The 57,201-nt window shown below is 60.0% G+C and carries 52 protein-coding genes and 1 tRNA gene (2 of these 53 only partly in view); 33 read left to right on the top strand and 20 right to left on the bottom strand.

Annotated elements, in window-relative coordinates:
- From CK910_RS00910 to barA, 3 genes are all read right to left on the bottom strand, one after another.
- On the bottom strand, positions 1–638 hold the 5' portion of the coding sequence (locus CK910_RS00910; protein WP_098980699.1) for an N-acetylmuramoyl-L-alanine amidase. 289 nt of this gene lie to the left of the window's left edge; only the first 638 of its 927 coding nucleotides appear in the window; the start codon lies at positions 636–638; the stop codon falls past the left edge of the window.
- Between the two features lie 3 nt (positions 639–641).
- The gene (locus CK910_RS00905; RefSeq protein WP_005318863.1) at positions 642–1,121 is read right to left on the bottom strand and encodes a DUF1456 family protein; all 480 of its coding nucleotides are present in this window, start codon (positions 1,119–1,121) and stop codon (positions 642–644) included.
- A 131-nt stretch (positions 1,122–1,252) separates the two neighbouring features.
- Positions 1,253–3,964 (bottom strand): two-component sensor histidine kinase BarA, encoded by a 2,712-nt coding sequence (gene barA / locus CK910_RS00900; RefSeq protein ID WP_098980698.1) that lies wholly within the window; start codon positions 3,962–3,964, stop codon positions 1,253–1,255.
- A 230-nt stretch (positions 3,965–4,194) separates the two neighbouring features.
- Between barA and rlmD the strand changes: the two genes are divergently transcribed.
- The 14 genes from rlmD to rpoS all read left to right on the top strand — a co-directional run bounded on the left by rlmD (position 4,195) and on the right by rpoS (position 19,345).
- A complete protein-coding gene (gene rlmD / locus CK910_RS00895) occupies positions 4,195–5,514 on the top strand; it encodes a 23S rRNA (uracil(1939)-C(5))-methyltransferase RlmD (RefSeq protein WP_098980697.1) in 1,320 nt (439 codons plus the stop codon).
- Between the two features lie 573 nt (positions 5,515–6,087).
- Entirely contained in the window at positions 6,088–8,298 is a 2,211-nt protein-coding gene (gene relA, locus CK910_RS00890) for a GTP diphosphokinase (RefSeq protein WP_043142131.1), read from the top strand.
- Positions 8,299–8,472: 174 nt separating this feature from the next.
- On the top strand, positions 8,473–9,270 hold the full coding sequence (mazG, locus tag CK910_RS00885) for a nucleoside triphosphate pyrophosphohydrolase (RefSeq protein ID WP_098980696.1): 798 nt from the start codon (positions 8,473–8,475) through the stop codon (positions 9,268–9,270).
- Between the two features lie 141 nt (positions 9,271–9,411).
- The gene (pyrG, locus tag CK910_RS00880) at positions 9,412–11,049 is read left to right on the top strand and encodes a glutamine hydrolyzing CTP synthase (RefSeq protein WP_042872670.1); all 1,638 of its coding nucleotides are present in this window, start codon (positions 9,412–9,414) and stop codon (positions 11,047–11,049) included.
- A gap of 89 nt (positions 11,050–11,138) precedes the next feature.
- The gene (gene eno / locus CK910_RS00875) at positions 11,139–12,440 is read left to right on the top strand and encodes a phosphopyruvate hydratase (RefSeq protein WP_043142126.1); all 1,302 of its coding nucleotides are present in this window, start codon (positions 11,139–11,141) and stop codon (positions 12,438–12,440) included.
- A 179-nt stretch (positions 12,441–12,619) separates the two neighbouring features.
- Positions 12,620–12,937: a cell division protein FtsB gene (gene ftsB, locus CK910_RS00870; RefSeq protein WP_042872668.1), complete on the top strand. Its 318-nt coding sequence runs from the start codon at positions 12,620–12,622 to the stop codon at positions 12,935–12,937.
- Positions 12,930–13,616, top strand: coding sequence for a 2-C-methyl-D-erythritol 4-phosphate cytidylyltransferase (gene ispD / locus CK910_RS00865; RefSeq protein ID WP_098980695.1), 687 nt, complete (start codon positions 12,930–12,932; stop codon positions 13,614–13,616). Before ftsB ends, ispD begins: the two co-directional genes overlap by 8 nt.
- 168 nt (positions 13,617–13,784) lie before the next feature.
- Positions 13,785–14,261 (top strand): 2-C-methyl-D-erythritol 2,4-cyclodiphosphate synthase, encoded by a 477-nt coding sequence (ispF, locus tag CK910_RS00860; protein ID WP_042872662.1) that lies wholly within the window; start codon positions 13,785–13,787, stop codon positions 14,259–14,261.
- On the top strand, positions 14,261–15,319 hold the full coding sequence (gene truD, locus CK910_RS00855; RefSeq protein WP_098980694.1) for a tRNA pseudouridine(13) synthase TruD: 1,059 nt from the start codon (positions 14,261–14,263) through the stop codon (positions 15,317–15,319). The genes ispF and truD overlap by 1 nt, the downstream gene beginning before the upstream one ends.
- Positions 15,300–16,061, top strand: a complete 762-nt coding sequence (surE, locus tag CK910_RS00850) for a 5'/3'-nucleotidase SurE (protein WP_098980693.1) — start codon at positions 15,300–15,302, stop codon at positions 16,059–16,061. Before truD ends, surE begins: the two co-directional genes overlap by 20 nt.
- 4 nt (positions 16,062–16,065) lie before the next feature.
- Positions 16,066–16,683, top strand: a complete 618-nt coding sequence (locus CK910_RS00845) for a protein-L-isoaspartate(D-aspartate) O-methyltransferase (RefSeq protein ID WP_043142113.1) — start codon at positions 16,066–16,068, stop codon at positions 16,681–16,683.
- Positions 16,680–17,261: a YqaA family protein gene (locus tag CK910_RS00840; RefSeq protein WP_172955193.1), complete on the top strand. Its 582-nt coding sequence runs from the start codon at positions 16,680–16,682 to the stop codon at positions 17,259–17,261. The genes CK910_RS00845 and CK910_RS00840 overlap by 4 nt, the downstream gene beginning before the upstream one ends.
- A gap of 9 nt (positions 17,262–17,270) precedes the next feature.
- Positions 17,271–18,314: a peptidoglycan DD-metalloendopeptidase family protein gene (locus CK910_RS00835; RefSeq protein ID WP_098980692.1), complete on the top strand. Its 1,044-nt coding sequence runs from the start codon at positions 17,271–17,273 to the stop codon at positions 18,312–18,314.
- Positions 18,315–18,361: 47 nt separating this feature from the next.
- A complete protein-coding gene (rpoS, locus tag CK910_RS00830; RefSeq protein WP_042872653.1) occupies positions 18,362–19,345 on the top strand; it encodes an RNA polymerase sigma factor RpoS in 984 nt (327 codons plus the stop codon).
- An 88-nt stretch (positions 19,346–19,433) separates the two neighbouring features.
- Here rpoS and tsaD read toward each other — a convergent pair whose 3' ends face one another.
- Positions 19,434–20,447, bottom strand: a complete 1,014-nt coding sequence (tsaD, locus tag CK910_RS00825) for a tRNA (adenosine(37)-N6)-threonylcarbamoyltransferase complex transferase subunit TsaD (protein ID WP_043142105.1) — start codon at positions 20,445–20,447, stop codon at positions 19,434–19,436.
- Between the two features lie 179 nt (positions 20,448–20,626).
- Between tsaD and rpsU the strand changes: the two genes are divergently transcribed.
- From rpsU to CK910_RS00800, 5 genes are all read left to right on the top strand, one after another.
- Complete coding sequence (gene rpsU / locus CK910_RS00820; protein WP_005309452.1) at positions 20,627–20,842, top strand: 30S ribosomal protein S21; 216 nt, start codon at positions 20,627–20,629, stop codon at positions 20,840–20,842.
- Between the two features lie 15 nt (positions 20,843–20,857).
- Positions 20,858–21,301, top strand: a complete 444-nt coding sequence (locus CK910_RS00815; RefSeq protein WP_098980691.1) for a GatB/YqeY domain-containing protein — start codon at positions 20,858–20,860, stop codon at positions 21,299–21,301.
- A gap of 88 nt (positions 21,302–21,389) precedes the next feature.
- Positions 21,390–23,177 (top strand): DNA primase, encoded by a 1,788-nt coding sequence (gene dnaG / locus CK910_RS00810; protein WP_043142101.1) that lies wholly within the window; start codon positions 21,390–21,392, stop codon positions 23,175–23,177.
- Positions 23,178–23,360: 183 nt separating this feature from the next.
- The gene (gene rpoD, locus CK910_RS00805) at positions 23,361–25,256 is read left to right on the top strand and encodes an RNA polymerase sigma factor RpoD (protein WP_290019324.1); all 1,896 of its coding nucleotides are present in this window, start codon (positions 23,361–23,363) and stop codon (positions 25,254–25,256) included.
- A 195-nt stretch (positions 25,257–25,451) separates the two neighbouring features.
- Positions 25,452–25,528: transfer RNA gene (locus tag CK910_RS00800), tRNA-Ile, on the top strand.
- A 137-nt stretch (positions 25,529–25,665) separates the two neighbouring features.
- Here CK910_RS00800 and CK910_RS00795 read toward each other — a convergent pair.
- From CK910_RS00795 to purH, 4 genes are all read right to left on the bottom strand, one after another.
- Complete coding sequence (locus CK910_RS00795; protein ID WP_098980690.1) at positions 25,666–26,229, bottom strand: cytochrome b/b6 domain-containing protein; 564 nt, start codon at positions 26,227–26,229, stop codon at positions 25,666–25,668.
- Positions 26,210–26,584, bottom strand: coding sequence for a cytochrome b562 (locus CK910_RS00790; RefSeq protein WP_043142093.1), 375 nt, complete (start codon positions 26,582–26,584; stop codon positions 26,210–26,212). Before CK910_RS00790 ends, CK910_RS00795 begins: the two co-directional genes overlap by 20 nt.
- 280 nt (positions 26,585–26,864) lie before the next feature.
- A complete protein-coding gene (gene purD, locus CK910_RS00785; RefSeq protein WP_098980689.1) occupies positions 26,865–28,154 on the bottom strand; it encodes a phosphoribosylamine--glycine ligase in 1,290 nt (429 codons plus the stop codon).
- Between the two features lie 117 nt (positions 28,155–28,271).
- Positions 28,272–29,864 carry a bifunctional phosphoribosylaminoimidazolecarboxamide formyltransferase/IMP cyclohydrolase gene (gene purH / locus CK910_RS00780; RefSeq protein WP_098980688.1) on the bottom strand — a complete coding sequence of 531 codons (1,593 nt, stop codon included), beginning with the start codon at positions 29,862–29,864 and terminating at the stop codon, positions 28,272–28,274.
- 420 nt (positions 29,865–30,284) lie between these two features.
- Here purH and zntR point away from each other — a divergent pair, with 420 nt between their 5' ends.
- From zntR to CK910_RS00765, 3 genes are all read left to right on the top strand, one after another.
- A complete protein-coding gene (gene zntR, locus CK910_RS00775; protein WP_043142084.1) occupies positions 30,285–30,722 on the top strand; it encodes a Zn(2+)-responsive transcriptional regulator in 438 nt (145 codons plus the stop codon).
- Between the two features lie 4 nt (positions 30,723–30,726).
- Positions 30,727–31,278 carry a dihydrofolate reductase family protein gene (locus CK910_RS00770; RefSeq protein ID WP_441296865.1) on the top strand — a complete coding sequence of 184 codons (552 nt, stop codon included), beginning with the start codon at positions 30,727–30,729 and terminating at the stop codon, positions 31,276–31,278.
- A 134-nt stretch (positions 31,279–31,412) separates the two neighbouring features.
- Positions 31,413–31,631, top strand: coding sequence for an alternative ribosome-rescue factor A (locus CK910_RS00765; protein WP_043554937.1), 219 nt, complete (start codon positions 31,413–31,415; stop codon positions 31,629–31,631).
- Between the two features lie 96 nt (positions 31,632–31,727).
- On the opposite strand, the gene CK910_RS00760 is transcribed toward CK910_RS00765, so the two are convergent.
- The 3 genes from CK910_RS00760 to CK910_RS00750 form a co-directional block, all read right to left on the bottom strand.
- A complete protein-coding gene (locus CK910_RS00760; RefSeq protein WP_098980686.1) occupies positions 31,728–32,159 on the bottom strand; it encodes a hypothetical protein in 432 nt (143 codons plus the stop codon).
- A gap of 63 nt (positions 32,160–32,222) precedes the next feature.
- The gene (gene hemW, locus CK910_RS00755) at positions 32,223–33,368 is read right to left on the bottom strand and encodes a radical SAM family heme chaperone HemW (protein WP_098980685.1); all 1,146 of its coding nucleotides are present in this window, start codon (positions 33,366–33,368) and stop codon (positions 32,223–32,225) included.
- Between the two features lie 85 nt (positions 33,369–33,453).
- On the bottom strand, positions 33,454–34,050 hold the full coding sequence (locus CK910_RS00750; protein WP_098980684.1) for an XTP/dITP diphosphatase: 597 nt from the start codon (positions 34,048–34,050) through the stop codon (positions 33,454–33,456).
- A 236-nt stretch (positions 34,051–34,286) separates the two neighbouring features.
- On the opposite strand from CK910_RS00750, the gene CK910_RS00745 reads away from it, so the two are divergent.
- From CK910_RS00745 to CK910_RS00735, 3 genes are all read left to right on the top strand, one after another.
- On the top strand, positions 34,287–35,450 hold the full coding sequence (locus CK910_RS00745; protein WP_043142070.1) for a multidrug effflux MFS transporter: 1,164 nt from the start codon (positions 34,287–34,289) through the stop codon (positions 35,448–35,450).
- A 102-nt stretch (positions 35,451–35,552) separates the two neighbouring features.
- On the top strand, positions 35,553–36,602 hold the full coding sequence (locus tag CK910_RS00740; protein ID WP_098980683.1) for an oxidoreductase: 1,050 nt from the start codon (positions 35,553–35,555) through the stop codon (positions 36,600–36,602).
- A gap of 309 nt (positions 36,603–36,911) precedes the next feature.
- Positions 36,912–37,145, top strand: coding sequence for a hypothetical protein (locus CK910_RS00735; protein WP_043142271.1), 234 nt, complete (start codon positions 36,912–36,914; stop codon positions 37,143–37,145).
- A gap of 99 nt (positions 37,146–37,244) precedes the next feature.
- On the opposite strand, the gene CK910_RS00730 is transcribed toward CK910_RS00735, so the two are convergent.
- Positions 37,245–37,796: a GNAT family N-acetyltransferase gene (locus tag CK910_RS00730; protein WP_098980682.1), complete on the bottom strand. Its 552-nt coding sequence runs from the start codon at positions 37,794–37,796 to the stop codon at positions 37,245–37,247.
- 55 nt (positions 37,797–37,851) lie between these two features.
- Positions 37,852–38,406, bottom strand: a complete 555-nt coding sequence (locus tag CK910_RS00725; RefSeq protein ID WP_098980681.1) for a GNAT family N-acetyltransferase — start codon at positions 38,404–38,406, stop codon at positions 37,852–37,854.
- 352 nt (positions 38,407–38,758) lie between these two features.
- Here CK910_RS00725 and CK910_RS00720 point away from each other — a divergent pair, with 352 nt between their 5' ends.
- Positions 38,759–40,528, top strand: coding sequence for a M4 family metallopeptidase (locus tag CK910_RS00720; protein ID WP_043142062.1), 1,770 nt, complete (start codon positions 38,759–38,761; stop codon positions 40,526–40,528).
- Positions 40,529–40,579: 51 nt separating this feature from the next.
- Here the strand turns inward: CK910_RS00720 and CK910_RS00715 are convergent, their stop codons facing one another.
- The gene (locus CK910_RS00715) at positions 40,580–41,479 is read right to left on the bottom strand and encodes a LysR family transcriptional regulator (RefSeq protein ID WP_043142060.1); all 900 of its coding nucleotides are present in this window, start codon (positions 41,477–41,479) and stop codon (positions 40,580–40,582) included.
- A gap of 209 nt (positions 41,480–41,688) precedes the next feature.
- On the opposite strand from CK910_RS00715, the gene mdtH reads away from it, so the two are divergent.
- Positions 41,689–42,882: a multidrug efflux MFS transporter MdtH gene (gene mdtH, locus CK910_RS00710; RefSeq protein WP_098980680.1), complete on the top strand. Its 1,194-nt coding sequence runs from the start codon at positions 41,689–41,691 to the stop codon at positions 42,880–42,882.
- Positions 42,883–42,970: 88 nt separating this feature from the next.
- Here mdtH and CK910_RS00705 read toward each other — a convergent pair whose 3' ends face one another.
- The 3 genes from CK910_RS00705 to aspA form a co-directional block, all read right to left on the bottom strand.
- Positions 42,971–44,056 (bottom strand): porin, encoded by a 1,086-nt coding sequence (locus CK910_RS00705; RefSeq protein WP_098980679.1) that lies wholly within the window; start codon positions 44,054–44,056, stop codon positions 42,971–42,973.
- A 200-nt stretch (positions 44,057–44,256) separates the two neighbouring features.
- A complete protein-coding gene (locus tag CK910_RS00700) occupies positions 44,257–45,576 on the bottom strand; it encodes an anaerobic C4-dicarboxylate transporter (RefSeq protein ID WP_042872604.1) in 1,320 nt (439 codons plus the stop codon).
- A gap of 127 nt (positions 45,577–45,703) precedes the next feature.
- Positions 45,704–47,146: an aspartate ammonia-lyase gene (gene aspA / locus CK910_RS00695; protein WP_098980678.1), complete on the bottom strand. Its 1,443-nt coding sequence runs from the start codon at positions 47,144–47,146 to the stop codon at positions 45,704–45,706.
- Positions 47,147–47,597: 451 nt separating this feature from the next.
- On the opposite strand from aspA, the gene CK910_RS00690 reads away from it, so the two are divergent.
- Positions 47,598–48,074: an FxsA family protein gene (locus tag CK910_RS00690; protein ID WP_043142052.1), complete on the top strand. Its 477-nt coding sequence runs from the start codon at positions 47,598–47,600 to the stop codon at positions 48,072–48,074.
- 24 nt (positions 48,075–48,098) lie between these two features.
- On the opposite strand, the gene CK910_RS00685 is transcribed toward CK910_RS00690, so the two are convergent.
- Positions 48,099–49,451 (bottom strand): MATE family efflux transporter, encoded by a 1,353-nt coding sequence (locus CK910_RS00685; RefSeq protein WP_172955192.1) that lies wholly within the window; start codon positions 49,449–49,451, stop codon positions 48,099–48,101.
- Between the two features lie 233 nt (positions 49,452–49,684).
- On the opposite strand from CK910_RS00685, the gene CK910_RS00680 reads away from it, so the two are divergent.
- The 5 genes from CK910_RS00680 to CK910_RS00660 all read left to right on the top strand — a co-directional run bounded on the left by CK910_RS00680 (position 49,685) and on the right by CK910_RS00660 (position 54,448).
- A complete protein-coding gene (locus CK910_RS00680; RefSeq protein WP_005318973.1) occupies positions 49,685–49,978 on the top strand; it encodes a co-chaperone GroES in 294 nt (97 codons plus the stop codon).
- A 39-nt stretch (positions 49,979–50,017) separates the two neighbouring features.
- Positions 50,018–51,652 (top strand): chaperonin GroEL, encoded by a 1,635-nt coding sequence (groL, locus tag CK910_RS00675; RefSeq protein ID WP_043554921.1) that lies wholly within the window; start codon positions 50,018–50,020, stop codon positions 51,650–51,652.
- A gap of 96 nt (positions 51,653–51,748) precedes the next feature.
- Complete coding sequence (locus CK910_RS00670; RefSeq protein WP_172955411.1) at positions 51,749–52,246, top strand: molybdopterin-binding oxidoreductase; 498 nt, start codon at positions 51,749–51,751, stop codon at positions 52,244–52,246.
- Between the two features lie 23 nt (positions 52,247–52,269).
- The gene (locus CK910_RS00665; protein ID WP_098980676.1) at positions 52,270–54,201 is read left to right on the top strand and encodes a putative bifunctional diguanylate cyclase/phosphodiesterase; all 1,932 of its coding nucleotides are present in this window, start codon (positions 52,270–52,272) and stop codon (positions 54,199–54,201) included.
- 58 nt (positions 54,202–54,259) lie between these two features.
- Complete coding sequence (locus CK910_RS00660) at positions 54,260–54,448, top strand: hypothetical protein (RefSeq protein WP_080741189.1); 189 nt, start codon at positions 54,260–54,262, stop codon at positions 54,446–54,448.
- 57 nt (positions 54,449–54,505) lie between these two features.
- Here the strand turns inward: CK910_RS00660 and rluA are convergent, their stop codons facing one another.
- Entirely contained in the window at positions 54,506–55,162 is a 657-nt protein-coding gene (gene rluA / locus CK910_RS00655) for a bifunctional tRNA pseudouridine(32) synthase/23S rRNA pseudouridine(746) synthase RluA (protein WP_098980675.1), read from the bottom strand.
- A gap of 109 nt (positions 55,163–55,271) precedes the next feature.
- Positions 55,272–57,201: the 3' portion of an RNA polymerase-associated protein RapA gene (gene rapA / locus CK910_RS00650; RefSeq protein ID WP_098980674.1), read on the bottom strand. It continues 938 nt past the right edge of the window; only the last 1,930 of its 2,868 coding nucleotides appear in the window; its start codon lies off the right edge, out of view; the stop codon is at positions 55,272–55,274.

Below are 57,201 nucleotides of genomic sequence, written 5' to 3'. Positions count from 1 at the left end.
CAGGGGAAGTGGGGGCCGGGATCCTGCTTGCGCTCGGGGGCGACATCGCTGTGGGCCAGCACCTGGGTTGGCGGTATTTGATAGCGCTGCACCAGCTCCTGGGTGAGGGCGCCGATGGCGGCAATTTGCGCCCGGGTGTAAGGCTGCCAGCGTCGCTGGTGGGCGGGTAGCAGCTCATCTTCCGGCGGATAGCCCAGGTTGACGATTTCGATGCCGAGGGAGCTGGCGTTGAGCCCCGCATACTGGTGCCAGCGACTGCGGCCCGCATGCCAGGCGCGCTGGCTGTCGGGCACCAGCTGGTAGACGGGGAGCGGCGTCTGGTCGGTGTCGCGGGGGATCAGGTAGTGGGCGCTCACCTGGTGGGCCGGTTCGGTCAGCAGGCGCAGTGAGTGGGCATCGTCCTCATCCGTGTAGTGCAGGATCAGGAAGGCGATGCGTTCATTCTGGTTGGCGCTGGGGTAACGGGACGAGAGCTGATAGGGGGCTGGCTGGCAGGCGCTCAGCAGCAGTATGAGGCAGAGTGGCCATAATCGCAGCCACCTGGCCCTGTTCGCGCCCGGAGCGGGAAGGCGCAACGGCCAGCGCCGCCCACTGACCAGCGAGAGGCGGGCTGACAGTGAGCGGAGACGCTGGCCCATGACTCAGGCGCGGTACTTGGCAGTGAGGCCGATGAGGAAGTTGCGCAGGATCTGATCCCCGCAATCCTGATAGTGCTTGTGATCCTTGGAGCGGAACAGGGCACTCAGTTCGGACTTGGAGAGGTTGAAGTCGGCGAGCTTGAGGGTGCCGAGCATGTCCTCTTCTTTGTAGTTCAGGCCGATGCGCAGCTTGCGCAGTATCATGTTGTTGTTGATCCGGTTCGGGATCACCTGGGCCGGGGCATCTTCCCGCACACCGCGGCGCGCTATGATGAAGCCGTCGAGGAACTGGCTCAGGGCCGCATCGGGGCAGGCGACATAGCCAGCCTCCTGCTCTTCCCCTTCGGCGGCTTCTTTCATCAGCCAGCTGTGCAGCTGGGCGTGAGTGACCGTCAGGTTGCCCTTGGCAAACATCTCGACCATCTGGTCATTGCTGATGGTGAGGGCGTAGCGCAGACGGCGCAGAATATCGTTGTTGGTCATGTTGACTCCTGTAGAAACGGCGCAACTTTACCATCTGGCGCGCCCCGCGTCAGAAAAAGCGGGGCAGGCCCTGTCAGGAAAAGGGGGCAAGGGACTGCTGCCAATGGCGGGCAGCCCTGCATCCCGCTCATTCAGACGAGGTAGCGTGGCGCCTCCTGACGCACCTGCTCCATCGCATCCTGCAACTCCAGCAATTCGGGTTCCAGCTCGCTGACCGGCACCCCGTCGCGCAGCTGCTGTTCCAGCTGGGAGAGCAGCCGTTGCAGGCCGGGCACCCCGGAATAGGCGCAGCCGCCGTTGAGGCGGTGCAGCTGGGCCAGCACCTCGGCATCCTCCACCTGACCGGCGAGGGCCGCCTCCAGCACGGGATCCACCTCGTCGAAACTGGCCATCAACATGGTCAGCATCTCCTTGGCGAGATCCAGCTTGCCGGCGGCCTGACGCACCGCCAGAGACCAGTCTATCTGCTGATCCGCGTGGTTCTGGTGGCGACGGTGGGCGAAGTCGGTGATCAGCTGGGCCAGCATGCTCTCGTCGATGGGCTTGGCCAGATAGTCATCCATCCCCTGCCGGATCAGCCGCTCCCGCTCGCCGGGAATGGCGTGGGCGGTCACCGCCACGATCGGCGTCTCTGTGTTGAGGGACTGGCTGCGGATCGCCTGGGTGGCGCTGATGCCATCCATGATCGGCATCTGTATATCCATGAAGATGATGTCGAATGGCTGGCTCTGGGCCAGTCTGACCGCCTCCTTGCCGTTCTTGCACACCACCACCTGGCTCACCATCTCCTTGAGCATGGCGGCGATCAGCTTGAGGTTGGCCGCATTGTCGTCCACCGCCAGCACCTTGACTTGCTGCACCTGGCGCTGGGTCGGGGCGGGCAGCGGCGCGCTCTTGGCTGCCTCGGGGGAGAGCAGGGCGTGCAGCAGCTTGCGGTGGTTGGTGGGCTTGGAGAGACAGTGCTGGGCGCCGTGGGCCAGCATGGCATCATAGAGCGCAGGCTCGTGGCTGCTGAGCAGCACTATGGTGTTCTGCTGGCCGTCCAGCCCGTCGAGGCGGGCGATCACCTGCTGAGGTGTGTGCAGTGTGCTGCTGCCGATGATCACCATGTCCTGGTTGCTCATCTCGGGCCAGATGGTGTCGATGGCGAGCGACTGCACATCCAGCTGCCACTCCGCCAGCAGGGCGCAGAGGGAGGAGTGGCTGAAGGGATCCGGCTCCAGCAGCCAGACTCGTTTGCCCTGGATGCGATCCAGCGGCAGCTTGTCGGTCTGGGGCAGGGGAGAGACGTCCATGTCCAGGCTGAAGGAGAAGACGGAGCCCTTGCCCAGTTCGGATTCGAAACGGATCTGGCCCCCCATCTGCTGCACCAGCTTCTGGGTAATGACGAGGCCGAGGCCAGTGCCGCCGTAGCGGCGCGAGATGGAGGAGTCGGCCTGGTTGAAGGCCTGGAACAGCTGGCGCTGCTGCTCTTCCGAGATGCCGATGCCGGTATCGCGGATCAGCACGTTGAGCCGCACCTTGTTGCCGTTGCTGCCGCCTGTCTGCTCGATGCGCACATCCACGTTGCCGCGCTCGGTGAACTTGATGGCGTTGCCGGTGAGGTTGGTCAGCACCTGCTGCAGGCGCATGGGGTCGCCGGTGAGGTAGTCCGGCACCTCGGCATCCACCTGCAGGGAGAGTTCGAGCTGCTTGTCGTGGGCGCTGGGGCCGAGCAGGTGCATGGTCTCGTTGAGGGTGTCGCGCAGGCTGAATGGTATGTGTTCCAGCTGCAGCTTGCCCGCCTCCAGCTTGGAGAAGTCGAGGATGTCGTTGATGATGCCGAGCAGGTTGCGGGCCGACTTCTCTATGGTCTGCATGTAGTCGGTCTGGCTCGGGGTCAGCGCCGTCTTGAGCAGCTGGCGGGTGAAGCCGATGACGCCGTTGAGCGGGGTGCGCAGCTCGTGGGACATGTTGGCGAGGAACTCGGATTTGACCCGCGCCGCCTCCTGCGCCCGCTTCTTGGCCATGTCGAGCTCGACGTTCTGGATCTCTATCTGTTCAAGTGTCTCCCGCAGATCCGAGGTCGCCTGATCGATGTTCTGCTGCATCTCCTCGTGATATTCCGAGAGCGCCTTGGCCATGGCGTTGATGCCGTTTTTCAGCATGTCCAGCTCGCCGGTGAGCTGGCCGCTGACCCGGGTGTCGAGTCGCCCCTCCCTGATCTTGTGCACCGCCTGCACCATGTCGGTGATGGGCTGGGTCACGCTCTTGACCAGCCTGAAGCCAAACAGGGTACTGACGGCCAGACCGATGAGCACCATGATCACCGCGAAGAAGGTGTCTCGATACTGCAGGATCATGGCCCTGTCTGTGGTCATCTGCATGGAGATGTAGCCGATCATGGGCGGCTCCACATCGCTGGGCAGTGGGAAACCATCCATGCTGGTCTCGGCCTGGATCGGGGTGCGCAATATGATGTCGTCACCGTACAGGGTGACGCTGGTCAGCTCGGGGATCTGGCTGCCATCGGGCAGCCGCAGCCGGGTGAAGTCCCTGTGGTAGTTGGACGTCACGAACAGCTGGTTGTCCTGGGTGAAGACGGCGATGGACTTGATGAGCGGCGAATTCTTGCGGTGGGTCAGGCCAATCAGCCGCTTGAGCGACTCCCGGCTGTGCTGGGTCATGCCGTATTCACTGGCGATGGCCAGCGGCTCTATGATGTTGATGCCCTGATCGATCAGGTTGTTTTCCAGCTGCTGGTAGCGGTGGAAGGTGAAATAGCCGGCCATCAGGCCGCCAATGATCAGGGTCGGCAATATGGTAAAGGCCAGCACCCGGGCTCGCAGGCCGTACTTGGTCATGCGAATGGTCCCCCGATCATCAGGGTGGGCAAGATGGTCAATGGCACGGCATGAGCGCGCAGGCCGGATTGGGTCATGCGGATAGTCCCCCGAAGAGCAGGGTTGGCAAGAGGGCAAACGACAGTGGGCGGGCCCGCAGGCCGGATTTGGTCATACTATTATTCTTGTGGGACAATAGCCTGCTGCAGATTCCACAATCATGACATAGCCACCTATAGGCACCAAGTTTTATGGCCCAGTTTTTCAAGCCCCAAAAGAAATCCACCCAGCCCCAACGTATTGAATTTACGGTAGACAGTCTGGATCACCACTGCGTCGGTATCGGCCGTCATCAGGGCAAGGCGATCTTCATCGAAGGGGCGCTGCCCGGCGAGCAGGTCAAGGCCCGCATCCTCGAAGACAAGAAGCAGTATGCCCACGCCGCCTTGCAACAGGTGGTGACCCCGGCGGCCAATCGCATCGCCCCCTTCTGCAGCCACTACCGCGAGTGCGGCGGTTGCAATGCCCAGCATCTCGGCGAGGCGGATCAGCAGGCTGCCAAAGAGGCCGGCCTGGTCAGCCTGTTCGAGCGGCTGGGACAGATCAAGGCGCCAGCGCTGGAGCCCGTGCTGACAGGGGAGTCTCGCGCCTACCGCCGGGTCTGCCGGCTGGCCATCAAGTTTGACAAGAATGGCCGCTGCACCCGGGTCGGTTTTCGTCGTCGCCAATCCAACGACCTGGTGGAGATCGAGGGCTGCCCCGTGCTGGCCGAGCCGCTCTCTGCCCTCATTAACCCTCTGCGCGACTGCCTCAATCGCCTCAAGAGCCAGCGTGAGCTGGGCCATGCCGAACTCATTCAGGCCGAGCAGGGGATCATGATGCTGCTGCGCCATACGGGTCGTCCCAACGAGGCGGATCGCGCCCTGCTGGTGGCGTTTGCGCAGGCGCAGGGGATAGACCTCTATCTGCAGGCTGCCGATGAACGCATCGAGCCGTTGCATCAGGTATTCCAGCCATCCTACTCACTGGATGGCCTGTCTCTTGCATTTGCTCCCGGTGACTTCATTCAGGTCAACGGTCCCATCAACCAGAGCATGGTGGCCCAGGCGCTGGCGTGGCTCGGGGCGAGCAAGGATGACAAGGTGCTGGATCTGTTTTGCGGCATAGGCAACTTCACCCTGCCACTGGCCCGTCAGGCCCGGGAAGTGGTGGGCGTGGAAGGGGAGCTGGCCATGGTGGCCCGCGCCGAGGAGAACGCCCGTCGCAACGGTATCGACAATGCCCGTTTCTACAAGGCGGACTTGAGCGGTGACATAGTCGGCATGTCCTGGGCGCGGGAAGGGTTCGATCTGGTGCTGCTGGATCCGGCCCGCCCCGGTGCGCTGGAGGTGATGGGTCACGTCGTGAAACTTTCACCCAAGCGAGTGGTCTACGTTTCCTGTAACCCGGTCACCCTGGCCCGTGACAGCCAGGTGCTGGTGAAAGGGGGCTACCGACTGGTACGTCTGGGGATGCTCGACATGTTCCCCCACACCGGCCATCTGGAGTCCATGGCCCTGTTTGAGCGGTAATGAACGGAGTAATCCAGCCCCTTGGTCTTATGTGCGTGGGGGCCGGATATGTTCTTTTATTCTGGTGTATCTGGCGTCCATCAGGCTGTTTGAGCGGGCGTGAGCGGAGTAATCCAGCCCCTTGGTCTGATGTGTTTGGGGGCCGGATATGTTCTTTTATTCTGGTGTATCTGGCGTCCATCGGGCTGTTTGAGCGGGAGTGAACTGAGTAATCCAGCCCCTTGGTCTGATGTGTTTGTGGGCCGGATATGTTCTTTTATCCCGGTGTATCCGGCGTCCATCGGGCTGTTTGAGCGGGAGTGAACTGAGTAATCCAGCCCCTTGGTCTGATGTGTTTGGGGGCCGGATATGTTCTTTTATTCTGGTGTATCTGGCGTCCATCAGGCTGTTTGAGCGGGAGTGATTGGGGTAATCTAGCCCCTCGTAAATCGGCTGGGCCTGTTGGAGAACTCTATTGTCTTTATTGACAATATGCCTTGAAAAGTTCTCCAGATATCCCCATCTGAGGCAGTCTCATCAGGTGAGGGGGAGGAAGCGGTAGCTTTCGGCCCAATAATTTAAAGGATTGATACCATGGTTGCGGTTCGCGATATTCATTTGAAAGACAACTTCACCCTGGAAGAGTGGGTCAGCTCGCTCTCCTTGAGTGACAGTGACAAGGATCAGTTGCGAACCGTCTACCAGTATTGTCTGACGCTCGGTGACGAGGCGCTCACCAACCGCCTGCTGGTGCGTGGCGTCGAGATGGCGGGCATTCTGCTGATGCTCAGCATGGATCTCGGCACCCTCAAGGCCGCCATCATCTACCCCTTCGTCGAAGCCGGCCTCATCAGCCAGGAGCGGATGGACGAAGACTTCGGTCCCAAGATCGCCAAGCTGGTGGAAGGGGTGCTGGAGATGGAAGCCATCCGCTCCCTGCAGACCCTGCACCGCAGCGAGACCTCGCCGGAACAGGTCGACAACGTGCGCCGCATGCTGCTCGCCATGGTCGAGGATGTGCGTGCCGTGGTCATCAAGCTGGCGGAGCGGATCGCCTGCCTGCGGGAAGCGAAGAAGGCGGATGAAGAGACCCGGGTGCTGATGGCCCAGGAGATCACCAACATCTATGCCCCGCTGGCCAACCGGCTCGGCATAGGTCAGCTCAAATGGGAGCTGGAAGATCTTGCCTTCCGTTACCTGCACCCGGACACCTACAAGCAGATCGCCAAGCAGCTCGACGAGAAGCGCCTCGACCGGGAGCGCTACATCCGCGAGTTCGTGCAGTCCCTGCGCGATGCCCTCAAGGAAGCGGATGTGGAGGCTGAAGTCTATGGCCGTCCGAAACACATCTACAGCATCTGGCGCAAGATGCAGAAGAAGCACCTCGAGTTCAACGAGCTGTTCGACGTGCGCGCTGTGCGGGTGGTGACCAAGCGGCTGCAGGATTGCTACGCGGCGCTCGGCATAGTCCATACCCATTTCCACCATATTCCCCGCGAGTTTGACGACTATGTCGCCAACCCCAAACCCAACGGCTATCAGTCGATCCACACAGTGGTGGTGGGGCCGGAAGGCAAGACGGTGGAGATCCAGATCCGCACCGACCAGATGCATCAGGATGCCGAGCTGGGGGTGGCCGCTCACTGGCGCTACAAGGAAGGGGCCCAGGCCGCCAACAAGGCCAACAACTTCGAAGACAAGATCGAGTGGCTGCGCAAGCTGCTCGCCTGGCAGGAGGATCTCTCCGAGAGCGGCTCCCTGCTCGAGGATCTGCGCAGTCAGGTGTTCGAGGACAGGGTCTATGTGTTCACCCCGAAAGGGGATGTCATCGACTTGCCGGCGGGTGCCACCCCGCTCGACTTCGCCTATCACGTGCACAGCATGATCGGCCACCGCTGCATCGGCGCCAAGATTGACGGTCGCATAGTGCCCTTCACCTATGCGCTGCAAACCGGCGACCAGGTGGAGGTGATCACCCAGAAGGAGCCGAACCCGAGCCGCGACTGGATGAACCCCAACTCGGGTTTCCTGCGCTCCAGCCGGGCGCGGGCCAAGGTGGCCACCTGGTTCAGAAAGCTGGATCGGGACAAGAACATAGCCGCCGGCAAGGAGCTGCTGGAGAAGGAGCTGGACAGACACAACCTGACCCTCTCCAAGGTGGACAAGGTGGTGCTCGAGCGTTTCCACGCCGAGGAGCTGGAAGACCTGCTGGCCGGTATCGGCAGCGGCGACATCCGCATCAACCAGCTGCTCAACTACCTGGACACCCGTTACAACAAGCCGACGGCGGAAGAAGAAGATCGCCGTGTGCTGGAAAAACTGGAGCAGAAGGCCAATACCCCGTTCCGGCCCAAGCCCAAGGATCACATAGTGGTGGAAGGGGTCGGCAATCTGATGACCCACATCGCCCGCTGCTGCCAGCCCATCCCGGGCGACACCATTCAGGGCTTCATCACCATGGGGCGCGGGGTATCCATCCACAGGGATGATTGCGAGCAGCTCAAGGAGCTCTCCCGTCGCAACCCGGAACGACTGATCGATGCGGTGTGGGGGGAGAACTACTCGGGTGGTTATGGCCTCACCATTCGCATCCTCTCCAACGATCGCTCGGGTCTGCTGCGGGACATCACTACAGTGCTGGCCAACGAGAAGATCAACGTGATGGGGGTGCGTTCGCGCTCCAACGTGCGCGAGCAGACCGCCGAGATCGACATGGAGCTGGAGATTTACAACATCAACGCCTTCAACCGGGCGTTGGCCAAGCTCAGCCAGCTCAACGACGTGATCAGCGCCAAGCGCCTCTGATACCTAACGACCGGCCCAGGGTGGCCGGTCGCTTTTCCCCTGTTTGAACGACCTGAAAGCGGATCTCCCATGTCCCAACGTTACGACCTGCCCCAACGGATCGACATGAGATTGATCGGCTGCGCGGCTTGATGTCGCTTCATCCCCATTTAACGAATCGAAAGTGAGTAGCTCATGTCTCAACGTTACGACCTCTCTCAATTGCTCGATATCATGTCTCGCCTGCGTGACCCGCAAGAGGGTTGCCCCTGGGATCTCAAGCAGAGCTTCCAGACCATAGTGCCGCACACTCTGGAAGAGGCCTATGAGGTTGCCGATGCCATCGAAACCCGCGATTGGCAGGGATTGAAGGGGGAACTCGGCGATTTGCTGTTCCAGGTAGTGTTCTACGCCCAGCTGGGCAAGGAGCAGGGGCTGTTCGATTTCGCCGATATCGTGGATACGGTGAGCGAGAAGCTCATTCGTCGCCATCCCCACGTGTTTTCCGATGCGGATCTTGGTGACGAGCAGGCGGTGAAGGTGAACTGGGAGGCCGAGAAGGCCAAAGAGCGGGCCGCGCTCGACAAGGAGAGCGTGCTGGATGACATACCGCTCGCGCTGCCGGCCCTGACCCGCGCCGCCAAGATCCAGAAGCGCTGTGCCACGGTGGGCTTCGACTGGAAGACGCTGGGCCCTGTGGTGGACAAGATCCACGAAGAGATCGACGAGGTGATGGAAGAGGCGTTGATGGCCGACGTGGACGAGGCGCGGGTGAGTGATGAGCTCGGCGACCTGCTGTTTGCCACCGTCAACCTGGTTCGTCATCTTGGCAAGGATCCTGAGCAGGTGCTGCGGGGCGCCAACAGCAAGTTCGAACGTCGCTTTCGTCAGGTTGAGCAGTTTATCGCCGCGGAAGGGCTGAAAATGACCGATTGCTCGCTGGAAAAGCTGGACGCAGCCTGGGACAAGGCCAAGGAAACCGAACAAAGTTGATTTGGCGCAAGATGAGGGGGCGGTGAGCCTGATAGATTTTTGTTCATTGTTTGGGAGAGGGGGTTTTGGTATACTGTTTCCCCGTCCTGCTTCATCCCCGAAGCACCCCTTAAAATTCCCTAAACTTCTTTCAGGTTCAGCATGACGACAAAATATATTTTTGTAACTGGTGGCGTTGTTTCATCCCTCGGCAAAGGCATTGCCGCAGCTTCTCTGGCAGCCATTCTGGAAGCCCGTGGTCTGGATGTGACCATCATGAAACTGGACCCCTATATCAACGTGGATCCGGGCACCATGAGCCCGACCCAGCACGGTGAAGTATTCGTAACCGAGGACGGGGCCGAAACCGATCTGGATCTGGGCCACTACGAGCGTTTCATCCGCACCAAGATGACTCGCCGCAACAACTTTACCACTGGCCGCATCTACGCCGACGTGCTGCGCAAAGAGCGCCGTGGCGACTATCTGGGCGCCACCATTCAGGTCATCCCGCACATCACCAACGCCATCAAGGAGCGGGTGATTGCCGGTGCCGAAGGCCATCAGGTTGCCATCGTCGAAGTGGGCGGTACCGTGGGCGACATCGAGTCCCTGCCGTTCCTCGAGGCCATTCGTCAGCTGGCTGCCGAAGTGGGCCGCAACAGCGCCATGTTCATGCACCTGACCCTGGTACCTTACCTGGCCGCCGCCGGCGAGGTGAAGACCAAGCCGACCCAGCACTCGGTGAAAGAGCTGCTCTCCATCGGGATCCAGCCGGATGTGCTGATCTGCCGCTCCGACCGTGCCATTCCGGCCAATGAGCGTGCCAAGATTGCCCTGTTCTGCAACGTGCCTGAGCGCGCCGTCATCTCCATGAAAGACGTCGACTCCATCTACAAGATCCCGGCCCTGCTCAAGTCCCAGAATCTGGACTCCTACTTCACCGAGCGTTTCGGTCTGGAGTGCAAGGAGGCCGACCTGTCCGAGTGGGAACAGGTGGTCTTCGAAGAGGCCAACCCGACTGCGGAAGTGACCATCGGAATGGTCGGCAAGTATGTCTCCCTGCCGGATGCCTACAAGTCCGTCAACGAGGCGCTCAAGCACGGTGGCCTCAAGACCCGTCTCTCCGTCACCATCAAGTACATCGACTCCCAGGACATCGAGACCCGTGGCTCCGAGCTGCTGGAGGGCCTGGACGCGATCCTGGTGCCGGGTGGCTTCGGTGAGCGCGGCGTGGAAGGCAAGATCCAGGCGGCCCAGTATGCCCGTGAGAACAAGATCCCTTATCTGGGTATCTGCCTCGGCATGCAGGTTGCCATGATCGAATTTGCACGCAACGTGGCGGGCATGACAGGGGCTCACTCCTCCGAATTCAAGAAAGATTGCGCCTATCCGGTCGTCGGTCTCATCACCGAGTGGGTGGATGACGAAGGCAACGTCGAGACTCGTACCGAGAAGTCTGATCTGGGCGGCACCATGCGTCTGGGCTCCCAGCTCTGCCACCTGGTCGAAGGTTCCAAGGTGCGTCAGATGTACGGCAGCCCGACCATTTACGAGCGCCACCGTCACCGTTACGAAGTGAACAACAAGCTGCTGCCGCAGATTGAAGCGGCAGGTCTGAAAGTGACCGGTCTCTCCGCCGACAAAAAATTGGTGGAAATTATCGAGATCCCGGATCACCCTTGGTTCGTGGCGGCGCAGTTCCACCCGGAGTTCACCTCGACTCCCCGTGATGGCCACGCCCTGTTCGCCGGTTTTGTGAAGGCGGCAGGCGAGTATCAGAAGCGTAATCTGAAGTAATTGAAAATAAATGCGGTTGAGGCTCTGTGCCACAGCCGCTTTTTTTGGCATATTTTTGTTGTTTTTTTACGAAACCTGAGGAAATACACATGTCCAAGATCGTTAAAGTGATCGGTCGTGAAATCATCGACTCCCGTGGTAACCCGACCGTTGAGGCCGAAGTTCACCTGGAAGGTGGTTTTGTTGGTATGGCAGCCGCTCCGTCTGGCGCGTCCACCGGTTCCCGCGAAGCGCTGGAACTGCGTGACGGCGACAAGAGCCGTTTCCTGGGTAAAGGCGTTCTGAAAGCCCTCGAAGCCGTCAACGGCCCGATCGCTCAAGCTCTGCTGGGTAAAGATGCCAAGGACCAGGCCGCTATCGACCAGATCATGATCGACCTCGACGGCACCGAGAACAAATCCAAGTTTGGCGCCAACGCCATCCTGGCTGTTTCCCTGGCTAACGCCAAAGCCGCCGCTGCCGCCAAAGGCATGCCGCTGTACGCTCACATCGCCGAGCTGAACGGCACTGCCGGTGTTTACTCCATGCCGCTGCCGATGATGAACATCATCAACGGTGGTGAGCACGCCGACAACAACGTCGACATCCAGGAGTTCATGATCCAGCCGGTTGGCGCCAAGACCCTGAAAGAAGCCGTTCGCATGGGCGCCGAAGTGTTCCACAACCTGGCCAAAGTGCTGAAGTCCAAGGGCTACAACACTGCTGTTGGTGACGAAGGTGGTTTCGCTCCGAACCTGAAATCCAACGCCGAAGCGCTGGAAGTGATCGCAGAAGCCGTTGCTGCTGCTGGCTATGTCCTGGGTAAAGACATCACCCTGGCCATGGACTGTGCTGCTTCCGAGTTCTACGACGCAGAGAAGAAAGAGTACAACCTGAAAGGCGAAGGTCGTATCTTCACCTCCAACGGTTTCTCTGACTACCTGGCTGACCTGACCACCAAGTTCCCGATCGTCTCCATCGAAGATGGCCTGGACGAATCTGACTGGGACGGTTTTGCTTACCAGACTGCTGAACTGGGCAAGAAAATCCAGATCGTTGGTGACGACCTGTTCGTAACCAACACCAAGATCCTGAAGCGCGGTATCGACAACGGCGTTGCCAACTCCATCCTGATCAAGTTCAACCAGATCGGTTCCCTGACCGAAACTCTGGCTGCCATCAAGATGGCCAAAGACGCTGGCTACACTGCCGTCATCTCCCACCGCTCCGGTGAGACCGAAGACGCGACCATCGCCGACCTGGCTGTTGGTACCGCTGCTGGCCAGATCAAGACAGGTTCCATGAGCCGTTCTGACCGTGTTGCCAAGTACAACCAGCTGATCCGTATCGAAGAAGCTCTGGGTGCCAAAGCTCCTTTCCGCGGTCTGAAAGAAGTTAAAAACCAGGCTTAATTCCAGCCCGCCCTTAATCTGCTCAAAGCCCCGCCAATCTGGCGGGGCTTTTTCGTTTCCGTCATCGCCGGGTGAGGTTTCTGCATTTTTTATTCCGGCCCAGCCCATCCGGGACACAGGCTTCCTTTTGTCTTGCCTGCGAATATGGGAAACTAGGCCGCTTGAAGGAGACTCAGTGCATGCGGCTACTCACTCTTATCCTGCTCTTCCTGTTGGGAGGGCTTCAATATGACCTCTGGCTGGGGAAGAATGGCCTGTCCGATTATCACGAATTGTCCGACGCCATCTCCCGGCAGCAGCAGGACAATCTGGTACTCAAGGATCGCAACAACCTGATTTATCGCGAGATTGACGATCTGACCTCGGGCCTTGAGGCCATAGAGGAGCTGTCGCGCAACGATCTCGGCTACATCAAGCAGGGCGAGACCTTCTACCGGATCATCCCCAAGGATAAGGACAAGGGCTCCAGCTCGGGAGACGCAGCCTACGATGACTGATCGCCAGACCGGGCTGACCGCCATAGTCCCCGCCGCCGGGATTGGCAGCCGGATGGGCGCCGATTGTCCGAAACAGTATCTGCAGCTGGCGGGACAGACCATTCTCGAGCATACCCTCGGCGCCCTGCTGTCACACCCGGCCATTGCCCGGGTGATAGTGGCGCTGGCGCCCCACGATCGCTGGTTTGATGCCCTGCCCGTTGCGACCGACCCGCGTGTCCTGCGGGTAGAGGGGGGCGCCGAGCGCGCCTTTTCCGTTCTCAATGCGCTGCATGTGGCAGAGGGGGAGTGGGTGCTGGTGCACGATGCCGCCCGTCCCTGTCTGACCCACGGCGATCTCGACCGGCTCATCGCCACCGCCATCCAGTGTGGTGGTGCCATTCTCGGCAGCCGGGTGCGCGACACCATGAAGCGTTCAGACGCCATGGGCAACATACTCGGCACCGTCGATCGCGAGCAGCTCTGGCATGCCCTGACGCCGCAGATGTTCCCCGCCCGCACTCTGCTGCGGGCGCTGGAGGAGGGGCTGGCGCTGGGGGCCACCATCACCGACGAGGCCTCCGCCATGGAGCGTGCCGGTTTCACCGTCCGGATGGTGGAAGGACGAGCCGACAACATCAAGGTGACCCGGCCGGAGGATCTCTCTCTGGCGGGGCTGTTTTTAAGCCAGCAGGCATAAGTCGATACACCCAGACAAGGAGCGAGCATGATCCGGATGGGACATGCGGTTGAGGTGCTCAGGGTTTGGGTGGATGAGTCTCCTGCCTGTTTGGAGGATGTCAGGCCGATCTTGAGGTGAACAAGGTTTAGGCAGAGAAGTTTCCTGCGTGTTTGGAGGATGTCAGGCGTGATACGAATTGGACATGGTTTTGATGTACACAAATTTGGTGGGGTTGGTCCCTGCATGCTGGGTGGCGTCGCCGTGCCGTATGAACAGGGCCTGCTGGCACATTCCGACGGTGATGTGGTACTGCACGCGGTGAGCGATGCCCTGCTTGGCGCCATAGGCGCCGGTGACATAGGCCGCCACTTTCCCGATACCGCCGCGCAATTCAAGGGGATCGACAGCCGGATCCTGCTGCGGGACGTGTTTGCCCGAGTAAAAAAGGCGGGTTATGCCATCGGCAATCTGGACGTGACCATCATAGCCCAGGCCCCCAAGATGGCACCCCATATCGACGCCATGTGCGCCGTGCTGGCCGCCGACCTGATGTGTGATTTGAACCGGGTGAATGTCAAGGCGACTACCACAGAACAACTCGGGTTTACGGGGCGCAAGGAAGGGATCGCCACCGAAGCTGTCGTCTTACTGGTGAAACAATAATGTTGGAACAACTCAGTTATCTGCACGGAGCGCCCGCCGCCCGTGGCATCCTCAAGGCCGAGGCCAGTGATTTCGTGGTGGTTGAGGATCTCGGCTTCGAGCCCTGCGGCGAGGGTGAACACATTTTCGTGCGGGTGCGCAAAACTGGCGAGAACACCGCCTGGGTGGCGGGCCTGCTGGCCGATGCGGCCGGGGTCAATCGCAACGCTGTGACCTGGGCTGGCCTCAAGGATCGCCACGCCGTGACCGAGCAGTGGTTCGGCATTCACCTGCCGGGCAAGGCAGAGCCGAACCTTTCGGTGATCGAGAGTGACAGCATCCAGATCCTGCAGGTGAAGCGCCACAACAAGAAGCTGCGGGTTGGCTATCTCAAGGGCAACCACTTCACCCTGCGTCTGACCGGGCTGGAACAGACCGAGGGACTGGCGTCCCGCCTGCAGGCCATCGCCAGTCAGGGGGTGCCGAACTACTACGGCGAGCAGCGTTTTGGCCGGGGTGGCAACAATCTGGAAGCGGCCAAAGCGATGTTTGCCGGCAAGCGGATCAATGATCGCAACAAGCGCTCCCTCTACCTCTCCGCCGCTCGCAGCATGCTGTTCAATGCCATCGTCAGTGCCCGTATCGAGCAGGGGCTGGCTCATCAGCTGCTGGCCGGTGATTGCGTGATGCTAAAGGGCAGCCACTCCATCTTCAGCGAAGAGTTGCTGACCCCGGAGCTGGAGGCGCGTCTCGCCTCCGGTGACGTGCAGCTGACCGCTCCCCAGTGGGGCCGTGGCCGGCTGGCCAGCCAGGGGGCGGCGGCCGAGTTCGAGCAGGGAGTGCTGGCCGCTTACCCCGAATGGTGCGCAGGTCTGGAGAAGGCCGGGCTGGATCAGGACCGCCGCCCGCTCCTGCTCAAGCCGGAACAGATGAGCTGGCAGCTGGACGGCGAGGCCTTGACCCTGTCGTTCTTCCTGCCGGCCGGTGCCTTTGCCACCAGCGTGGTACGCGAATTAATGCAGGCCGAAGAGGCCGATCATGGTTTCAGGAATCAGTCCGATGCGAATTCTGGTCAGTAATGACGATGGCGTGCATGCCGAGGGGATCCTAGCCCTCAGCGCTGCGCTGACGGCCTGTGGCGAAGTCATAGTGGTGGCGCCGGATCGCAACCGCAGCGGCGCGAGTCACTCCCTGACGCTGGAGGTGCCGTTGCGGGTTACCCGTCTCAGCGAAACCGGTTTTAATGGGATCGAGAGCTATGCGGTGAAGGGGACGCCGACCGACTGCGTGCATCTGGCGGTCAACGAACTGGTGCGCCCTGAACCCGACATGGTGGTGGCTGGCATCAACCACGGTGCCAACCTGGGGGATGATGTCATCTACTCGGGCACGGTCGCGGCGGCGACCGAAGGGCGTCACCTCGGCTTTCCCTCGCTGGCCATCTCGCTGGTAGGCAAGACCCATTTCGCCAGCGCGGCCCACTATGCGGCCCTGCTGGTGAAGGGCATGATGGTGCACCCGCTGCCTGCCGATCAGATCCTCAACGTCAACGTGCCGGACCTGCCCCTCGATCAGATCAAGGGGATCAGGGTGACTCGCCTTGGCAACCGTCATCGGGCGGAATCTGTGATCTGCAGCGAGGATCCCCGTGGTCAGCCCATCTACTGGATCGGCCCCCCCGGCAGCCAGCAGGATGCGGGAGAAGGCACGGATTTCGCCGCCATCGAGCAGGGCTACGTCTCGATCACCCCCCTGACCATCGATATGACTGCCTACAGCAGTCTGGCGGGTCTGGGGGCTTGGTTAGACCTGCAGGGATGAAGGTGTGATAGTACAGCGCCTGTTAAACCAGCTGATCGCACAGGACATTCGTGATTTCCGCGTACTCGCGGCGATTGCGAAAGTGCCGCGCCAGCTGTTTGTGGATGAAGCCATGGCCCACAAGGCCTGGGACAACACGGCGTTGCCCATAGGCCACGGTCAGACCATCTCCCAGCCTTATATGGTGGCGCGGATGACAGAGTTGCTGATCCAGAATGATCCAGCCCACGTGCTGGAGATCGGCACTGGTTCCGGTTATCAGACGGCGGTGCTGGCCCATCTGGTGGAGCATGTCTACACGGTGGAGCGGATCAAGTCGCTGCAGTTCCAGGCCAGACGCCGGCTGCGGCAGCTCGATCTGCACAATGTCTCCGCCAAGCATGGCAACGGCTGGTTGGGCTGGCCCAACAAGGGGCCGTTTGATGCGATCCTGGTGACGGCGGCGGCCAGCGAGGTGCCCACAGCCCTCACCGATCAACTGGCCGATGGCGGCCGTCTGGTACTGCCGGTGGGGGATAGCCAGCAGACGCTGCAGCTGATCGAGCGATCCGGCTCCCAGCTGACCAGCAAGATCCTGGAGCCGGTGCGGTTTGTTCCCCTGATCGACGGAGATGTTGAGTGACCTTGTTTTCTCGTCTGTACGTGCTGGTGATGCAGTGGGCCCGCCACAGGTACGCCCCTTATTATCTGGCGATCACCGCCTTTGTCGAGTCTGTGTTCTGGCCGATCCCGGTGGACGTCATGCTGGCACCCATGGCGCTGGCCAGGCCGCACAAGGCGTGGCACTACGCCGGGTTGGCGACAACCTTCTCCGTATTGGGGGCGTTGTTTGGCTATGCACTCGGCTATGCCCTGTGGGAGCCAGTGGTGCAGCCGTTGGTTGCCTCGGTGGGATATGAAGAAAAAATTAGCCTGGCCCGGCAGTGGTTCGAGCAGTGGGGCATCTGGGTGATTTTTATTGCCAGCTTCACGCCGATCCCCTACAAGGTGTTTACCGTCACGGCAGGCCTGCTGCAAATGGCGCTGTTGCCCTTCATCGTGACCTCGTTGATCGGTCGTGGCATGCGCTTTTTCCTGGTGGCAGGCCTGATGCGCTGGGGCGGTGAGAAGATGGAGCGCAAGCTGATGCACTATGTGGATGTGCTGGGCTGGCTCTGTATTGGTTTGGCCGTTATGGCCTATTTCTGGTTTAGTCGTTAAGGATCCACTATGCGTTCGCGTGTTTGGCAAGGAAGCAGTATCGTCGTGTTGTCATGGCTGCTGCTCGCTTGCTCTTCCAGCAAGACTGCTGCTCCGGTACAGGGATTGGGCAATGATCGCCTCGTCTCCACAGTACCGACTCGTCAGGGGTCGGCTCAGCCGGCCATTCAGGGCAACAGCTACACGGTGAAAAAAGGGGATACCCTCTACTCCATCGCCTTTAACTCGGGCAATGATGTGCCGTCTCTGGCCAGCCTCAACGGCATCAGCCCTCCCTATAATATCTATCCAGGGCAACAGATCCGGTTCGATTCATCCGCCGGCAGTCAGACTGTTGCCCGCAGTGCCGGCACCTACCAGGTACGGCGCGGTGATACCCTGAGCAGCATAGGCCGTCAGTTTGGCATGTCGAATCAGACGCTGGCACAGAGCAACAGTCTGCAGGCTCCCTATGCACTCCACGTCGGCCAGGTGCTGAATGTGCAGTCTGCCAGCACGGGAGAGAACCAGATGGTCGCCGCGACCCGTCCGGTCACGCCACAAAGTACCGGCCCCAAACCTCTGGCGACAGCGCCATCAGGTACGACCACCCCATTTATCAAACAGAAAACGATTGCTCAGCCATCTTCAAAAGAATACGCTCAGATCAAAGAACAAAAAACAGACAATAAGCCTCAGTCGAGACTTTCTTGGCACTGGCCGACACAAGGCCGGATCGTCGAGGGTTTCTCCGTTGCAGAACAGGGAAACAAGGGCATAGATATCGCTGGTCAGAAGGGACAACCCGTCTACGCAGCGAGTGGCGGCAAGGTCGTCTATGCGGGTAGCGCACTAAGGGGTTATGGCAAGCTGATCATCCTCAAGCATGATGATGACTACCTCTCTGCCTACGCTCACAACGATGAGTTGCGGGTCAGGGAAGGGGACAGCGTCAAAGGCGGAGCAGTCATTGCCAACATGGGTAGCACGGACGCACCGGATGTGCGATTGCACTTTGAAATCCGGTATCGAGGCAAATCGATAAACCCGATGAGCCATTTGCCAAAGCGTTAACCCCAGAGAGTTAAGTCTTACTCTGGTTCAGGTCAGGGAGACACGCCATGAGCCAAGAACAACTGGTTATGCAGGATGCAGAGTTAGAGTTCGATGAGGAGCTGGAGACCCACGAGGAGGAAGAGGTTCGGGAAGTCGCGGCCGAGGTCGAAGAGACTATTTCCGACGAACTGATGGCACCGGAACTGAACAAGGTGATGGATGCCACCCAGCTCTATCTGGGGGAGATAGGTTTCTCCCCCCTGCTCACCGCCGAAGAAGAAGTCTATTACGCTCGTCGTGCCTTGCGAGGTGATAAAGCCGCTCGCAAGCGCATGATTGAGTCCAATCTGCGACTGGTGGTCAAGATTGCCCGTCGCTACAACAACCGCGGCCTGGTGCTGCTGGATCTCATCGAAGAGGGCAACCTCGGTCTCATCCGTGCGGTCGAAAAGTTTGATCCCGAGCGCGGTTTCCGTTTCTCCACCTATGCCACCTGGTGGATCCGCCAGACCATAGAGCGGGCCATCATGAACCAGACTCGCACCATTCGTCTGCCCATCCATGTGGTCAAGGAGCTGAACGTCTATCTGCGCACCGCTCGTGAGCTCTCTCATCGCCTCGATCATGAACCGACCGCAGAAGACATCGCCTTTGCGCTGGATCGCTCGGTAGACGACGTGAATCGCATGCTCAAGCTCAACGAGAAGATCACCTCTGTGGATACCCCCATCGGCGGCGATCGCGACAAGGCGCTGCTGGATGTGCTCTCTGACGAACGTGGCATGGGGCCCGAGCTGGAGTCGCAGGATGACGACATGCGTGCCAGCATAGTGCACTGGCTGGAGGAGCTTAATCCCAAGCAGCGCGAGGTGCTGGCGCGTCGTTTCGGTCTGCTCGGTTATGAACCGGCCACGCTGGAAGATGTGGGGTCCGAGATCGGCTTGACCCGGGAGCGGGTACGCCAGATCCAGGTGGAAGGACTGCGCCGCCTGCGGGAGATCCTGCTGGGGCAGGGACTCTCCATCGAGGCGCTGTTTCGTACCAATTAGCGAGTACCAATCAGGGCGCATTGGCGCGGCTGACAACAACAAAAAAGGGGCCATGAGCCCCTTTTTCATTGCAACCGGATCCGCAGGATCACACCGGATCCAGGGTGTCCAGCGGCCAGCGCGGCACGGCCTTGACCGCCAGCGGCTCGAATACACCGGCTTTGAGGCGCTGCATGCCCGCATAGGCGATCATGGCGCCATTGTCGGTGCAATATTCGGTGCGTGGATAGAACACCTCGCCTTTGAGGCTCTCCATCAGCTCGGCCAGCTGGGCACGCAGGTGACGGTTGGCGCTGACGCCACCGGCGACCACCAGCCGCGTGAGGCCGGTCTCTTTCAACGCCCGACGGCACTTGATGGCCAGGGTATCGACCACTGCATCTTCAAACGCACGGGCTATGTCGGCGCGGGTCTGCTCATCGTCGCCGTTGGCGGCTATGGTGTTGGCAGCAAAGGTCTTGAGGCCGGAGAAACTCATGTCGAGTCCGGGCCTGTCGGTCATGGGGCGGGGAAAGTGGAAGCGGCCGCTAGCGCCTTTCTCGGCCAGCCGGGAGAGCAGGGGGCCACCCGGGTAGTCCAGCCCCATCAGCTTGGCGGTCTTGTCAAACGCCTCACCGGCGGCATCATCGATCGACTCGCCCAGCAGCTGATAGCTGCCGATACCGTCGACCCGCACCAGCATGGAGTGACCGCCGGAGACCAGCAGCGCCACGAAGGGGAACTCGGGTGCTCTCTCTTCCAGCATGGGAGCCAGCAGGTGGCCTTCCATATGATGCACGGCGATGGCCGGTTTGTTCCATGCCATTGCCAGCGAGCGGCCTATGGTGGCCCCTACCAGAATGGCGCCAACCAGCCCTGGACCCGCGGTATAGGCGATGCCGTCTATGTCATCTTTATCCAGTCCCGCCTCTTGCAATGCGGCCTGGATCAAGGGGATCGTCTTGCGAACATGATCCCGGCTGGCGAGCTCGGGGACGACGCCACCGTAGTCCGCATGCAGCTTGACCTGGCTGTATAACTGATGGGAAAGGATCCCTTTTTGATCGTCGAAGATCGCGATCCCGGTTTCGTCACAGGATGTCTCTATGCCCAATACACGCATTGCTAAAAAATTTCACTGCTAAAATGAGACGGCTATGGTAACCTTCGCGGGTTTTTTAAACCAGAGCGATCTCTGCGGGTTTACTTTCATTCCCTGTCCAGAGTATAATTTCGCACCATTTTAAGACATGCTGATCGACTGATGGTCAGCTAACAATATATCACTGAGGTGAAAGGCACATGCCAGTAATCAAAGTCCGTGAAAATGAGCCGTTTGACGTTGCTCTGCGTCGCTTCAAGCGTTCTTGCGAAAAGGCCGGTATCCTGTCTGAAGTTCGTAGCCGTGAGTTCTACGAGAAGCCGACTACCATTCGTAAGCGCGCCAAAGCGTCTGCTGTAAAGCGTCACGCCAAGAAGCTGTCTCGCGAAAACGCACGTCGTATCCGCCTGTACTAATCGGGAGATAATGCCGTGTCTCTGAAGGATCAACTCAAGGATCAACAAAAACTCGCCATGCTTGCCAGAGATAAGGCTCGCTTGGGGGCGATCCGTTTGTTGATGGCAGAAATCAAGCAACGTGAAGTTGATTCCCGTATCGAGCTCAATGATGAGGATATCCTCGCTGTCGTGACCAAAATGGTCAAACAGCGCCGCGATTCCATCAGCCAATTTGAAGCTGCCGGTCGCCAGGATCTCGCCGACAAAGAGTCCGCAGAGATCGTTGTGCTGCAGGAATTCCTGCCACAACAGCTGACCGCAGACGAAATTGCCGCACTGATTGAGCAAGCCATCGCTGAAAGTGGTGCTGCCGTCATGGCTGATATGGGCAAGGTCATGGCTGTCTTGAAGCCGAAAATTCAGGGGCGTGCCGATGTCGGCACCGTCAGTGCTCAGGTGAAAACCCGCTTGGCGTAACAGGCAACTCTCTTGTTTGGTCGAAGAAGCCGTGCTTCCCTGGGAATGCGCGGCTTTTTTATTTTCTACGCAGTGAAACAGGACGGTTATGGCAGGCAGGATCCCACAATCCTTTATCGATGATCTGCTCGTACGCACAGACATAGTCGAGCTGATCGACTCGCGAGTGCGGCTGAAAAAAGCCGGTAAGAACTACCAGGCTTGCTGCCCTTTTCATAACGAAAAAAGTCCTTCTTTTACCGTCAGCCAGGAGAAACAGTTCTATCACTGCTTCGGTTGTGGCGCCCACGGCAACGCCATCGGCTTTGTCATGGAGTACGACGGCCTCGAATTCCCCGATGCCATCGAAGAGCTCGCCAGCATGCAGGGCATGCAGGTGCCTCGCGAGCAGAGCATTGGTGGCTCGACCAATAGCCAACCGGCCGTCAGCAAGGATCTCTATGAGCTGATGAACCAGATCGCCCGCTTCTACGAGAGCAATCTCAAGAGCGCACCCCAGGCGGTGGAATACTTGAAGGGGCGCGGTCTGACTGGTGAAGTGGTCAAGCGTTTCAATATCGGTTATGCCCCTGCAGACTGGGATCAGGTGAGACGCCGCTTTGGTGCCAGCCGGGATCACGAGCAGCTGCTCATCTCGGGTGGCATGCTGATCACGCGTGACAGTGGCCCCGGCAGCTATGATCGCTTTCGCGATCGCATCATGTTCCCTATCCGGGACAAGCGAGGCCGGGTCATAGGTTTTGGCGGCCGGGTGCTGGGAGAGGGTACGCCCAAGTACCTCAACTCGCCGGAAACCCCCATCTTCCACAAGGGGCGGGAGCTGTTCGGTCTCTATGAGGTGAAGCAGGCACACAAGGATCCTCGCCGGATCCTGGTGGTGGAGGGCTACATGGACGTGGTTGCGCTGGGTCAGTACGACATCGATTATGCAGTGGCTGCACTGGGTACTGCCACCACCACTGACCATATTCACACCCTGTTTCGTACCACAGCCGAAGTGGTCTGCTGCTATGACGGCGACAAGGCCGGCCGTGAGGCGGCCTGGCGGGCGCTGGATAATGCCCTCTCTCATCTGCAGGATGGGCGTGAACTCAAGTTCGTATTCCTGCCCGATGGTGAGGATCCCGATTCGCTGGTCCGCCAGATTGGCAGGGAGGGTTTCGAGGCCCTGCTGGATCAGGCACAGCCTTTCGCCGACTTCATGTTCGAGCGTCTGGGGCGGGATGCGGCACTGTCCGGTGAGGCGGGCAAGTTCGAGGTGGCCAACAAGGCTGCCGAACTGATCCGCCGGGTACCGGAGGGGTTTACCCGTGAGGGGCTGATCACCCGTCTCTCCAGCATGATGCGCTGGGGTGAGAACAAGCAGCGTATTGCCGAACTGTTCGCCCGCAATAGCCAGCCCAAGGCCGAGCTCACCAAACCCAAGGCTGCCAAGCTGACGCCGCTGCGTCGGGCACTGGCCCTGATGGTGCAATATCCGGCGGTGACGGCCGAACTGCCGGCCATGCCTGAGCTGGCGGGGCTGCGGGTACAAGGCATCAAGTTCCTGTTGCAGCTGCATCAGCAGATCCTGGCCCAGCCCGGGATCACTACTGGCATCTTGCTGGAGCATTGGCGCGGCACCAAAGAGGGCGAGATCCTCGCCCAGCTGGCGATGCACGACTTGTTTGAAGAGATCAAGCTCGACCAGGAGCCGGATATTCTGGGAGAGCTGCAGGATACCTTCGTCGGTTTCATCAACCAGTTTCTGAAGCAACGAATTGAAGAACTGCAGGCCAAGGTGGCTCAGGAAGGGCTAAGCTCTGAGGAAACGCAGGAGCTGATGATGCTGATCAGAGAGGTACAGATTGAGAAAAGAAATGAGAGTGGGGCTTGATATTTGAGTGATTAGTCCCAATATGAATACCGTTGCCCGAATCGACGGGATTAAAAGCAAAAATTTTATAACCGCCTGGCCCCGACAATACTGCGGGCAGGGGTTTCTCATGACCGACGCCGCAACCAGACATAGCATGTCTGGCGGTTTTCTATTAGAATTGGCTATTTGCGCAGCAGCGCACTGTACGCGCAACCTAGCAACACCAACCGGATGAGTTCTATGGAGCAAACCCCGCAGTCTCAGCTTAAACTCCTCGTTGCCAAAGGTAAAGAACAGGGCTACCTGACCTATGCCGAGGTGAACGATCACCTCCCGCAAGACATTGTCGACTCTGACCAGATCGAAGACATCATCCAGATGATCAACGATATGGGTATTCAGGTGGTTGAAAACGCCCCGGATGCCGATGACCTGATCATGGCTGAAGGTGGTACCGCCGATGAGGACGCTGCCGAAGCAGCTGCCCAGGCACTGGCATCTGTTGAATCTGAGATTGGTCGTACGACCGATCCCGTCCGCATGTACATGCGGGAAATGGGTACCGTCGAACTGCTGACCCGCGAAGGCGAAATCGACATCGCCAAGCGGATCGAAGACGGTATCAACCAGGTACAAAGCTCCGTTGCCGAGTACCCGGAAGCAATTACCTATCTGCTTGAGCAGTATGATAAATATGAAGCCGAACAGCTTCGTCTGTCCGACATCATCTCGGGTTTCATCGATCCTAACGAGACCGATGACGTCGCGCCGACCGCGACTCACATCGGTTCTGAACTCGGCGAAGACGATCTGGCCGACGAAGACGAAGATGAAGACGAAGATGAAGACGAAGACGGCGAAAGCTCGGACGACGATGGTGACGGTGGTCCGGATCCGGAAGTCGCTCGCGAAAAGTTTGGCGAGCTGCGTGCCCAGTATGAGGTAACGCGCCTCTCCATCCAGAAGAATGGCCGCGCGCACGAAGATACCCAGGCTGCGATTGCCCTGCTGGCCGATGTGTTCCGTCAATTCCGTCTGATGCCCAAGCAGTTCGATCGCCTGGTCAACAACATGCGCGAGATGATGGAGCGGGTCCGCGTACAGGAACGCATCATCATGAAACTCTGCGTTGAGCAGGCCAAGATGCCGAAGAAAACCTTCGTCGCGGCCTTCACCAACAACGAGTGTGAAACTGCCTGGTTTGAATACCAGAAACAGGCTGGCAAAGCCTGGTCTCCGCGTCTGGTCGAGATGGACGAAGAAGTGCTGCGTTCCATCGGCAAGTTGCAGCAGATCGAAGAAGAGACTGGTCTCTCCATTGCCCAGATCAAGGATATCAACCGCCGCATGAGCATAGGTGAGGCCAAGGCCCGCCGCGCCAAGAAAGAGATGGTCGAGGCCAACCTGCGTCTGGTTATTTCCATCGCCAAGAAGTACACCAACCGTGGTCTGCAGTTCCTGGATCTGATCCAGGAGGGCAACATAGGTCTGATGAAGGCGGTAGACAAGTTTGAATACCGTCGTGGCTACAAGTTCTCGACCTATGCGACCTGGTGGATCCGTCAGGCTATTACCCGCTCCATCGCGGATCAGGCCCGTACCATCCGTATCCCGGTACACATGATCGAGACCATCAACAAGCTCAACCGTATCTCCCGTCAGATGCTGCAGGAGATGGGTCGTGAACCGAACCCGGAAGAGCTGGCCATGCGCATGGGCATGCCGGAAGACAAGATCCGCAAGGTATTGAAGATCGCCAAGGAGCCCATCTCCATGGAGACGCCCATCGGCGATGATGAAGACTCCCACTTGGGCGACTTCATCGAAGATACCACGCTCGCTCTGCCGGCTGATGCGGCGACCAGCGAAAGCCTGCGCAACGCGACCCGCGAAGTGCTGGCCGGCCTGACCGCCCGCGAAGCCAAGGTATTGCGGATGCGTTTCGGTATCGACATGAACACTGACCACACCCTCGAGGAAGTGGGCAAGCAGTTCGACGTCACCCGTGAGCGTATTCGTCAGATCGAAGCCAAGGCACTGCGCAAATTGCGCCACCCGAGCCGCTCGGAAGTGCTGCGTAGCTTCCTGGACGAATAGTCCCGGGTATGTGCCCAGAGCCTCGTCTCAAAAGCCCCGCCATGCGGGGCTTTGTTTTATCCGGACTTTACGGGACGTAAGCGGGTTGGCAGGAATATTGGCAGGAAAGTGGACAAAATGTCGCCAAGTGGTTGATCTACCTATAGACTGGCTTCTCTACATCCCCTATAATCCACGCCGCAAAACCAACAATCTGGCCCCTTAGCTCAGTTGGTTAGAGCAGTCGACTCATAATCGATTGGTCGCCCGTTCAAGTCGGGCAGGGGCCACCAAATTCATTAAAAAGGCCGTTCATCATGAGCGGCCTTTTTGTTTCTGGCTATTTACCAACCTAGATCCAGATCGGCGGCATAGAGGGCAATGGTGACTCAACAAGGGACAGACCCGAGGCGCGGGTCTGTCTGACATGTCAGGAGTGCTGATCCTGACGCGCCGGCGCTTGCTGCGGGCGTGCGCCGCGTACCGCAGGCAACATGCGCACCACCAGATTGCTGCGCTGGCGCAAGGAGGTGAATGCGAGGGCCGTCAGGTGCAACGCGATCAGCCCTTGCAGCACCCAGGTACACCAGAGGTGCCAGTCGTCGGCTCCCAGTTCGAAACCCAGCTCTGTGTTCTGGAACCAGCCGCTACCGGCGGTGGCCAGTACGGTCAGCCAGAGCGCCCATACCGCCAGCTTGCCGCTGCCGTGATGGCCTGGGGTCGCCGGGGTGCGTTCACGCAACTCCACGGCCTGCTGGCGAAAATCTGCCCGGCTCGGGATCAGGGCTCGCAGCCGGGCATGGCCCCTGGCGAAAGAGAGCCCCCACACCAGGCGCAGGCTGATCAGTGCCATGGCGGCATACCCCAGCCATTCGTGCCACTCTTCCCCGGCCTCGTTGAGCCAGAGGTTGCCGATACAGGCGGCCGCCACACCCCAGTGGGTGAGGCGGACCAGACTATCCCAGTGAAAGGGCTCAGCCTTTTTGCTTGGCATATTTGTGGTACTCCTTCTTCAGGTCATTGACCTTGGCCAGGTGCTCACGCGCCTTGGCTTCGTCACCCGCCTTGAGGGCTGCCAGGCTGGCATCCAGCTCGGTCTGCACCTCGTTCATCCCTTCCAGAAACTTCTCTTTCTTGGCGGCCGGCATGTTCTTCTGCTTGGCGACGTCGAGCTGAGCCTTCATCTCGTTGATGTGTTTCTCCATGGAGGCTGCGTCGCCGGCCTTGACGGCCTGCTTGTAGTTGAAGCCGATCTTCTTCATCGGTTGTTCCAGCTCGCCGGCCATGGCGGGCAGGGTCATCAGGCCAAACATCAGGGGCAGCAACAGGGGGCGAACAGTTTTCAACATGGGATTTCCTTATTTAACGACATGCTTATCAATTTAGATTGGTTTCTTATGAACCCTTATTTGGCGTTCATGTCAGGCATGATGCCATGAGCCACCGTGAACTGTTTGTGAAAATTGCTGTTTTTTGTCACAAATGGTAACGCCAGAGGGGAAAATGTGAGGGCGGTGGCGAGGGATCCCCCTGGGGCAAGGGTGAGAGCCGTTAACAAATCCAGTCGGTCGCACCATATGAAAAAGGGCCCGCAGGCCCTGATGATAATCTGTGTGTCACAGGTGGAAATTACTGCTGCTGCTCGCGCTCGATGGCACGCCAGCCGATGTCCTTGCGGTAGAAGAGGCCGTCCCACTTGATGCGAGCCGCCAGCTGATAGGCCCGCTGCTGGGCTTCGGCGACGGTATGGCCGAGGGCGGTGGCGCACAGTACGCGGCCACCCTGGGTCAGGCTGGTATCCCCTTCCAGCCGGGTGCCGGCATGGAATACCTTCTCGCCGGCCACTTCATCCACCGGCAGCCCGCTGATGGGGCGATTGCTGCTGTAGTCGCCGGGATAACCGCCCGCTGCTAGCACCACGCCGATGGCGGCGCGGGGGTCATAGATGGCCTCCTTCTGATCCAGCTTGCCGGCGCAGGCGGCCAGGCAGAGTTCCACCAGATCGGATTGCATCCGCAGCATGATGGGCTGGGTTTCCGGGTCGCCGAAACGGCAGTTGAACTCGATCACCTTGGGGTTGCCCTGGCCATCTATCATCAGGCCGGCGTAGAGGAAGCCGGTGTAGACATTGCCTTCGGCCGCCATGCCACGCACGGTCGGCATGATCACCTGCTCCATCACCTTCTGGTGCACGTCAGCCGTCACCACGGGGGCCGGAGAATAAGCCCCCATGCCACCTGTGTTGGGGCCTGTGTCGCCATCGCCGACTCGCTTGTGATCCTGACTGGTGGCCATGGGCAGCACGTGCTCGCCATCCACCATGACGATGAAGCTCGCCTCTTCCCCGTCCAGAAACTCTTCGATCACTACCCGGGCACCCGCTTCCCCGAACGCATTGCCGGAGAGCATGTCGCGCACCGCTTCCTCCGCCTCGGCGAGGGTCATGGCGACGATCACGCCCTTGCCCGCCGCCAGACCATCGGCCTTGATGACGATGGGGGCGCCCTTCTCACGCAGGTAGGCCAGTGCCGGCTCCACCTCGGTGAAGTTCTGGTAGTCGGCGGTCGGAATGGCGTGACGGGCCAGGAAATCCTTGGTGAAGGCCTTGGAGCCTTCCAGCTGGGCGGCGGCGGCGGTCGGGCCGAAGATGGGCTGACCGGCAGCGCGGAAGGCATCGACCACCCCTTTCACCAGCGGCGCTTCCGGCCCGACTATGGTGAGGCCTATCTGTTTTTCCCTGGCGAAGGCCAGCAGCCCCTCGATGTCGGTCGCCTCGATGGCGACGTTCTCGACGCCCGGCTCCAGCTGGGTGCCTGCATTGCCCGGTGCCACGAAGACGTGGTGTACCAGTGGGGAGTGTTTGGCCTTCCAGGCCAGGGCGTGTTCACGACCGCCGTTGCCAATGATCAGTACTTTCATCGTATCGCTCGCTTCTATTCGTGGTAACCGGCTCGGCCCGCAGATGGCGCGTCGCCGGTTGAAAATAGTCAGTGGAAAAGAGACAACAAAAGGGCCGCCAGCGGCGACCCTGACCCATCAGTGACGGAAATGGCGCATGTTGGTGAACACCATTGTCATGCCGTGTTCGTCGGCGGCGTCGATCACCTCCTGATCGCGCATCGAGCCACCCGGCTGGATGACGCAGGCGATGCCGGCGGCCGCGGCGGCATCTATGCCATCGCGGAACGGGAAGAAGGCATCGGAGGCCATGACGGAGCCCGCCACCGTCAGCCCTTCATCCTCGGCCTTGATGCCGGCGATCTTGGCGGAGTAGACCCGGCTCATCTGGCCGGCGCCGACCCCTATGGTCTGGCCCTCTTTGGCGTAGACGATGGCGTTGGATTTGACGAACTTGGCCACTTTCCAGCAGAACAGCAGGTCTTTCAGCTCGGCCTCGGTCGGCTGGCGCTTGCTGACCACCTTCAGGTCGTCCTGGGTCACCATGCCAAGATCCCGCTCCTGCACCAGCAGGCCGCCGTTGACCCGCTTGAGGTCAAAGCCCTGGGCCGGCGCAGTCCACTGGCCGCATTCGAGCAGGCGTACGTTCTGCTTGCTGGCAACGGCGTCACGGGCTGCCTGGCTGACGCTCGGAGCTATGATCACTTCCACGAACTGGCGGGCGACTATGGCGGCGGCGGTGGCCCCATCCAGTTCGCGGTTGAAGGCTATGATGCCGCCAAAGGCGGAGGTGGGATCGGTCTGGTAGGCGCGATCGTAGGCCGTCAGCAGGTCGTCACCTATGGCCACGCCACAGGGGTTGGCATGCTTGACGATGACGCAGGCCGGCTCGTTGAACTCCTTCACACACTCCAGCGCCGCATCGGTATCGGCGATGTTGTTGTAGGAGAGCGCCTTGCCCTGCAGCTGTTGGCTACTTGCGACTGAGCCCGGTGCGGCCTGCTCTTCGGCATAGAAGGCGGCAGCCTGATGGCTGTTTTCGCCGTAGCGCATGTCCTGCTTCTTGATGAACTGGCTGTTGAAGGTGCGCGGGAAGCGGGACTCGGCATCGCCTTCCTTGTTGTCACCATAGCTAGGCACCATGGTGCCGAAGTAGTTGGCGATCATGCCGTCATAGGCGGCTGTGTGCTCGAAGGCGGCGATGGCAAGGTCAAAACGGGTAGCAAGCTGCAGGCTGTTGCCGTTGGCATCCATCTCGGCGATCACGCGCGCGTAGTCGGCTGCCTTGACGACGATGGCCACGTCTTTGTGGTTCTTGGCGGCGGAGCGAACCATGGTCGGGCCGCCGATGTCGATGTTCTCGACCGCATCGGCCAGGGTGCAGCCCGCTTTGGCCACGGTCGCGGCGAAGGGGTAGAGGTTGACGACAACCATGTCGATGGGGGAGATAGCGTGCTGGGCCATGATGGCGTCATCTTGATCGCGACGACCGAGAATGCCGCCGTGGACCTTGGGATGCAGGGTCTTGACCCGGCCATCCATCATCTCGGGGAAACCCGTGTAGTCGGAGACCTCGGTCACCGGCAGACCCGCGTCGGCGAGCAGCTTGGCGGTGCCGCCGGTGGAGAGCAAGGCCACGCCACGTTCGTTGAGTGCCTTGGCAAATTCCAGGATGCCAGTCTTGTCAGACACACTCAGCAGTGCACGGCGAATGGGTCGAGCTTGTTCCATCACACTATCGTCCTCAGCATAACGGGGACCGTTCCATGGGAGACGAGGCTCAACACAGAGAGTCCCCAAATAAATGGAAGTGGGGGATTTCGCAAACCACTCTCGCCAAAAAGACCTGCTGTTGGCAAACGTGTTTTAGGAAATGCCCGCTTGACGCGACGCTCTCTTGTGGGCGCGTATTCTACACAAAAAATGTGAGCCGTGGTGGATTTTTTAAGGTGACAAAGCCTTGCCTGGTGCGGTGTTAAACGTTTTCCGGTGGTTTTTTGTGAAACGTTTGTCTTTTCAGTGTTTTGATGGAAAAAAGTGACCGCGGCACCTTTTGCTTGCCCGTTTTCTGCCCCTGGCTGGCAATCCATTGGCAAAGGGGCGATAGTGGGTTCCGGTTTTTTGAACGGCAAATCCAATGGGGGAGAGGGCATGTATCGGATCGGGGAATTGGCCAAGGCGTGCGGGGTAAAGGCGGATACCCTGCGTTTTTACGAGAAGAACGGCCTCATCTCGCCCGGGATCCGCAACGAGTCCGGTTACCGCCTCTATGGCGAGCAGGACAGGCGGCGACTGGAGTTCATCATACGTGCCAAGTCGGTGGGCTTCTCCCTTGCCGACATAGGTGAGCTGCTGGATCTGGACACCAACAAGGCCAAAGTCACCTGTCAGGAGGTAAAGGCGGTGGCCGACACCAAGCTGGCCCAGGTGGAGCAGAAGATCATGGAGCTGACCCGCTTTCGCGAGAACCTGCGCGAGCTCTCCAACATCTGCTGTGGCGGCCCGCGCTCGGCGGAGCACTGCGCCATCCTCGAGACCCTGGAGTCCGGAGCCCCGTCCCGCCACGAGCATCACGATCATGAGCACTGAATCTATCAGCACCAAGCAGCGCCCCCGGATCTCCGCCTTCCTGGCGCTCTCCCTCGACGGCTTCATCGCCGGGGAAGGGGGCAGTCTCGACTGGCTGGCCCCCTTTTCCGGTGACTCGCCGGAGGAGACCGGCTACAACGCCCTAATGGCGAGCGTGGATGCACTGCTGATGGGGCGCAACACCTTCGATGTCGTGCGCGCCTTCCCGGAGTGGCCCTACGGCGACAAGCCGGTAGTAGTGCTGACCCACAGGCCGGCCGAGCCGGCTGTGAACGTCTCTTTCCGGCAAGGCGCCCTGGCACAGGTACTGAGCGAGCTGTGGCAGGAGGGGGCGGGCCACCTCTATCTGGACGGCGGCAATCTGGTGCGCCAGGGCCTGCAAGCCGGGCTTGTCGACGAGCTGACCCTGTTCTGGGTGCCGGTCACCCTGGGGGCTGGCGTGCCGCTGTTTGCGGGCGTCCTGCCCGGCGGCCTCAACCCCGTCTCCAGCACTCTGCTGCCGAGCGGTCTGGTGCGGGTCGTCTACCGGCCGGGATCCTTGCCGCCCACCGCGTGAATCCTTGCGCCACCCCCGCTTGCACTGGGCTTCGGGGAGGCGCACAATCGGCGCGTTTTTCGCCACCTGGGGATCCACTTCGGCCAGGCGTTGAACAATCGCTTATTAGAGTCAGCCATCGCAAAGGAGCCGATATGGCCAAGCAGAAGGTGGCCATCGCCACCACAGAGCCCGCTCACGATCATCAGCGCGGGGTCATCCAGGACAATCACCTCAAGGCATTGGTGACCTCCCCCCTGTTCCAGGCAAGGGTTGAGCCCAGCAAGAAGGGCAAGGGCAGTTATCAGCGCAAGGCCAAGCACGGCAAGCGGTGGGAGCCCGGCCAACAGCAGATGATGAGCGTCTGCTGCTGAGCGGGTTTCTGCCGTAGAACCAAAACAACAGGGGCGCCATTGGCGCCCCTGTTGTCGATATGATAACGCAGTGACTGTTGTCCCCCTGTTCAGGAACTAGAAGGCAATAACATAGTAACCATCCATCTTCTGCTTAATACCGCACCAATCTAGGCTGGACTGCTTGCCGTTGATAAGCATCTCATTCTTGCCATCATCGCGCAGGTAGAATTGGTGAGTTTCACCACGGTGGTCCACCGCTTGAAAGTAGTAATCGTTTTGCCAACCGAGCTGCTCATTACGCCACAGTAGGAACTCGCCTTGCTCATACGTGACCGTTACCGATTTAGCTTTGACGATGGCGGGGCAGAGCTGGGCCAGCTGGCCAAACCCCTGTTTGACGGCTACGGTGCGGTCGACTCCGTCATGATTGCCGCGAATGCTGATATTAACCTGCTGCTTGGTAGGCATGGCCAGATAGGCTACACCGCAACCAACCAGCGTAATCACCCCCAATACTGCCCAATCAAAACCGCTTGTCTTTGCCATCTTAACTCTTCTTTATTTCTGTAACCGGTTCACCTGCTTGCTGTGCTCAAGGTCATCCAGCGATCATTCATCCATAAAGAGCTCGAGCAGCACATTCAGATAGCGATGGCCGAGGGACGTCAGCTGCCAGCTGTCGCCGAGATCCTCGATCAACTCCTTGGTCTGGGCAATCGCGAGCATAGTCTCCACCCGCTCCAGGCCCAGGCCGGTGTAAGCCTCGAACTCCGCCTTGGGGGCCGGCTCGAACAACCTGAACCGGTTCATGAAGTACTCCAGCGGCAGTTCGTCCTCGCTCACCTGCCACTGCTTGTCCAGATAAGGACGGTCGGGATCCAGATAGCCTTTCGGGTGCTTCACCTTGGCGCTGCGCAGTATCTGGCCGGAGGCCAGATCCGTCATCTTGCCGTGGGCGCCGCAGCCGATCCCGAGATAATCGCCGAAGCGCCAGTAGTTGAGGTTGTGGCGGCACTGATAGCCCGCCTTGGCATAGGCCGAGATCTCGTACTGCTGATAGCCCTGGGCGGTGAGCATGGCGTGGCCCTGCTCGTAGATGTCCCACAGGGTGTCATCTTCCGGCAGGGTGGGCGGCTTGGAGGCAAACGCCGTGTTCGGCTCTATGGTGAGCTGATACCAGGAGAGGTGCGGCGGTGCGCAGTCGATGGCCTGCTGCAGGTCATAGAGAGCGTCGTCCAGGCTCTGATCCGGCAGGCCGTGCATCAGATCCAGGTTGAAGGTGGGCAGTGCGATGGCGTGGGCCAGTTCGGCGGCCTTGCGCGCCTCTTCGGGGCCGTGGATGCGGCCGAGCCGGGTCAACTTCTCCTGCTGGAAGCTCTGCACCCCGATGGAGATGCGGTTGATGCCTGCCCGCTGGAAGCCGGCGAACTTGTCCGCCTCAACCGTGCCCGGGTTGGCCTCCATGGTGATCTCGCAATCCGGGGTCAGCGCGATGCGGGCCCGTACGCCATCCAGCAGGGTTTGCATCGCCTCTACCGTCAACAGGCTGGGGGTGCCACCACCGATAAAGATGGAGGAGAGCGGACGCCCCTGGGCCCACTTCAGATCCTGATCCAGATCCTCCAGCAGGGCGGCCACGTACTCGAGGTGAGGCAGCTCCCCTTTCTGGGCGTGGGAGTTGAAGTCGCAGTAGGGGCACTTCTGGACGCACCAGGGCACATGGATATAGAGGGAGAGGGGCGGCAGTTGCAGCATGGGGCTTCCAATAATCAAAAATAAAAACGGGGGCTGACGGCCCCCATTGTAGATGACAATGCTTGATTGGCGAGGGGCTACGAACTCAGTGAGTCGCAGCCAGCGCGGCTTTCAGCTTGGCCAGCGCCTGGCCGCGATGGCTGAGCTGGTTTTTCAGCTCGCTCGGCATCTGGGCCGAGGTGCAGTCATGGTCGGGCACGAAGAACACGGGATCATAGCCAAAGCCGTGCTGACCGCGCGGTTCGTCGATGATCATCCCCTCCCAGCTCGCCTGGCAGATGATGGGGGTGGGATCGTCGGCGTGGCGCATGTAGACCAGCACGCACCAGAAGCGGGCGCTCTTGAGGTAATCGGGGGCGCCTTTGAGCTCGGCCAGCAGCTTCTCGATGTTATCCTTGTCGCTGGCATGCTCGCCGGCGAAGCGGGCTGAGTAGACGCCGGGGCGACCGTGCAGCAGATCCACTTCCAGACCCGAATCGTCGGCGACGGCGGGCAGACCCGTGATGCGGGCGGCGTGGCGGGCCTTGATGATGGCATTCTCGACGAAGGTGGTGCCTGTCTCTTCGGCATCAGGCACAGCAAACTCGCTCTGTGGGATCACCTGGATCTTCATATCGGCCAGCATGGCGGCCAATTCCTTCACCTTTTTCTGGTTACCTGTTGCCAGGACAAGCTTGTTCATCGAGCACCTCCGCAAAAATAATCTGCGCATTCTATGCGGGGCACGCCTTGAGTAAAAGCGCCAATTGCCCTCAATACCACCCTGGCTTGCCACTCCTGTGGCCCCGGTGGAGATGCGAACAAGATGCATGTTTCCATATAGGAATAACCAAAGTGATTAAATACCATTTCAATTCATTACTGTGAGTCAGTAGACTCGCGCCCCAATCGATTTTCCCTTACGGCTTGAGGTGACTGATGCCATTGATTCTTCTGCTTGTCCTGCTGGTGCTGTTCAGTCCGTTGGCCATCGACATCTACCTGCCCGCCATCCCGCAGATGGCCGAGCAGCTCGGTGCCGAAGTGACCCTGATGCAGGGCACCATCACCTGGTTCCTGTTCAGCATGGGACTGGGTCAGCTGCTGGTAGGGCCGCTCGCCGACCGTTATGGCCGCAAGCCCATCGCTCTGGGTGGCGTGCTGCTTTACGGCCTGAGCGCACTGGCGGCCGGTTTTGCCGCCAGCCTGGGTGAGCTGATGCTGGCGCGGGTGCTGCAAGGCTTCGGTGCCTGTGCCACCTCGGTCGCCGCCTTCTCTGTGGTGCGTGACAGCTATGGCCCCAAGAAGAGCGGCCAGATGATCTCCTACCTGAACGGCGCCATCTGCTTCATTCCTGCGCTGGCGCCGCTGCTCGGCGGCTGGCTCACCGCCAAGGCGGGCTGGTCTGCCAACTTCTGGTTCATGGCCGGTTATGCGGTCGTCGTCGGCAGCTGGCTGCTGTGGCGCATGCCGGAGACCCGCCCGGACGAGACCAGCAGCAGCGGTCCGCTCATCAGCTGGTCCCGCTACAGCCCTGTGCTGCGCTCCCCGAGTTTTCTGTTCAACGCATCTCTTTGCATGTTGGCGATGGCGGTGATCCTGGCCTATGTCACGGCGGCGCCGGTGCAGCTGATGGTGAAGCTGGGGCTGGACATGAGCGGCTTCAGCTACTGGTTCACCGCCAATGCGGCGCTGAACATACTGGCCTGCTTCCTGGCGCCCCGCTTCATCGCCAGAGTGGGGCCGAGACGCACGCTGCGCATCGGCCTGCTGGTGATCACCTTGTCGGCCATAGCGCTGACCCTGGTGCAGCACGTCGAGCATCCGCTGGCCATGATGGGGCCCGTGTTCTTCTCCAGCATCGGTTTTGCCATGGTGCTGGGGGCGGCAGCCGGCATGGCACTGGCCCCCTTCGGCCACTGCGCCGGGACGGCGGCGGCCCTGCTCGGTCTGTTCCAGATGAGCGGCTCTGGCGCCCTGGTGGGGATCACAGGTTGGTTGATGCCGGATCCGCTCAATCAGCTGGCGCTGCACATGTGGCTGCTGTTGCCGCCGCTGTTGCTGCTGTTGACCCGGCAGGGCCGGCGCTTGTGTTTGCAATAAATCCTGTGCTCTGATGGGCACACTCAGGGGGCCATGAGCCCCCTTCTCTTTTGCAGGCGATACCTCGCCTGACCCTAATGACAGACCCGTGGAGAAAACCGGATGAGCCAGACTCTCAACGCCGCCCTGGTGGGCTATGGCTTCGCAGGCCAGACCTTTCACGCCCCCTTCCTGACCAGCACTCCGGGGCTCTCCCTCGGTTGGGTGGTGAGCCGGGACGCCGCCAAGGTGCAGGCCGAACTGCCCGGTTGCCGGGTCGGCTCTCTGGAGCAGGTGCTGGCCGATCCGAACGTCGATCTGGTGGTGATCGCCACGCCGAACGATACCCATGCCCCCATAGCCCGTCAGGCGCTGCTGGCCGGCAAACACGTGGTGATCGACAAGCCGTTCGCGCTGGATCTGGCCGAGGCGAAGGCCCTGGTGGAGCTGGCAGGGAAGCAGCAGCGGCTGCTCAGCATCTTTCACAACCGGCGCTGGGACGGAGACTTTCTCACCGTGCGCCGCCTGCTGGCTGAAGGTGCCCTGGGGCAGATCGCCCAATTTGAATCCCACTTCGATCGCTATCGTCCACAAGTGCGCCAGCGCTGGCGCGAGGCGGGCGGTCCGGGCTCGGGTCTGTGGTTCGATCTCGGTCCCCACATCCTGGATCAGGCGTTGCAACTGTTCGGCCAACCGGACTGGCTGCAGGCGGATTTGGCGCAGCAGCGCCCAGGCGCCCTGGCGGATGACTACTTCCACCTGGTGCTGGGCTATGGCGAGTTGAGAGTGATATTGCACGGCAGCTGTCTGGTGTCGGCCACCATGCCCCGTTTCGTCATCCACGGCAGTGAAGGCTCGTTTATCAAGTTCGGCATGGATGTGCAGGAAGATCAGCTCAAGCTCGGCAAGCGGCCACCGGCGGCGGACTGGGGCCTCGACAGCGAACCCGGCCAGCTCAGCCGCATTCGGGATGGTCAGCTCCAGCAGCAGACTGTGGTCGGTGAGGCCGGGGATTACGGCGCCTACTATCGCGGCGTCTGCGCCGCCATCAAGGGGGAGGGAGAGAATCCGGTGCCGGCCAGCGAGGCACTGGCGGTGATGGCGCTGTTGGATCTGGCCCGTGACAGCCACCAGCAAGGGAAACGGCTGGCTTGTCAGAACTTGTCTGACTGAGATGCATATCTCGCCTCTCACCCGAATGGGGAGAATCGCCGTTTATCGCCAGTAATCACGCCAGTTGCGGTGTTTTATTGTACAGGTTGACTGAATGGCGAGTGTTTTGTATTAATGTTTGTCGTTGTAGCAGTTCTTTTCATCCAGCCAACGAGAAAATATCATTGTGATACTCGTTTTCATTGGGCGCGTATGGGGATATATTTCGCGCGCCTCTTGGCTCCCGGCCTATGGGTTTCTAACCGGGTGAAAGGACGCACTGTGATGGTTGAACGAACCATCTCTCCATATTTTTTTGAGGGTATGCACATGAACAAAGTACTGGTAGCCGGTATCCTGGGTCTGATGTTGACCGCTTGTGGTCAGAAAGAAGAAGCCGCCGCTCCGGCTGCTACTCCGGCCGCCGACGTTGCTGCAACTGTTGAGAAAGCCGCTAGCGAAGCCACCTCTACCGTAGAGAAGGCTGCTTCCGAAGCGACTGCAACCGTCGAGAAAGCTGCCTCCAAGGTTGAAGCTGCAGTGAGCGATGCCAAGGCCAACTAAGCCTGCACCTCTGCTGAAGACGGGTCCGGAGCCAAGCTCCGGACCCGTTTTTTTATGTCTGACGGGCAAGGTCCCCGCGGTTGGCCAGCCCCTTCTTGCCTAGACCGCCGGGTTGAGCCGGGCGGTGAGAACATGATCCTCCCAGCGGCCGTTGATCATCAGATAGTCCCGGGCCAGGCCCTCCCGCTCGAAGCCGAGACGCTCGAGCAGGGCACCGCTGCGCCGATTGGTGGGCATATAGCTTGCCATGACGCGGTGCAGGCCGTGCTCCCGAAACAGGTACTCGATGCCGGCCTCGACCACCTCCTGCATCAGGCCCTGGCCTTCATGGGCCTGATCGATGGCATAGCCAAGATGGCAGGCCTTGAACATGCCCATCAGTATGTGGGTGAAGTTGCAGGTGGCGATCACCTGCTCGCCCTGGGGATCGAGCGCCACCAGATGAACGGCGCTGCCGTTGAAGAACTGGCCATAGCTGTCGCGCAGGCGGCCATGCCAATGGCTCAGGGTATAGAAGCTCTCGTCCCGGCTGGGTTCCCAGGGGGTGAGGTGAGCGCGATTGCGCAGATAGAAATCCAGCATCAGGTCGGCCCGCTCGGGCGGCAATACGGTGAGTCGGGTACGGGCCGTGCTGAGGTGCGGTAGTGCCATCAAGGTTCCCTCTGTGGATTCATAAGCATGGTGCCGGCCAGGGCGGCCGCGGCCATCAGTGATCTCGTTGCCTTAACCACTCATCGCGCAGCAGGCCGTAATGGACGTGATCCACCACCCTGTCCGCCAGCCGTTCGGCCCGCCGGCTGATCCCCTCCTGCTGCATGCCGAGTCGCTCGCACACAGCCCGGCTGGGCTCGTTCTCCACCGCCGCGCTGATCTCGACCTTCTCCATCCCCATCTCCTCGAAGGCGTGGTGGATCAGGGCCTGACAGGCGCGGGTGATGATGCCGTTGCCCTGCCAGCGCTCCGCCAGCCAGTAGCCTATGGTGACCTTGGCCAGCGCCGGATCGATCTGGTTGTAGCCGATGACGCCGACCACCTCGCCCTGATACTCGATGGCGGTGGTCAGCCCCTCGCCACGGGCAAATTTCTCGATGGCATGACGGATGAAGGTGGCGCTGTCGGCCGGTTGCTGTATGTAGGGGGGCCAGGGTAGCCATTGGGTCAGGTAGTCGCGGTTCTCCCGGCACAGGCCGAAGAGTTCGCTGGCCATGTCGGGCTGCAGGAACAGCAGCGCCAACTCATCGTCCAGTTGCCATGAAAACATCCTTACCTCCCTGCCGCGTCTTGGCCCGGTGCGGGCCGCCAAACAGCCAATGTAGCCAATCAACCCCTTGTGCGCCAAGGACTTTCAGTCTCTCGCCTGCGTTCGCTATCCCCATATGGAGGGGCCTGTACTGGGAGTTGTACGAGGCCTTGTCATTCTCCGCCCTTTTTTAGCGTCATTCACTGCCTTTGGTTATGTTTTCGCTACCAAACATATGAAACAGCAGATCCTGCTACCGGTTCGTGCTGCGCTGTCACATATGACAGGCAGCAATTTCGATCGTGCCAACTAGTGTAGGAACGCCGGGCAACGGACCCGGCGTGCAATCTTCATCGACTTAAGGAAAGACGAGATGAACAAAGTCTATTTGGCCGTGGTATTGGCCTGCTGGGGAAGCGCAGCCTTGGCTGCAGAACAGGTTGACGTACATCAGGTGGCGGGCATTCAGGGGGCACCGAGCGGTGCCGCGGGGGTGAGCGCGCTGGCCGGGGATGGCGAGTTTCGTCAGGTGAGGGCGGTCAAGCTGCCCAATGGCCAGCAGCGGGTGCGCTATGAGCAGACCTGGCACGGCATCCCGGTCTGGGGCCAGGTGCTGGTGGCCGAACAGTCCCTCGGTGGTCAGATAAGCCAGGTCTCCGGCCAGATCCTGCGCCAGATCGATGCCGACGTGGCCAGCCCGACTGCCGCCCTGTCACCGGCCGATGCCGCTGGCAAGGCCCGTGCCGGGGCCAAGGGCAGCAACGAGCGGGTCAAGCTGTTCGTGATGCAGGATGAGGCTGGTCAGGCCCGTCTGGTCTATCTGGTCTCCTGGCTGGCGGCAAGCGAGCAGCCGAGCCGTCCCTTCGTGGTGATCGATGCCCAGAGCGGGGCCGAGCTCAAGCGCTGGGAGGGGATCAACCACAAGGACGCCACAGGCCCGGGTGGCAACGTCAAGACCGGCAAATACTTCTACGGCTCCGACTTCGGCCCCCTGCTGGTGGACGACAGCTGCCGCATGACCAGCCCGAACGTGGACACGGTCAACATGAATCACGCCACCACGGGTGGTGCCGTACACCAGTTCACCTGCCCGGAGAACACGGTCAAGGAGATCAACGGTGCCTACTCGCCACTCAACGATGCCCACTACTTCGGCAACGTGGTGTTCGACATGTACCGCAACTGGTACAACACGGCGCCGCTCAGCTTCAAGCTGAAGATGCGGGTGCATTACAGCCGCAACTACGAGAATGCCTTCTGGGACGGCAGCCAGATGACCTTTGGCGATGGCGCCACCACCTTCTACCCGCTGGTGAGCCTGGACGTGGCCGCCCACGAGGTGAGCCACGGCTTCACCGAGCAGAACTCGGGCCTGGTCTACTCGGGCCAATCGGGCGGCATCAACGAGGCCTTCTCCGACATGGCGGGGGAAGCGGCTGAAAATTACATGAAGGGCAGCAACGACTGGCTGGTCGGGGCCCAGATCTTCAAGGGCAACGGCTCGCTGCGCTACTTCGAGGATCCGACTCGTGATGGCAGCTCCATCGGTCATGCCAGCGATTACTATGACGGCATCGATGTGCACCACAGCTCGGGTGTCTACAACCGTGCCTTCTACCTGCTGGCCAACACCAGTGGCTGGAATACCCGCAAGGCCTTCGAAGTGTTCGTGCTGGCCAACCGCCTCTACTGGGGCGCCAACACCACCTACGATCAGGGCGCCTGCGGCGTGACCAAGGCGGCCACCGATCTGGGCTACAGCCTGACTGACGTGGCAGCAGCCTTTACCACTGTCGGGGTCAACGCCTCCTGCGGTACCACACCGCCACCACCCGGCAGCGTGCTGCAAAACGGGGTCCCGGTGAGCGGGCTCTCCGCCGCCAAGGGTGGCAAGGTGAACTTCACCATCGACGTTCCGGCCGGCAAGAGCCAGCTGGTAGTTGCCAGCAGTGGCGGCACAGGCGATGCGGATCTCTATGTGAAGTTCGGGGCGCTGCCGACCGGCACCAGCTATGACTGCCGCCCCTACAAGAGTGGCAACACCGAGACCTGCACCCTGAATTCGCCCAAGGCGGGTACCTGGTATGTGCAGCTGAGCGGCTTCAGCGCCTTCTCCGGTGTGACCCTCAAGGCGACCTACTGATCCCTGCTTGATGTGACCTAGCGTTTGGCGCCGGACTTGTCCGGCGCTTTTTTATGCAGGTTTGCCCGACCAGCGCCGGGCCAGGGTGCGAGCGGCTTCCAGCACCCGCTCCTTGGCGGGGTTGGGCCGCTTGCCGCTGCGCCAGGCCATCATGACATCCCAGTGATCCTGCGGCAGATCCACCACATCCAGCTGGACCAGGCGGCCAAACTCCAGGTCCCGGCTGATGGCGAGCGCCGGCATCAGGGTGATGAAGCCGTGCTCCAGCGCCAGCTCCCGTGCCGCGCTGGCGGGCTGGATGGCGTGCAGCGGGCTCGCCACCTGGCGCAGCAGTCGCAGTTGCAGGATCAGCTCGTCGCAGCCTGTGCCCCATTGCTGGGGGGCCAGCCGTTCGTTGGCTATGTCCTGCAAGGTCAGCCCCTGCCGCCCGGCCAGCGGATGGGTGGCGCAGGCCACCGCTATGATGGGGGAGCGGTAGAGCAGTTCGAGCTGGATGCCGGCGATGGCCGGGCATTTGAGGATGAAGCCGACGTCTGTCTCACCGGTCAGCAGCTCCTGCATTATGATGCCGGAGTGATCCGTGTTGCAGCGGATCTCGAACGCTTCATCCACCAGCGCCAGCAGCAGGGGGCCAAACACCACGGTCGTCAGGGAGGGCAGGCAGGAGAGCTTGATGCGGGGCAGGGCAGGCGCCCCCTGCATCGCCAGGCGTCCCCCTTCCAGTGCACTCAGGGCCGCCGCCGCCGCAGGCAGAAACTGCTCGCAGGCTGGGGTGGGCGTGGCGCCGCGTCTGTGGCGGCGAAACAGGGGTTGTCCCAGCGCCTGTTCCAGCACGGCGATCCGCTGGCTGACCATGGGTTGTGACCAGCCGCGAATGGCCGCCGCCTTGCTGAAGCTGCCGCGATTGACCACATCCAGTAGTAATTGCAAGTCATCCAGGGTCATAGCCATAACGTAATCCAATATGAAATATAGCCAGTTGTCGGCTACCACTATATCTGGCGGCCTTCCAGAATAGCAGTATCAATCGTTGTGCATTGGCATATTGCCATGCCGGGTCAGAGGGTTGCAGTCACCCTTGACCCGGTTTGGCGACGGCGTCATCCGGGCGATGAGACGAGCGAGTTGGATGTCATTAGCGAAGCAGGGGTCAGGCAGTCATGGTAGAGCGGGCGAGGCGGTTGGGGCGGTGGTTTTTGGCGTTGGATTCCCTCTTGGTGATCCTGGGTTTTTTCGTGGTGATGCCCATGATCAGCCTGCGCTTCGTGGATCAGCTTGGCTGGGCGGCCGGGGTGGTCGGTCTGGCGCTGGGGCTGCGTCAGCTGACCCAGCAGGGGTTGGGGGTGCTGGGGGGCTCGCTGGCAGACAAGTTTGGCGCCCGGCCACTCATAGTGGGCGGCATGTTGTTGCGGGCCGCGGGCTTTGCCAGTCTGGCCTATGCCCAGAGCGGGCTTGAGCTGATCCTCTCCTGCATCATCTCGGGACTGGGGGGCTGTCTGTTCGACCCACCCCGCGCCGCCCTGGTGATCAAGTTCACCCGTCCGCGCCAGCGGGGTCGCTACATCTCCCTGTTGATGATGCTGGAGAGCGCGGGCGCCGTGGTGGGGGCCCTGCTCGGCAGCTGGCTGCTCAACTTCGACTTCGAGTATGTCTGCCTGCTGGGGGCCGGTCTGTTTGTCTGTGCGGCCCTGTGCAACCTGCTGATCCTGCCGCCCTACAAGCTCTCGCAGCGGCCGACGCCGATCCGGGCCGGCCTCGGCCAAGTGCTGGCGGACAAGGCGTTCTGCCGGCTGGTGCTGATCCTGAGCGGCTACTACGCGCTCTGGGTGCAGGTGATGCTGATCTTCCCCATCCTGGTGAAACAGATGGCGGGCAGCACCACGGCGGTGGGCTGGATGTATACCCTGGAGACCGCCATCTCGCTGGCGCTGCTCTACCCTCTCGCCCGTTATGGCGAGAAGCACTTCAAGCTGGAGAGCCGGCTGATGGCGGGCGTGTTGCTGATGACGGCCGGTATCGGGCTGGTGGCGTTTGCGACTACGTTGCCCGCCGTCTTCATGCTGCTTGCCTGTTTCTATCTGGGGATCGTCATCGCCGAGCCGGCGCGGGAGACCCTCATGACCAAGCTGGCGCAGCCGGGCGCGCGTGGCAGTTACATGGGCTTCAGCCGGCTGGGGCTGGCGCTCGGTGGCATGACGGGATACGTGGGGGGCGGTGCCCTGCATGATTACGCCAATGCCCAGGGGCAGCCCTGGTTACCCTGGCTGGTGCTGGGGACGGTCGGCGTGACGACCTTGCTGCTGCTGGTGAACTGCTTTCACCGCGAGCCGAGTCTGGCGCGGGTCAACATCTGACGGGCAATAAAAAACCGGCCGCAGGGCGGCCGGAAGTAATTCAAACAGTAGACATTGGTATCACAGGGTATAACTGACTTCCAATTACTTAGAAGTTGTACTGCAGGGCCACGGCGACCACGTCGTCGGTGTTCTTGCCCAGCGAGTTGGTGTGGGTACCGTTGACGTTGTCCAACAGGTTGATCTTGTAATCAACATAGGCGTTGAAGTTGTCGGTGAAGTTGTACCAGGCCCCGATGGATACGTATTCGGTGGCGGTGTCATCGATACCGCGAGCGTTGTCCTTCACGTCGGTGCGCAGGTAAGCCAGGGACGGCTTGAACTTGCCAACAGTGTACTGGGCCACGGCTTCGTAGCCATCCATCTTCTCGGCGTAGCCGTTGTTGACGAACAGGTGGTCTTCACCGTGGGAGTAGGTCGCGGCCAGGTAGAGATCGCCGGCTTCGTACTTGGCGCCCACGCCGTACAGCTTGGCATCGCGGTCGCCACCGAAGGCGGCGTTGTCAGCCTGCTCGTCGGTCTTGCCAGCCTGGTTATAGGCGGCACCCAGACTCAGACCCATGTCGAAGTCATAGTTGGCGGACAGGGCGAAGCCTTCAGCAGACCCTTCAGAATTCCAGTTGCTGTTCGGGCCGTGCATCATGGAACGGTCGGCGTTCTGCGGATCGTTGTTGCCGGTGAACTGGGCACCCAGGGTCAGACCCTGATAGGTGTAGATGTACTGGGCCAGGCCGTTGGTACGGCCGGTGCCGAACACTTCGGTGTCTTTACCCAGGCCGTCACCGCCCCACTCAGGCAGCACGTCTGTGTAGTCGTTCACGGCTTTGGTGAACAGACCATCCTGACGGCCATAGCTGAAGGCACCGAAACGATCGTGCTTGATGCCGGCGTAAGCCAAACGCAGCTCGTCGTTGTCGGAGCCGGAGACCGGCAGGTTGTATTCAGCGAAGCCGAACGCGGTCAGCTCGTTGTCGATCTTGGTTTCGCCGGCAACGTGCAGACGGAAGTAGCTCTGATCACCTTCGGCGCCGTTGTCATCGGTACCGTAGTACATGCCTTGAGCACGGCCACCGATCTCGAGTTTGGTGCCATTCTGGTCATAGACGGTAGCGGCTTGCGCACCACCGGCCAGCAGCACGCTGGAGATGGCCATAGTCAATGCGGTCTTTTTCATTGTTCATTCCTCTGGTGTAAACACTGTCGGACCTGTGCTCGGCCCTGTTGATCGGTCTCTGTTCCGATACCCCAGAGTAGATCTGCGAACCTTGATAGAAACTGAAGCGCATGAGGATTAATTAATGATTTGACGTAAAAACGAGGCATAAAAAACGGCCCAGAGCGGGCCGTTTGAAGGTTTATGGCATGAAATGCTGATCAGAGTATCAGACCGCCGAAGAAGAAGCCCAGTGCCACGGCGAAAGCGATGGTCGCTGTGCCGGGGATGAAGAAGGGGTGGTTGAACACGGCCTTGCCGATCCGGGTCGAGCCGGTGTCGTCCATCTCGACCGCGGCCAGCAGGGTCGGGTAGGTCGGCAGTACGAACAGGGCGCTCACGGCGGCGAACGAGGCGATGGCGGTCAGCGGGCTGACACCCAGTGCCAGTGCGGCCGGCATCAGGGCCTTGGTGGTGGCGCCTTGTGAGTAGAGCAGCATGGCGGCGAAGAACAGCACCACGGCCAGCAGCCAGGAGTATTGGTTCAGCAGGTCGCCGGCGATCAGCTGTATGGTGTCCATGTTGCCTTTCACGAAGACGTTGCCCAGCCAGGCCACACCCAGTACGCAGATACAGGCGGACATACCGGACTTGAAGGTCGGCATGTTGGTCACTTGAGTGGCGTCCAGTTTGCAGACCAGGGTCATGATGGTGGCAGCAGCCAGCATGATGCCCATGATGGCACCGTCACGGGGGATCGGCGGATTGGCGATCAGGCCCACTTTGCCCGAGATAGCGGTGGCATAGGCCATGACGGCCACGATGGCGGCGATGAAGATCCAGACAGAAACCTTGGCGTAAGGCTTCAGCTCCAGCTTGGTGGTGCCACGCAGCTTGATCAGCCCCTTGGCTTTACGCTCCAGATAGACTTCATCCAGCTCCAGCGGTTTGCCCATCATGTTGGCAATGAAGGCACCCAGGATACAGGCGAGGAAGGTGGACGGAATGCAGATGGCCAGCAGGGTCAGGTAGTCGACACCGAACGGCTCCAGCATGCCGGAGAAGGCAACTACGGCCGCGGAGATCGGGGAAGCCGTGATGGCGATCTGGGAGGCGACAACCGCGATGGAGAGCGGACGGGAAGGACGAATGCCCTGCTCCTTGGCCACTTCGGCGATCACCGGCAGGGTGGAGAAGGCGGTGTGACCGGTACCGGCCAGCATGGTCATCAGATAGGTGACTATGGGGGCGGCGAAGGTGATGTACTTGGGATTCTTGCGCAGGGCCTTTTCTGCCAGCGACACCAGGTAGTCCATGCCACCGGCCAGTTGCATACAGGCAATGGCACAGATGACGGACGCGATGATCATGATCACGTCCCAGGGGATGAAGGTGACCAGCTGGTCGCTCGGAATTTGTACCCCCAGGCCCCAGGTCAGTACCAGCACACCCAGACCACCGGCAAAGCCGATACCGATACTGCCTATCCGGGCTCCCAGATAGATAGCGGCGAGCACGACAAGTAACTCGATAACAATCATAGTGAACACTCCATTTTCCAGTTTTTTTAGGTTTTATTTGGCAGAAAAGCCAATTCCCGATGGGGCTGGGTGAGACCGATCGGGAACTGACTTTATGGGCCGGGATAAACCCGGCCCATTTGCTCGCTTATACGGTGGCTTCGCGGGTGTAGCGCTTGGCTTTGTATTGCGGGTTCATCAGGTTCTCGATGGAGAGAATTTCATCCAGCTGCTCTGCGGTCAGCAGGCCGCGTTCCAGCACGACTTCACGGACGTTCTTGCCGGTCTGGGCGCAGATCTTGCCGACTATGTCCCCTTCGTGGTGGCCGATGAAGGGGTTCAGGTAGGTCACGATACCGATGGAGTTCAGCACGTGGTTCATGCAGATTTCCGGGTTGGCAGTGATGCCTTCGACGCACTTCTCGCGCAGGGAGATACAGGCTTTTTCCATCAGGCTCAGGGATTCGAACATGGCCTGACCAATCACCGGCTCCATGACGTTCAGCTGCAGCTGACCAGCTTCGGCGGCGAAGGTGATGGTGACGTCGTTACCGAATACCTTGAAGCAGCTCTGGTTGACCACTTCCGGGATGACCGGGTTGACCTTGGCCGGCATGATGGAGGAACCGGCCTGCATTTCCGGCAGGTTGATCTCTTTGAGCGCGGTGCGCGGGCCGGAGGAGAGCAGACGCAGATCGTTACAGATCTTGGACATTTTCATGGCCAGACGCTTGATGGCGCCGTGCAGCATCACGTAGGCGCCGCAGTCGGAGGTCGCTTCGATCAGATCTTCAGCCGGTACGTAGGCACGACCGGTGATCTCGGCCAGGCGCTTGATGGCCAGGGCTGAGTACTCGGGCGGGGTGTTCAGGCCGGTACCGATGGCGGTCGCGCCCAGGTTCACTTCCAGCAGCAGCTCCTGGCAACGCTTGATGGACTTGATCTCTTCACGCAGGGTGACGGCGAAGGCGTGGAATTCCTGGCCCAGAGTCATGGGAACCGCGTCCTGCAGCTGGGTACGACCCATCTTCAGAATGCTCTTGAATTCGGCGGCCTTGGCATCGAAGGCGGCGATCAACGCTTCCAGCGCATGCAGCGTGGTGTCAGTGCTGTTCACCACGGCAACGCGGAAACCGGTAGGGTAGGCGTCGTTGGTGGATTGGCACTTGTTGACGTGGTCGTTCGGGTTGATGACGTCGTAACGGCCTTTCGCCAGACCCATGATCTCGAGGGCGATGTTGGCCAGTACTTCGTTGGTGTTCATGTTGACGGAGGTGCCGGCACCACCCTGATAAACGTCGACCGGGAACTGGTCGAAGCATTTACCGGTGTTCAGCATCAGGTCGCAGGCTTCTACGATCTTGTCAGCAATCTCAGGACGGATGGTGCCCAGTTCGCCGTTCGCCATGGCGGCGGCCTTCTTGGTCAGTACCATGCCGCGGACGAATTCCGGAACGTCAGAAATCTTCTGAGAGCTGATCTTGAAGTTCTCGACAGCGCGCAGGGTGTGCACACCGTAGTAGAAATTATTGGAAACTTCTTTGGTGCCCAGCAGGTCTTCTTCAATGCGGACGTTCTTGATGTCGCTCATTGTAATGCCTCAGAAATCAGATAAATGGAAACGATCCTCACCGAGTGGTCGCGAGTTCCTTACGCACGGCTCATCCTGAAGCACCACACATCGAGTGGGGCAGTTGGGGGCTTTTTTGCTCCCTTAATTACTGGCGTCGATATTACCTCAATTGAGGTATCTGATATTAGACCTGGATCACTAAATTTGAGACAACCTCAAATAACTTGTGGTCATTAAACAGATATTGCAATCGAACGATTTACTTTGACAGAACAAGGACTTCAATCACAGTCCAGCAGGCCGTTTTTTCTGAATATCCGGCGTGCTATCACCCTTCAGACTTGAAAAACGAGGGGGTACCCCCATTTTAATTATCAAGGACCTATATCATGGTGGGTTGGCAGCAAGATTATTTCGGTGGCTGCCACCGACCTGAGATTCATTCAAATTCACCCGCACTGAGGTTGTTATGGGCAAGTTATTTCTGTTGTTGGTCGGTCTGGTGCTGCTCGAGCTAACCGTGATGATCGAGGTGGGTTCAGTGATTGGCGCCTTGCCAACCGTCGGCTTGCTGGTGCTGACCGCCGTGATCGGGTCATCGCTGGTGCGCAGTGAAGGCATCAAGACCCTGCTCAATGCGCAGCAAAAGATGCAGCAGGGCGAGATGCCGGGCCGCGAGGTGATAGGGGGCATGATGCTGGCGCTGGCCGGCTTGCTGCTGATCATTCCGGGGTTTGTGACCGATATCTTCGGTATCTTGCTGTTGCAGCCCTGGCTGCGCAACAGGTTGGCCGACAAGCTGGTGGGCAGCGGCCAGTTCAGGATGCAGATGGGCGGTTTTCAGGCGCAGCAGCCTACGTTCGAGGCGCGTCCTGGTGAGGAACAACCGGGTGAGGCCAATCGTGGCGGGACCACCATAGAAGGCGAATTTGAACGTAAAGAATAAACCTCAGTATTGAGACTGTGCCTGTCAGGGCCTGCCCTGATGGCACAGCCGTTCGAAGCGGTGACGGGCATACCACCAGGCCAGTATGCCCGCCGCCAGATTGGCCAGCAGTATCCCCAGATAGACCCCCTGTTCCCCACCCAGTTCCGCCCCCAGCCAGGCTCCTGGCAGCAAGAAGACAAACAGTCGCAACCCGTTGAACAGAAACGAGACGCTCGAGGCCCTGACACCGTTGAGCGCCGAGGCCAGCAGCATCACCATGCCCTGGAAGCCGTAACCTATGGGCACCAGATGCAGATAAAGGATGATGAGACGCACCACCTGCGGGTGATCGCTGAACAGGTTGGCGATGAGCGGTGCCAGCAGCCAGGTCAGGGCGTAGACGCCGAGCTGGAACAGCAGGGCGAAGCGCATGCAGAACTGCAGTGCCGCCTTGGCGCGGGCCGGGTTGCCCGCTCCGCAGTTTTGAGAAATGAAGGGGGCCAGCACGGAAGAGAGCGCCATCATCACGATAAGCAGCAAGGCTTCCACTCTCGATGCGGCGCCATAGGCGGCCACCACCTCGGTGCCCAAGCCGGCGAAGATGATCATCAACACGGCATTGGCCAGCGGGTTGAGTATGTTGGTCAAGGAGGCCGGTACCGCCACGTGCAACAGGGCGCGCCAGTGAGCAAGCAGTCTTGGCCTGGATGACAGGCGCCACAACAGCAGGCCTTCCCGATGGCGCAATATATAGAGGCTGACCAGCATGGCCATCAACCAGGAGATCGAGGTGGCAATGGCAGCCCCGCGGATCCCCCACTCGGGAAAAGGGCCTATGCCGAAGATGAGCAGGGGATCCAGCACACCGTTGACCAGTCCCGCCACCCCCATCACCAGGCTCGGGGTCTTGGTATCGCCTGTGGCCCGGATGGCGGCATTTCCCACCATGGGCAGCGCCAGCAGAGGCACAGTGAGGTACCAGATCAGCATGTAGTCGTGGATCAGCGAGATGAGCTCACGGCTGGCCCCGAGCAGGGTGAAGAGGGGAACTATCGTCAGGGCGCCCAGTACAGAGAGCAGGGTCACCAGCACCACGGCCAGAAACAGGCTGTCGGTGGTGATGCGGGCGGCTTCGTCATGCCGGCCCTGGCCGAGTGCGTGACCAATCACGGCCGAGAGCCCGGCCCCCAGCCCCATCGCCAGCGAGGTCACCACGAAAGTGACCGGGAAGGTAAAACTGATGGCCGCCAGCGCCTGGGTGCCCAGCATGCCGATGAAGAAGGTGTCGACCAGGTTGAACGCCAGTATGGCGACTATGCCGAGTATCATGGGGCCCGTCATGCGCAACAACACGGAGGTCATGGGGGCGGTCAGCATGGGATTGGGTCGGGTCACGGGCTCGTCTCTTGCATCTGGCGAAGTGCGTTCTGGCTGCAAGCAGCGCAAATCCGGTTTCCTGACCGGGACACGGGCGATCCATCGAAGATATTCATAGTACGTGAAAATATTTTTTTTGTATTTGCCCTTGAAGGGTTAACAAAAACGCCCCACATCAGAGGCATATCTAATTTGGCCAGGAATGGCCATTCCTCAAAGCAACACAGAGACTCATTTTGGGAGAGTTATCGATGAAAATTCGTCCACTGCACGACCGCGTCATCATCAAGCGCATCGAAGCTGAAGCCAAATCCGCTGGCGGCATTGTCTTGACTGGTACTGCGGCCCAGAAGTCCACCCGTGGTGAAGTACTTGCCGTGGGGACTGGCCGAATTCTGGACAATGGCGACGTCAAAGCCCTCGCCGTCAAGGTGGGTGACAAGGTGATCTTCAACGAAGGCTACGGTGTGAAGACCGAGAAGCTGGATGGTCAGGATGTACTGATCCTGTCCGAGACCGACATCCTGGCGATTGTCGAAGCGTAATTCACCCTTTTCCCCGAATTGATTTAAGGATTGAAGAAAATGGCAGCTAAAGAAGTCAAGTTTGGCAACGAAGCCCGCATCAAGATGCTCGAAGGCGTCAACATCCTGGCCGATGCCGTCAAGGTCACCCTGGGCCCGAAAGGCCGCAACGTGGTACTGGACAAGTCCTTCGGTGCCCCGACCATCACCAAGGATGGCGTCTCCGTTGCTCGCGAAATCGAGCTGGAAGACAAGTTCATGAACATGGGTGCCCAGATGGTCAAGGAAGTTGCTTCCAAGGCCAACGATGCCGCCGGTGACGGTACCACCACGGCGACCGTACTGGCTCAGGCCATCGTCAACGAAGGCCTGAAGGCCGTTGCCGCCGGCATGAACCCGATGGATCTGAAGCGCGGCATCGACAAGGCCGTCATCGCTGCCGTTGCCGAGCTGCAAGTGCTGTCCCAGCCGTGTGCCGACAACAATGCCATCGCTCAGGTGGGTACCATCTCCGCCAACTCCGATGAGAAAGTGGGCAAGCTGATTGCCGAAGCCATGGACAAAGTCGGTCGTGATGGCGTCATCACGGTTGAAGACGGTCAGGGCCTGGACGACGAGCTGGCTGTAGTAGAAGGCATGCAGTTCGATCGCGGCTATCTCTCTCCCTACTTCGTCAACAAGCCGGAAACCGGTTCCGTCGAGCTGGATGATCCCTTCATCCTGCTGGTTGACAAGAAAGTGTCCAACATCCGCGAGATGCTGCCGGTGCTGGAAGGCGTTGCCAAAGCTGGCAAGCCGCTGCTGATCGTTGCCGAAGACGTGGAAGGCGAAGCGCTGGCGACCCTGGTGGTCAACACCATGCGCGGCATAGTGAAAGTGGCTGCCGTCAAGGCACCCGGTTTCGGTGACCGTCGCAAGGCCATGCTGCAGGATATCGCCATGCTGACCGGTGGTACCGTGATCTCCGAAGAAGTGGGCATGGAGCTGGAAAAAGCGACTCTGGAAGACCTGGGCCGTGCCAAGCGCATCGTCATCACCAAAGAAAACACCACCATCATCGATGGCGTGGGTGATGCAGCCCTGATCGAGAGCCGTGTGGCCCAGATCCGTCAGCAGATCGAAGATACCTCTTCCGATTATGACCGTGAGAAGCTGCAAGAGCGCGTAGCCAAGCTGGCTGGCGGCGTTGCCGTGATCAAGGTCGGCGCCGCTACCGAAGTCGAGATGAAAGAGAAGAAAGCCCGCGTTGACGATGCCCTGCACGCAACTCGCGCTGCCGTAGAAGAAGGTGTGGTTGCCGGTGGTGGTGTCGCGCTGGTGCGCGTCGCTGCCAAGCTGGCCAATCTGCGCGGTGACAACGAAGACCAGAACGTGGGTATCAAGGTTGCCTTGCGCGCCATGGAAGCACCGCTGCGTCAGATCGTCATCAACGCCGGCGAAGAAGCCTCCGTCATTGCCAACGCCGTGAAGAATGGTGAAGGCAACTTCGGTTACAACGCCTACACCGAACAGTACGGTGACATGCTGGCCATGGGTATCCTGGATCCGACCAAGGTGACCCGTTCTGCGCTGCAGTTCGCCTCTTCCATCGCCGGCCTGATGATCACCACAGAGTGCATGATCACCGAGCTGCCGAAGAAAGATACCCCTGCCATGCCTGACATGGGCGGCATGGGTGGCATGGGCATGATGTAATTCGGCCATGGTTACCAAACGGCTCGCTTTTGCGAGCCGTTTTTTTTTATGGCGACTAAACTGAGTCTATCGTTGGCAACTTTATCTGAGGTGAATATGCGTGTACTGGGTTTGATTACATTACTGTTTTCTCTGGCAATGCCAGCCATGGCCCTGGAGGCGCCGCAGGGACCCGTCATCTTGAAGGTGACCGGCAATGTGATGCCCGCCGAGGCGACCGAGGGGGTCGTTGCCTTCGATCTGGCCATGCTCAAGGCGCTGCCACAGCACGAGATAGTGACGAGCAACCCCTGGGTCGACAAACCGCACAAGTATGTGGGGCCCAAACTGGCAGATGTGCTGACTGCCGTCGGGGCGGATGGCAAGGCCATTACTCTGACCGCATTGAACAGTTTCCAGATCAGGATCAACTGGGATAAGGTCAAACAATATGATCCCATTCTGGCCTGGCAGGATGACGGGGTTACCATGCGGGTACGGAATAAGGGGCCGCTTTGGTTTATCCTACCGCTGGATCAGTATCCTGAGCTGAAACGGTCAGAATTTACCGACATGATGATCTGGCAACTGAGTTCGGTTGATATCCAGCATTGATAGAATGGTTTGCGGGAGTGCGGGTGAAAGCAAAGACCAAGGCGTGGCCTTTACTTGTGGTGCTTTATCTATCCATCCTGTTGTTCACGGGAAGTACCTTGTATTGCCTCGCGCAGATACAGAATGCGACCCGGGTGATGGAGAAATATACCTATGATGTCTCCTGGGCCCTGATGCAACTGCAGCTGGAGTTGGGGCGCTTCCTCAACTCCGTCGAGATCTATCATTATGGCGGTATCGATCACGACACCCTGATGCTGCGTTACGACATCCTCTGGAGCCGCACGCCCATTCTGCTCAGTGGCCAGCTGCGCCAGAGCATGAAAGACAAGCAGAAGACACTGCGGCTGGTGCAGCTGATCGAAAGCAATATCCGCGAGATGGAGCCCAACATCACCCAGTTGAAGTCTGGCACGCCGGACTATCAGCAAATAATGATGCGACTGGCCCCCTTGCAGGAACCACTCTCTTACTCCCTTGCGTCTGTCATGCAGAAGAACATCAACGTCTATTCGGGCAATGACAAGCGTTTCGGCCAGCTGCGCAATGCCCTGCTGTTCATGGTATCCGGCCTGGTGCTGTCGGTGATGCTGCTCAGTGGCCTGCTGATCCGCGAGGCTCGCCGGCACTTCCGTGCGGCACGGGTCGATCCCCTGACCGGGCTGGCCAACCGGCTGGCGTTGCTGGAGAAGATGGAGTCCTACGCGACCAAGGAGACACCGTTCGGGCTGGTGTTGGTGGATATCAACGATTTTCGCGATATCAACAGCAAGTTCGGCTACAACACAGGTGATTTCCTGCTGCAGGAGCTGGCAAAGCGGATCCGCAGCCTGTGTGAAAACGGCGAGTGGGTAGCGCGCCTGGGGGGCGATCAGTTTGCCATGATCCAGCGCGAGAGCAGTGACCTGCGGCAGGTGAGGGAGCTGGTGGCCCGTCTGCTCCATGCACTCAAGCAGGACATCATCATCGACAATTATCCGTTCCGGCTGGAGGTGGGGATCGGCATCGCCTTCTTCCCGATGGACAGCAAGTTGACGCAGGAGCTGCTCAGTCGGGCCGAGCAGGCGCTGTTCCACAGTCGCAAGACCCATGTCCCTTATGTCATCTATGACAATTCGCTGCTCAATGAGACGGCGCGTCGCAAGCATCTGGCCAGCGACATGATAATGGCGCTGGAGCACAACGCACTCGAGCTCTATTACCAGCCCATCGTCAATCTCGAAAGTGGCCGCTGCGAGGCGGTCGAAGCTTTGCTGCGCTGGCGCCATCCTGAATTGGGTTTCATTCCGCCCAATGAGGTGATCCAGGTAGCGGAAGAGTTCCAGCTGGCCGAGAAACTGGGCAGCTGGGTACTGAATACCGCCTGTGAGCAGCTCTATCAGTGGCAGCAGCTCGGGCTGGTCGACTTGCAGATGTGCGTGAACATCTCGCCTGGCATGTACCAGCGCAACTTGTTGAAGCTGGTGGCCAAGGCCTTGATGGAGCACCATATCCCGGCTGCCAGCCTGGTACTGGAAGTGACGGAAGACACCACCATGCGCGAGGTGAAAAACTCTTTGCAGCTGATGCAGGATCTCAATCAGCAGGGGGTACAGCTGGCACTGGATGACTTCGGGACCGGCTACTCATCTCTCAGTTATCTGCAGAAACTGCCGGTCAGCAAGGTGAAGATAGATCGCTCCTTCATTCAGGGGATCGATACCTCGGTAGAAGCCTCGGAGCTGGTCGCCAACATTTGCCGCATGGGCTCCATGCTGGGCAAGAGTCTGGTGTGTGAGGGAATCGAAACCCAGGCCCAGCTCGATGTGCTGCGCACCCTCACCGACATTCATCTTTACGGACAAGGCTATCTGTTCAGTCGCCCCGAGCAGGCAGAGAAGGTCTATCAGACCTTGCTGGAGATGGAAGAGCAGTGGCTGGAGCGGCGTCAACCCAACAAGACGTATTTAATTTAGCCAAAATGATTCATGTCTGGCACAGGATGGCCGATAGTCTTAGGGCAGGAGGTACACCATGGATATATCTAGTTCTGCATCAACGTCATTTGGTTCTGCTTTGCTGACAGCCAGTCTGGCCAAAAAACAGCAAACCCAGGATGGTGAAGCCGCTTTGAAACTGCTCCAGACGGCTGCTCAATCAGCCCCGACCGCAGCGACATCGGCCAGCTCCACACTGGGGAGTAAAATCGATATTCGCGTCTGATCATAATGAAAAAGCCCCCATCAACTGATGGGGGCTTTTTTATGTCCAGGATCTGGCCTATAGCGGAAAAGGTGCGGGAGCTTCAAAGGTCATCCGCTCGCCGCTGCGCGGGTGGCTGATGGTCAGCATGGCCGCATGCAGGTAGAGATGGGGGGCCGCCGCCAGCGCGTCCGGATGGGCATAGAGGTTGTCACCCAGTATAGGGTGCCCCAGCTCCAGCATATGGACGCGCAACTGGTGTGAACGGCCCGTGATGGGGGTCAGCTTGATCAGGCTGTTGCCGTTCTCCACCTTCAGTTTCTGCCACAGGGTCAGGGCGTGGCGCCCCTCCTCAAAGTCCACCTTCTGTTTCGGACGGTTGGGCCAGTCGACACAGAGCGGCAGATCTACCTGACCCGAGTCCGCTTCCGGCTCGCCCCATACCCAGGCGAGGTAGTGCTTCTCGGTCTCCCGCTCGCGAAATTGCCGGCTCAGCTCCCGATGGGCATTGGGAGTGAGAGGGATGACAATGACCCCCGTGGTCGACATGTCGAGGCGATGGGCTGCCGCCGCCTTGGGGTGCTGCTGTTTCACCCGATGCAGGACGCTGTCTTCATTCTCGGGGCCGCGCCCGGGGACGCTCAGCAGGCCAGTGGGCTTGTTGACCACCATGATGTCCTTGTCCTTGAACAGGATATCGAGCCAGGGTTCCAGAGGCGGTGAGTATTCAAACATAAATGTCTCGCATCAGAAGGTGGGGGCAAGCCCCCATCGGTTATGGGTAACCACAATCATAAAGGGCATGGGATCCCGCGTGAGCCGGTCATGTCTCTTCAGTATCGCGTCAGTTATGGGTGACCACGATAAAGCGGATGGCATCCAGCTTGAGTTGGGTCTGATCGATCAGGTGGTGCAATTCTGCCTGCAGATTGCGCAGATAATCCAGTTCGCTGTCGCGCACGTTCGGATTGACCGCCTTGAGTGCTTCGAGACGATCCAGGTCCTGCTGCAGGGTCTGCGCCATCTGGGTGCGTGCCTTGTCGACAATCCCGGCTTTCAGCTCTTCGGCAATCGGCTGGCCCTTGCCAATCAGGCCGTGGATCACCGGCTGGGAAGCGGTTACCAGCTTGCTGCCAAGGTGGCGGTTGACCGGGGTCAGCTGGCGGTTGAAGGCATCGAACGCCACCTTTTCACCCAGGTTCTGGCCGTTCTTGTCCATCAGCAGGCGAATTGGCGTCGGCGGCATGAAGCGGTAGAGCTGGGGATGAGCCGCAGACTCGGCCACGAAGATAAGCTCAAGCAGGATGGAGCCGACCGGCAGCGCCTTGTTCTTGAGCAGAGCCACCGAAGTGGCGCCGATCTCGGAGCCCAGGATGAGGTCGATGCCACCGCGCATCATGGGGTGATCCCAGGAGAGCAGCGCCATGTCATCCCGCGACAGGGCGGTTGGACGATCGAAGGTGATGGTCATGCCATCCTGGGGTAGGCCCGGGAAGCTGGAGACCAGCATGTGATCCCCCGGTGTCAGCACCAGCGCATTTTCGCCACGGTCATCCTGATTGACGCCGATCTCGTCGAACATCTTGAGCGCGAAGGAGATCATGCCGGTGTCATCGTCTTCGGCAGTCAGCTTGTCGACCAGTTGCTGCGCAGCCACGCCACCGCTGGAGTGGATCTCCAGCAGACGATCACGGCCTTGCTCCATGCGAGATTTGAGCGGCTCGTGGATCTCCCGTGTCCTGGCCAGCAGGGCATCCAGAGCGGCTTGATCACCCGTATTGGCGGCAAGCAGTTCGAACAGCTCGTCACGCACGGCTTCAAATACCGGGCGGGCGGTCGGACAGGTTTGCTCGAATGCATCCAGCCCGTCGTGGTACCAGAGCTGCAAGGCACGCTGGGCAGTCCCTTCCAGATAGGGAACGTGGATCTCGACGGTATTTTGCTGACCGATGCGGTCCAGACGGCCGATGCGCTGTTCCAGCAGATCCGGGTTGAGGGGGAGATCGAACAGCACCAGATGACTGGCAAACTGGAAGTTGCGACCCTCTGAACCTATCTCGGAACAGAGCAACACCTGGGCACCGCTCTCTTGCTGGGCGAAATAGGCGGAGGCCTTGTCTCGTTCCAGAATGGACATTCCTTCGTGGAATACTGTGCCGCGGATCCCTTCACGGGTGCGCAGCGCCTCTTCCAGCGCGATGGCGGTAGCCGCTTCCGAGCAGATCACCAGTACCTTCTGTTGGCGGGCAGAGAGCAGCAGCTCCAGCAGCCAGTCAACGCGGGGATCAAACTGGGTCCAGGTTGCGTTCTCACCTTCAAATTGCTGGAAGATCTTCTCTGGATAGAGGTAGCGCAGGGCGCGAGTCTGCAGCTCACCGCCGTTGCCGCCCATCATGCCCATCACCTTGATGGCGGTCTTGTACTGCTCCGGCAGCGGCATGGGGTAGACGTTGAGGTGACGCTCCGGGAAGCCCTGAATATTGGCGCGGCTGTTGCGAAACAGCACCCGGCCAGTGCCGTGCTGATCCAGCAGCGTGGCGACGGCCTGCTGGCGGGCGGCGGCATCGCTCAAATCCAGCCCTTCCAGCTGGCTGGCGAGGATCTGCTTGGCTTCGTCGCTCAGGCTCTCGCCATCCAGCAGCTCCTGGGCTGCGCTGGCGACCTGGCCATAGGCCTGCTCCTCGACGAGGAAGGCGTCGTAGTCGTAGAAGCGCTCGGGATCGAGCAGGCGCAGACGGGCAAAGTGGCTCTGGTGGCCCAGCTGATCCGGGGTC

The organism is Aeromonas sp. CA23 (assembly GCF_002587065.1).
GTDB lineage: Bacteria > Pseudomonadota > Gammaproteobacteria > Enterobacterales > Aeromonadaceae > Aeromonas > Aeromonas bestiarum.
Note: the sequence above shows the minus strand (reverse complement) of the source record. Positions and strands in the feature narration are given on the sequence as shown.

What these genes read in the sequence shown, in the direction of transcription:
- CK910_RS00905 (WP_005318863.1), bottom strand. Translation starts at nt 1,121, where the DNA reads ATGACCAACAACGATATTCTGCGCCGTCTGCGCTACGCCCTCACCATC.
- barA (WP_098980698.1), bottom strand. Translation starts at nt 3,964, where the DNA reads ATGACCAAGTACGGCCTGCGAGCCCGGGTGCTGGCCTTTACCATATTG.
- rlmD (WP_098980697.1), top strand. Translation starts at nt 4,195, where the DNA reads ATGGCCCAGTTTTTCAAGCCCCAAAAGAAATCCACCCAGCCCCAACGT.
- relA (WP_043142131.1), top strand. Translation starts at nt 6,088, where the DNA reads ATGGTTGCGGTTCGCGATATTCATTTGAAAGACAACTTCACCCTGGAA.
- mazG (WP_098980696.1), top strand. Translation starts at nt 8,473, where the DNA reads ATGTCTCAACGTTACGACCTCTCTCAATTGCTCGATATCATGTCTCGC.
- pyrG (WP_042872670.1), top strand. Translation starts at nt 9,412, where the DNA reads ATGACGACAAAATATATTTTTGTAACTGGTGGCGTTGTTTCATCCCTC.
- eno (WP_043142126.1), top strand. Translation starts at nt 11,139, where the DNA reads ATGTCCAAGATCGTTAAAGTGATCGGTCGTGAAATCATCGACTCCCGT.
- ftsB (WP_042872668.1), top strand. Translation starts at nt 12,620, where the DNA reads ATGCGGCTACTCACTCTTATCCTGCTCTTCCTGTTGGGAGGGCTTCAA.
- ispD (WP_098980695.1), top strand. Translation starts at nt 12,930, where the DNA reads ATGACTGATCGCCAGACCGGGCTGACCGCCATAGTCCCCGCCGCCGGG.
- truD (WP_098980694.1), top strand. Translation starts at nt 14,261, where the DNA reads ATGTTGGAACAACTCAGTTATCTGCACGGAGCGCCCGCCGCCCGTGGC.
- surE (WP_098980693.1), top strand. Translation starts at nt 15,300, where the DNA reads ATGCGAATTCTGGTCAGTAATGACGATGGCGTGCATGCCGAGGGGATC.
- CK910_RS00835 (WP_098980692.1), top strand. Translation starts at nt 17,271, where the DNA reads ATGCGTTCGCGTGTTTGGCAAGGAAGCAGTATCGTCGTGTTGTCATGG.
- rpoS (WP_042872653.1), top strand. Translation starts at nt 18,362, where the DNA reads ATGAGCCAAGAACAACTGGTTATGCAGGATGCAGAGTTAGAGTTCGAT.
- tsaD (WP_043142105.1), bottom strand. Translation starts at nt 20,447, where the DNA reads ATGCGTGTATTGGGCATAGAGACATCCTGTGACGAAACCGGGATCGCG.
- rpsU (WP_005309452.1), top strand. Translation starts at nt 20,627, where the DNA reads ATGCCAGTAATCAAAGTCCGTGAAAATGAGCCGTTTGACGTTGCTCTG.
- dnaG (WP_043142101.1), top strand. Translation starts at nt 21,390, where the DNA reads ATGGCAGGCAGGATCCCACAATCCTTTATCGATGATCTGCTCGTACGC.
- CK910_RS00795 (WP_098980690.1), bottom strand. Translation starts at nt 26,229, where the DNA reads ATGCCAAGCAAAAAGGCTGAGCCCTTTCACTGGGATAGTCTGGTCCGC.
- CK910_RS00790 (WP_043142093.1), bottom strand. Translation starts at nt 26,584, where the DNA reads ATGTTGAAAACTGTTCGCCCCCTGTTGCTGCCCCTGATGTTTGGCCTG.
- purD (WP_098980689.1), bottom strand. Translation starts at nt 28,154, where the DNA reads ATGAAAGTACTGATCATTGGCAACGGCGGTCGTGAACACGCCCTGGCC.
- purH (WP_098980688.1), bottom strand. Translation starts at nt 29,864, where the DNA reads ATGGAACAAGCTCGACCCATTCGCCGTGCACTGCTGAGTGTGTCTGAC.
- zntR (WP_043142084.1), top strand. Translation starts at nt 30,285, where the DNA reads ATGTATCGGATCGGGGAATTGGCCAAGGCGTGCGGGGTAAAGGCGGAT.
- CK910_RS00765 (WP_043554937.1), top strand. Translation starts at nt 31,413, where the DNA reads ATGGCCAAGCAGAAGGTGGCCATCGCCACCACAGAGCCCGCTCACGAT.
- CK910_RS00760 (WP_098980686.1), bottom strand. Translation starts at nt 32,159, where the DNA reads ATGGCAAAGACAAGCGGTTTTGATTGGGCAGTATTGGGGGTGATTACG.
- hemW (WP_098980685.1), bottom strand. Translation starts at nt 33,368, where the DNA reads ATGCTGCAACTGCCGCCCCTCTCCCTCTATATCCATGTGCCCTGGTGC.
- CK910_RS00750 (WP_098980684.1), bottom strand. Translation starts at nt 34,050, where the DNA reads ATGAACAAGCTTGTCCTGGCAACAGGTAACCAGAAAAAGGTGAAGGAA.
- CK910_RS00745 (WP_043142070.1), top strand. Translation starts at nt 34,287, where the DNA reads ATGCCATTGATTCTTCTGCTTGTCCTGCTGGTGCTGTTCAGTCCGTTG.
- CK910_RS00740 (WP_098980683.1), top strand. Translation starts at nt 35,553, where the DNA reads ATGAGCCAGACTCTCAACGCCGCCCTGGTGGGCTATGGCTTCGCAGGC.
- CK910_RS00735 (WP_043142271.1), top strand. Translation starts at nt 36,912, where the DNA reads ATGAACAAAGTACTGGTAGCCGGTATCCTGGGTCTGATGTTGACCGCT.
- CK910_RS00730 (WP_098980682.1), bottom strand. Translation starts at nt 37,796, where the DNA reads ATGGCACTACCGCACCTCAGCACGGCCCGTACCCGACTCACCGTATTG.
- CK910_RS00725 (WP_098980681.1), bottom strand. Translation starts at nt 38,406, where the DNA reads ATGTTTTCATGGCAACTGGACGATGAGTTGGCGCTGCTGTTCCTGCAG.
- CK910_RS00720 (WP_043142062.1), top strand. Translation starts at nt 38,759, where the DNA reads ATGAACAAAGTCTATTTGGCCGTGGTATTGGCCTGCTGGGGAAGCGCA.
- CK910_RS00715 (WP_043142060.1), bottom strand. Translation starts at nt 41,479, where the DNA reads ATGGCTATGACCCTGGATGACTTGCAATTACTACTGGATGTGGTCAAT.
- mdtH (WP_098980680.1), top strand. Translation starts at nt 41,689, where the DNA reads ATGGTAGAGCGGGCGAGGCGGTTGGGGCGGTGGTTTTTGGCGTTGGAT.
- CK910_RS00705 (WP_098980679.1), bottom strand. Translation starts at nt 44,056, where the DNA reads ATGAAAAAGACCGCATTGACTATGGCCATCTCCAGCGTGCTGCTGGCC.
- CK910_RS00700 (WP_042872604.1), bottom strand. Translation starts at nt 45,576, where the DNA reads ATGATTGTTATCGAGTTACTTGTCGTGCTCGCCGCTATCTATCTGGGA.
- aspA (WP_098980678.1), bottom strand. Translation starts at nt 47,146, where the DNA reads ATGAGCGACATCAAGAACGTCCGCATTGAAGAAGACCTGCTGGGCACC.
- CK910_RS00690 (WP_043142052.1), top strand. Translation starts at nt 47,598, where the DNA reads ATGGGCAAGTTATTTCTGTTGTTGGTCGGTCTGGTGCTGCTCGAGCTA.
- CK910_RS00680 (WP_005318973.1), top strand. Translation starts at nt 49,685, where the DNA reads ATGAAAATTCGTCCACTGCACGACCGCGTCATCATCAAGCGCATCGAA.
- groL (WP_043554921.1), top strand. Translation starts at nt 50,018, where the DNA reads ATGGCAGCTAAAGAAGTCAAGTTTGGCAACGAAGCCCGCATCAAGATG.
- CK910_RS00670 (WP_172955411.1), top strand. Translation starts at nt 51,749, where the DNA reads ATGCGTGTACTGGGTTTGATTACATTACTGTTTTCTCTGGCAATGCCA.
- CK910_RS00660 (WP_080741189.1), top strand. Translation starts at nt 54,260, where the DNA reads ATGGATATATCTAGTTCTGCATCAACGTCATTTGGTTCTGCTTTGCTG.
- rluA (WP_098980675.1), bottom strand. Translation starts at nt 55,162, where the DNA reads ATGTTTGAATACTCACCGCCTCTGGAACCCTGGCTCGATATCCTGTTC.